Origin of the sequence: Vibrio qinghaiensis (assembly GCF_002257545.1) — a bacterium.
GTDB classification, from domain to species: Bacteria; Pseudomonadota; Gammaproteobacteria; order Enterobacterales; family Vibrionaceae; genus Vibrio; species Vibrio ordalii.
Genome location: NZ_CP022741.1, coordinates 575,935 through 633,605 on the forward strand (window position 1 = coordinate 575,935; position 57,671 = coordinate 633,605).

Below are 57,671 nucleotides of genomic sequence, written 5' to 3' on the forward strand. Positions count from 1 at the left end.
GCATTAGCACAAGAAGAGTCTTTTGAAGGGTTAGAGCCAGCGGAAGATCTGCTTGCACTAGCAGGTTTAGAGCGTGAAATGGCCTTTAAACTCGCAGCAAAAGGCGTAGTTACATTAGAAGATCTTGCTGACCAAGGTATTGATGACCTCGAAAATATTGAAGGTCTAACAGAAGAACGCGCAGGTCAACTGATCATGGCAGCGCGCAATATTTGTTGGTTTAGCGAAGAAGAATAATTCTCAGCAAGGGGAGAGAGCGGCATGACACAACTTACAGTTAAAGCACTGAGTGAAGAAATTGGTACGCCAGTTGACCGCTTGTTAGAACAACTTGCTGATGCAGGCATGAACAAAACGAGTTCTGATAACGTTTCTGATGACGAAAAGCACAAGCTATTGTCGCATCTTAGAAAAGAGCACGGTGACACGACGGGTGACTCCGAGCCGACTCGTTTGACGTTGCAGCGAAAAACACGCAGTACACTAAGCGTCAATGCCGGTGGCGGCAAAAGTAAGAATGTTCAAGTTGAAGTGCGTAAAAAACGGACTTACGTTAAGCGCAGCGCAGCAGATGACGAAGCAACACGTGAAGCGGAAGAAGCTGCGCAACGTGAAGCACAAGAATTAGCAGCACGTGAAGCACAAGAAAAAGCAAAGCGTGAAGCCGAAGAAAAAGCAAAGCGTGAAGCCGAAGAAAAAGCGAAGCGTGAGGCACAAGAGAAAGCGAAGGTTGAAGCACAAAGCAATGCAACAGCTAACGCGGATGAGAAAGCAAAACGTTCTGCAGTGAAACCAGAACTTTCTGCTGAAAATAAAATGAAGCAAGAAGCAGCGCGAAAAGAAGCCGAAGAGCTTAAACGTCGTCAAGAAGCCGAAGCATTACGTAAAGCTGAAGAGGAAAGTCAGCGCCAGCTAGAAATAGCACGTGAATTGGCTGAGAAGAATAAAGAGCGTTGGTCTGCTGAAGAAGAGAAAAAGGGTAGTATGGAAGAAAATACAGATTACCATGTTACGACTTCAACGTATGCACGTGAAGCCGAAGATGAAGCAGATCGCCGTGAAGAAGGTGCTAGCCGTAAATCTACGAAAGCTAATAAGAGCAAAATATCATCTCAGGATGATAAGCAAGAGCGCGGTACGCGCCGAGGCAAAGCTCGTAAAGGTCGTATGGCTAAACCTGCATCGATGCAACATGGTTTTGATAAAACAGCGGTTGTCGCTAAGCAAGATGTTGTGATCGGTGAAACGATTGTTCTTTCTGAACTGGCAAGCAAAATGTCAGTGAAAGCAACTGAAGTTATCAAAGTAATGATGAAGATGGGCGCTATGGCAACCATCAACCAAGTGATCGACCAGGAAACCGCGCAATTAGTTGCCGAAGAAATGGGCCATAAAGTTCTTATCCGTAAGGAGAATGAACTGGAAGAAGCGATCCTTTCTGACCGTGATAACAAGTTTGAAGCAGTGCCTCGTGCGCCAGTTGTTACTATCATGGGCCACGTTGACCACGGTAAGACATCAACACTTGATTACATCCGTCGCACACACGTTGCCTCAGGGGAGGCCGGTGGTATTACTCAGCACATTGGTGCTTACCATGTTGAAACACCAAACGGTATGATTACCTTCCTTGATACTCCTGGACACGCTGCGTTTACTTCAATGCGTGCTCGTGGTGCTCAAGCGACAGATATCGTTGTATTGGTTGTTGCAGCAGACGATGGCGTGATGCCACAAACAGTTGAAGCGATTCAACATGCGAAAGCGGCGAGTGTGCCACTTATCGTTGCAGTAAACAAAATCGATAAAGATGGCGCAAACCCAGATGGCGTGAAAAATGAGCTTGCTCAACACAACATCATTCCTGAAGAGTGGGGCGGTGAGAACATGTTTGTTCACATCTCTGCAAAACAGGGAACCAATATTGAAGGCCTACTAGAAGCTATCCTACTTCAAGCTGAAGTTCTTGAACTTCATGCTGTTAAAGATGGTATGGCGTCTGGTGTGGTAGTTGAATCTCGCCTTGATAAAGGCCGTGGCCCTGTGGCAACCGTTCTTGTTCAATCAGGAACACTACGCAAAGGCGACATCGTACTGTGTGGTCAAGAATATGGCCGTGTTCGTGCGATGCGCGACGAAACGGGTAACGAAGTTACGGAAGCGGGCCCATCAATCCCTGTTGAAATTCTAGGTTTGTCTGGTGTTCCAGCTGCTGGTGATGAAGCAACAGTAGTTCGTGATGAGCGTAAAGCACGTGAAGTGGCAAATTATCGTCAAGGTAAATTCCGTGATGTGAAGCTTGCTCGTCAGCAGAAATCTAAGCTCGAAAACATGTTCTCTAACATGACCGCGGGTGAAGTGGCTGAACTGAACGTGGTACTAAAAGCAGACGTTCAAGGTTCGGTTGAAGCCATTGCTGATTCACTGCGTAACCTTTCAACTGATGAAGTGAAAGTGAACATTGTAGGTTCTGGTGTCGGTGGTATTACAGAAACTGACGCAGTACTTGCAGCGGCTTCTAACGCTATCGTGCTTGGCTTTAACGTTCGTGCTGATGCGTCGGCTCGTCGTACTATCGAATCTGAAAACTTAGACCTACGATACTACTCAATCATTTACCAATTGATTGATGAAGTAAAAGCGGCCATGAGCGGCATGCTAGCACCAGAGTTTAAGCAAGAGATCATTGGTCTTGCTCAGGTTCGTGAAGTATTCAAATCACCTAAACTAGGTGCAGTTGCTGGTTGTATGGTGACTGAAGGCGTTATCAAACGTAATAGCCCTATCCGTGTTCTACGTGATAACGTGGTTATCTACGAAGGTGAGCTTGAGTCGCTACGTCGCTTTAAAGATGACGTGCAAGAAGTGAAGAATGGCTACGAATGTGGTATCGGCGTTAAGAACTACAATGATGTTCGCGTTGGTGACCAAATCGAAGTCTTCGAAACAGTGGAAATTAAACGTACACTGGATTAATTGACTGACGTTGCTGTATTGAAATAGACAGTAATCGGTTGTTGAATACACCATGGGGGGCTGGGTTGAACCATCCCCCCATTCTTTCTATATGTGAGAAAAGATATGTCAAAAGAATTTAGCCGCACGCAGCGCGTATCCCAACAGCTGCAAAAAGAACTCGCCATGATCATACAACGTGAAGTCCGTGACTCACGCTTAGGTATGGTGACTATTTCAGAAGTCGAAGTGTCACGTGACCTTGCTTATGCAAAAGTGTTTGTGACGTTTCTATGCGTTGGTGAGCAGACCCCAGAAAGCTGCTTAGCTGCGTTAAAAGAGCATGAAGTTCATATCCGCATGATGCTTGGCAAACGTATTCGCTTACGTTTGACACCAGAAATTCGCTTCACTTATGACAATACTTTGGTTGAAGGTATGCGCATGTCCAACTTGGTGACTGAAGTGGTCAGCAATGATAAGCGCAGACAGAAAGAGGCAGGACGTGAAGATGAAGCGTCTGCTGAAGAAGGGAATGAATAGATGGCTCGTCGTCGTAAAGGTCGCCCAATTAACGGGGTAATTTTACTGGATAAGCCAACGGGTATCTCCTCGAATGATGCCTTACAAAAAGTAAAACGTATTTATTTTGCAGAAAAAGCCGGACACACTGGCGCGCTCGATCCTTTGGCAACAGGAATGTTGCCTATTTGCCTTGGTGAAGCGACAAAATTCTCTCAGTTTTTACTTGATTCAGATAAGCGTTATCGAGTCATTGCAAAATTGGGTGAGCGAACCAATACCTCTGATTCAGACGGAGAGGTAGTGGAAACACGCCCTGTCAATGTGCAATTAAATACCCTGCGAGAGTGTATCGAGCGTTTTCGTGGTGAAACCGACCAAATTCCGTCAATGTTTTCTGCACTGAAATATCAAGGCCGTCCTCTATATGAATACGCTCGTGAAGGCATTGATATTCCGCGCGAGTCTCGAAAAATCACTGTCTATGAAATTGAATTGATCCGTTTCGAAGATGATGAAGTTGAAATGGATGTGCACTGTTCGAAAGGCACTTATATCCGCACTATCGTGGATGACTTAGGTGAAATGCTTGGTTGTGGTGCACATGTGACCATGCTGCGTCGTACTGCGGTCGCGAAGTACCCATATGAGAAGATGGTGACTTTAGAGCAACTTGATGCATTGCTGCAACAGGCGCTGCGTGATGATGTCGCACCGAAAAATGTGCTGGACTCGTTATTGATGCCAATGGACAGTGCGGTGCAAGATTTGCCGGAAGTTAACCTTATTCCTGAGTTGGCAGACATGGTACAACATGGCCAACCAGTGCAAGTGTTGGGTGTGCCACTTGATGGCACAGTGCGCATGACCATGGGTGAAGAGAAACTCTTTATCGGTGTGGGTGAAATTGACCAAGATGGTCGTGTTGCACCTAAGCGATTGGTCGTTTTTAGAGACGAAGAGTCGCTGTAAATAGCTATTGCTTAACGTTGGGGATTTCCCTATAATCCCGGCTTCGCGTAGCGGCTGAATCAGAGATTGGCTGCTACACCTTTAAACTTACTCTTATTAGGAGAGCATTATGTCTCTGAATGCAGAAACTAAAGCGGCAATCGTTGCTGAATACGCACGTGGCGAAGGCGACACTGGTTCACCAGAAGTACAAGTAGCACTACTAACTGCTTCTATCAACCACCTACAAGGTCACTTCAAAACTCACAAAGGCGATCACCACAGCCGTCGTGGTCTACTACGCATGGTTTCAAGCCGTCGTAAGCTTCTAGACTACCTAAAAGGTAAAGATTTAGGTCGTTACCAAGACCTAATCAAACGTCTTGAGCTACGTCGCTAAGATCAGTTTGTTCAGAAAAGGGGCTTTTAGCCCCTTTTTTGTTATCTAAATTTGGCACAATCTCTCCTAAGTCGCTATACTACCCGCCGTTAAAGTGTGTTGTATGTACTTTAACGCTTCATACTCATAGCATTACAGTCACCGAAGTCGGCCAGCAGGTCGCGGCTATTAAAAGTAGCGTTCAGATACCAGTGGGAGCGGAAAGTCCAACGCTTTGTTTCCCGTGATATAGAGCCTATTTTTACTAGTCGCGATTCGTAATGTCTTGAGTGTTATTTCATTCAATCTAGAGGTAACTCTAGAGCAAGGATAAACAATGTTTGATAAACCAGTAGTGAAATCATTCCAATACGGTAATCATACCGTCACTCTAGAAACCGGCGTTATCGCACGCCAAGCTACATCGGCCGTTATGGTCACTATGAACGATACCGCGGTATTCGTGTCTGTTGTTGGTAAAAAAGAAGCAGTAGAAGGCCAAGACTTCTTCCCGCTTACCGTTAACTACCAAGAGCGTACTTACGCCGCGGGTAAAATTCCAGGTGGCTTCTTCAAGCGTGAAGGTCGTCCATCAGAAGGCGAAACGTTGACTGCGCGTCTGATTGACCGCCCAATTCGTCCTCTTTTCCCTAATGCATTTAAAAATGAAGTTCAAGTCATCGCGACAGTGATGTCTGTAAACCCAGACGTTCAACCTGATATCGTGACTATGATTGGTACTTCAGCAGCACTTGCTATCTCTGGCATTCCATTCAATGGTCCTATTGGCGCGGCACGCGTAGGTCACATTGATGGTCAATTAGTGCTTAACCCAAGCATGACCGAGCTTGCTATATCTCGTCTTGATCTTGTGGTTGCAGGTACAGACAACGCGGTACTGATGGTTGAGTCAGAAGCGGATAACCTAACTGAAGAAGAAATGCTAGCAGCGGTTGTTTACGGCCACGACCAACAACAAGCTGTGATTAAAGCGATCAATGAATTTGCTGCTGAAGTTGCCACTCCAGCTTGGGATTGGGTTGCTCCTCAAGAGAACACAGTACTTAACAGCAAGATCGCTGAACTAGCAGAAGCTAAGCTTGTTGAAGCTTACAAAATCACTGAGAAAATGGCTCGTTACGACCGTATTCATGAAATTGCTGCTGAAGTAAACAAAGTGATTCTTGCTGAAGATCCTGAAGCAAATGCGAAAGAAATCCACACTATCTTCCACGATCTAGAGAAGACGGTTGTACGTCGTAGCATCATTGCTGGCAACCCACGTATTGACGGTCGTGAAAAAGACATGGTTCGTGCGCTAGACGTACGCACTGGTATTCTTCCTCGTACTCACGGTTCTGCACTATTTACTCGTGGTGAAACTCAGGCAATCGTAACCGCTACTCTTGGTACTCAGCGTGATGCTCAAATCATCGATGAGCTAACAGGTGAGCGTAAAGATAACTTCCTACTACACTACAACTTCCCTCCATACTGTGTGGGCGAAACTGGTTTTGTAGGCTCTCCTAAGCGTCGTGAAATCGGCCACGGTAAACTGGCTAAGCGTGGTATCGCTGCCGTTATGCCTTCAGTGGAAGAGTTCCCATACACAGTTCGTGTCGTATCAGAAATCACAGAATCTAACGGTTCATCTTCAATGGCTTCGGTATGTGGCACTTCTCTTGCTCTGATGGATGCAGGTGTACCAATCAAGTCTTCTGTTGCAGGTATTGCAATGGGTCTTGTTAAAGAAGGCGATGATTTCGTTGTTCTTTCTGACATTCTTGGTGATGAAGATCACCTAGGTGACATGGACTTTAAAGTAGCGGGTACTAACCAAGGTATCACTGCACTGCAAATGGACATTAAGATCGAAGGTATCACCAAAGAGATCATGCAAATTGCGCTAAACCAAGCACAAGGTGCACGTAAGCATATCCTTTCTGTGATGGATCAAGCGATCTCTGGTGCTCGTGCTGAGATTTCTGAATTTGCACCACGCATTTACACCATGAAGATCAGCTCTGAGAAAATCAAAGACGTGATCGGTAAAGGTGGTGCGGTGATCCGTGCTCTAACTGAAGAGACGGGCACAACCATCGAAATCGAAGATGACGGCACAATCAAGATTGCGGCAACCGATAGCGCTCAAGCTAAAGAAGCGATTCGTCGCATTGAAGAGATCACGGCTGAAGTTGAAGTCGGCGCTATCTATACTGGTAAGGTCGCTCGTCTGGCTGATTTTGGCGCGTTCGTTAACATTCTTCCTGGTAAAGATGGTCTGGTACACATTTCTCAAATCGCGGATCAACGCATCGAGAAAGTGTCTGATTACTTGAAAGAAGGCCAAGAAGTTCAAGTTAAAGTACTTGAAATCGACCGCCAAGGCCGTGTTCGTCTAAGCATGAAAGAAGCGGTAGAGAAACCAGCAGAAGAAGTTGTAGCAGCACCAACGGCTGAATAAGACCACTTTAAGCTTGAGAAGCACGGCGCTTTAGTCGCCTTTTCAACATAAAGCATGATATAAAGGGAGCGTTATTCGCTCCCTTTTTCATGCCTAGATTAATGCGATACACCGACTTATCTTGGGCTTTGGGGTACACAGGAGTTTTATTTGTGAAATGGTTTCCAACGGCCGCATTGAGTGCTTTGATACTGATGATGTCGGGCTGCGCGTCAACTCAAAATGACAATCAAAGTCAATGGGTATACCCTCCGATGGCAGTGCCATTGCAGTCTTCATTACAGCAACAGGTTCAGATAGCGCGTTTAACGCAACTGCTACAACGTACTGATCTACCTGATGATGTGCGGGCAAAAATGTTTTATGAGCGTGGTAACAACTACGACAGTGTTGGGCTACGCACTTTAGCACGTTTAGATTTTGAGCAGTCACTCGCGCTTAACCCGGCGCAGCCTGATATCTTTAATTTATTAGGCGTGTATTACACGCAAGTTGCAGAGTTTGATGCCGCTTATGAGGCATTTGATTCGACATTAGAACTTGAACCTGACAATTTTTACGCTGAGCGTAACCGAGCCATCGCACTTTATTACGGCGACCGTACAGAACTTGCGCTGGAAGAGATTCGCGCACATTATCAACATGATCCTAGCGATCCCTTTCGTGCATTGTGGCTATACATTATTCAAAGTGAAAGCGAGCCTTTGCAGGCACGTGTGGATCTCTTCAATCGCTATCAAGTTCGAGATGATCAATGGGGATGGCTCTTGGTTGCGTTAACGCTTAAAGAGATATCGGAAGAGCAAGCTTTTAAGATGATCTTAGAAGAAGGCAGCGGTAATGCGATACAAGCACAGCGTTTAACTGAGGTCTATTTTTATCTCGCTAAGCGTTACCAGCAAGAGGGAAATTACGCGCACGCGATCGCCTTGTACAAGCTTGCGTTGTCATTTAACGTCTACGAATATGTTGAGCATCGATACGCTTATCTTGAATTGGGGAAAATTTTCCAGCAAGTAAGAGCTGACTATTTAGCTAAGGCGAAAGCTGAGCAGCAAGAGTCTCAGCAATAAGTACCTTATTTATACCCTTTTCCTTAAAGCCGCTGACTTTTTCAGCGGCTTTTTTGTTGCTTAACGATCTAAAGATCCATAAAATAGTTAGCCTTGATAACCATTTTAATTTGAAAAACAGTGAAACTAGAAGCTAACTTAGAAAAATTAGAGCGTTTTAGTGCCAAAATCTGGCGTCGGTATAGCAAAGCTGATCCCATTTCACAATTGAGCTTTAATGAATATGATTACCTTAAAGTGATTCAAAGCTCTTCTTTGCCACTGCGCTTAACTGATTTAGCTAATGAGATGGAAGTGAGTAAACCATCGGTATCAAATATGGTTAAAAGGCTTAAAAATAAAGGGTTGGTTCAGACTGCACAATGCCAAGATGATGCGCGTTCTTACCGAGTTTCTCTCACCGATACTGCGCGTGAGCATTTAGCGGATGAAGCGAAAGTGTACGCTGTTGTCGCAGAGCAAGTGACTAAGCATCTCTCGGAAGAAGAAGCACTGTGCTTTAATATGTTGTTATCCAAAGTATTACTTTAATTTATTTATATAGTTAGCCTTGCTAACTATGGTGTCTGTTATGAAAAATTCAATTTACCGCCAATTTTGGCGCTATACCATTCCGACCGTGGCAGCTATGTTAGTCAATGGCTTGTATCAAGTGGTGGATGGTATTTTTATTGGTCATTATGTTGGTGCTGAGGGATTGGCGGGCATTAACGTTGCGTGGCCTATTATTGGCTTTATTTTAGGGCTTGGCATGTTGGTGGGCGTTGGAACTGGTGCTCTGGCTTCGATCAAGCAAGGTGAAGGGAACATGACGGCAGCCAAGCAAGTGCTTGCGACTGGCCTATTGTTGCTTGTGATGCTAGCTCCTGCGGTGGCGACAATTCTATGGTTTCTTGCGGACGATTTCATTGCGTGGCAAGGCGTTGAAGGACGAGTCTACGAACTTGGCTTGCAATATTTGCAAGTATTAGTGATCGCTTGTGTCTTTACGCTTGGCTCTATTGCGATGCCTTTCTTGTTACGAAACGACGACAGCCCTAATTTAGCCACATTGCTGATGGTGAGTGGTGCGATAATCAATATTCTCTTCGATTATCTGTTTATTGCCGTTTTACATTGGGAACTTACTGGTGCCGCCATCGCAACGGCACTCGCACAATTAAGTGTGACGGTATTAGGCATAGGCTATTTCTTTTCGAAACGTGCCAAGCTGCGGCTGTCACTTTCGGTGATGCGAGTTCAATGGTCTTTATTACCGCAAATTGTTGTTATTGGTACTTCAAGCTTTTTTATGTATGCCTATGGTTCGATGATGGTGGCGGTGCACAACAGCCTATTTGCTCACTATGGCAGCGCGGCACTTGTTGGGGCATACGCGATATTAGGCTATATCGTCACGGTTTATTACTTAACGGCAGAGGGTATCGCTAACGGTATGCAACCGTTAGCTAGCTTCAATTACGGGGCAAGAAACTATAGCAATATCAGAAAATTACTTAAAATCGCAATGAGCATCGCCGTGCTTGGCGGGCTGGGTTTTGTGGTACTGCTTAACTTGTTTTCCACTCAGGTTGTGGCGATCTTTAATTCAACTGACCCGCAATTGATGGCAAGCGCTGTACTGGGTTTAAAACTGCATATGTTCGCGCTGTTTTTGGATGGATTTCTAGTTGTCGCCGCCGCCTTTTATCAAGCGACCAATCGCGGCAGTAAGGCGATGTTTGTCACCATTGGTAATATGGCGATCCAACTACCGTTCTTGTATTTGTTACCTAAGTTATATGGTGTGACTGGTGTGTGGATTGCCTTCCCTATTTCCAATATTGCGTTAAGTTTGGTGGTGGGTTTGATGTTGTGGCGAGATTTGCGTGCACTACCTTGTGATAACGCCAAGCAAACCGTGTTCGCTTAACAAGAGCCTCCCCCTTGTCTCTAAGGGGAGGCTACGCTCAGCTTTGTTGAATCGCTAGGCCCGGTAATTGGTGCCAATAGCCGTTACACTGGTGATTGGTTAAAGGGGAGGGATGCTCTCCTTTTTCATTGGCCTTGAACTGCGACAGATGTTCGAATGTCTCAAGACCTAGTGGGCTTAAACGAACGACATCGACCAATCCCGCCATGCTTGGCAAATCATTAGCAAGGTTATAGCAATAGCCCGACTGGGTTTGGATACCGTTGAGGTTAAATACCGCTTGGCCTTCTTGGCTGTGAACCTGAATTCCGGTTGGATACTTGATACAGCAAGTCTCACATTCATCCTTCGCACGGTTTTCGGCCCGTGCGGTAAAGCAGCGTGCGGAGTAAGCCAGTGGCAGGTATCCGTGGCTAAAAACTTCTACTTCAAACTGGTTTTTGATACCAAGATCCTCACATTGTTGCAATACATTGATTAGCCAATCACGGGAGAGTTCAACAGGCATGCACCAACGGATCATCCCTTGCTTTAGGAACAGTTGCAGTGTGCGCGCGTTGTAAGCATTCACGGCGGGCCCAACCACAAAAGGAAGGCGTTTTTCACTGGCGAGTTGAATCGCCGAAACGTCATTGGCTTCAATCGCAAAATCGCCATTCTCAATATACTTTTTCATCACATTGATTTCGCTCGGCGCTTCCAGTAGCGCCATGGTTGAGAGCACAACCTGTTTACCCGCTTGTGAAAGCGCTTTGGCGATCTCAAACCAGTGTTGTGGTTTTATCTCACGTCGCTTGGAGCAGACCGATTCACCCAAATAGATCACATCAGCAGGGCTATTGATTGCCTGTTGATAAAAATTTTCTACCTCTTGTTTGGGCCAGAAATAGAGTAAAGGACCCAGCGCATATTTCATTCTCTTCTCCATTCTCTTATTGCCATTGGCGATGGTACGCGCCGAGTGTGGTTTGCGTGCCTTCAGATACGTTGGCTAAGGCGGTGTTCCAAGCCGTTTCTACTTGGTAGGCTTGTGGATTTGCTTGGTAGCGATCAATCGCTGCGCGCCATGTTTTCGTCACTTGCTCCACATATGCAGGGCTACGTTGGCGACCTTCAATTTTGACGGAAGCAACGTTGGCTGCAAACAGTTCTGGCAATAGTGATAACGTATTCAAACTGGTTGGCTCTTCCAGTGCGTGGTAGCGTTTAGGTTGCCCATCGATCTGCGCTTCAAAACGACCTTTGCACAAGGTTGGGTAGCCTGCATTTTCTCCGGCTGCGTATTTATCAATCAAAATTTCGTTTAAGCGAGATTCCAAACCCGAGTCCGTTTCTTGCCAGCGGACATACTTCGCGGGCGAACAGGCTCCGACAGTATTGGGTGATTCTCCCGTCATATAGGAAGAGAGATAACAGCGCCCTTCAGACATAATGCATAAGCTGCCAAAGGCAAATACTTCAAGTTCGACGTCACTCATCATATTACGTGAGAGCTGTTTGACTTGATGGATTGATAGCACTCGCGGTAACACCACCCGCTTAATATTGAAATTCTGCTTATAAAACTCGATAGCGGCGACGTTGGTGGCGGAGGCTTGCACAGAAAGATGCAGTTCGAGATCTGGATATCGATTAGCGGCATAATCCAATACCGCGATATCGGCGATGATCAACGCATCCACGCCTAAACTGGCGGCATTATCGACGGCGTGAGTCCAACGCTCGAAGCCATTAGGGTGGGCGAAGGTATTTAACGCGACATGAATTTTTTTATGGTGATCATGAACATATTGCACCGCTTTATCTAACTTCTTACCTGCGAAATTAAGGCCAGCAAAGTGGCGAGCATTAGTATCATCTTTAAAGCCGATATAAACCGCATCTGCACCACAATCGATCGCTGTTTTTAGAGCAGGCAGGTTACCTGCAGGACATAAAAGTTCCATTGATCCATACGATATCTAAGGGAAAGTAGTGGTATTTTATGAAGCATTATGAATAGCAAATTTGATGTAAGGCAGGTTTGGGGCGAATAAACGAGATTTACTTATTTGGGAGTAGAACGATGACGACGATTTTGAACGAATAACTCTTCTACTTCCTGCCTCGGTTGTGGCCGATAAAAATGGAAGCCTTGAATTGAGTTACAGTTGAGATTAGAGAGCAGTGTGGCTTGTTGTTGAGTTTCCACACCTTCGGCAACGACCGTTAAGTTGAGTGATTTTCCTAAATTGATGATATTTTCAATGACGGTGATTTGTTTAGGAAGCGTATCGATATCCGTTATAAAAGCGCGGTCAATTTTAAGTTCATCAATCGGGAAGCGAGCGAGATAAGAGAGCGAGGAATACCCCGTACCAAAGTCATCAATGGACAGCGAAAAACCCAGTTTTTTGATTGCGTTCAACATTTGCAAGGTGTGCTCGCTGTCGCTCATGACGGCACTTTCGGTCAGTTCAAATGTGATGCAGTTTGCATCAAGCTCTGTGGTGCGAAGCAGTTTTTCCATATAATCAATCAACTTCGGGTTACAAAACTGTTCGGGCGATAAATTGATCGCCACGCGACCTGGTAAAATACCTTGCAGCTTCCAACGTTTTACGGTTGAGAAGACATCACGCATCACTACTCGGCCTAAATGTTCAATCAGCCCAGCTTTTTCCGCGACAGGAATAAAAGCGCTCGGATTGATATACCCTTCTACAGGGTGTTTCCAGCGCACCAAGGCTTCCGCACCATTGATGCTGAAGTCGCGAGCATTCACTTTCGGTTGATACCAGACTTCAAGGCCATTTTGCTGCAGCGCTTTTTGCAGTTCAATTTCAAGCCATAAGCGCATGCGCGCTTCTTTGTTCATTTGATCGTTGAACTTAATCAAACGGTTTCTACCACGATCTTTGGCTTCATACATCGCCGTATCGGCGTTTTGCAGTAATACGCGTGCATCGCTACCGTCACCAGGGTAGGCGACACTACCTATGGAGCAGGCTAAACGTTTACTGAAATGGTGCAGATCAAACGGTTGGTTAATCAAAGAAATGATGCGTTCAGCCAACATTTCAGCGGCGCGACTATTTTCAGGATCAGGCAGTATTAGTCCAAATTCATCGCCGCCAAGGTGGCCCACAATGGCTTGTTGCGGTAGTAAACGTTTCAGCCGTGCTGAGACCTCTTTAATGACTTTATCGCCAATATGATGGCCTAAAGAGTCATTGATGTTTTTGAAGTTATCAATGTCTAAATAGAGCATAACAAGGGGTGTTTCATTTTGAATGAACTGTTCTAAACGTTTAGTAAAACCAAAACGATTGTACAAGCCTGTCAGCGAGTCAATGTGGATATCAGCATGCATGGTCGAAGACAACTGCTTAGGTGCGTCTTCTGCATCTTGAATCAAAATCAGTTGTGAGCTGTTGCCCAGCACGACGGTGGCTCCAGCGTGCAGTTGAACTTTACGTTCAAAGCCACACTTTGGCCCAGTGAGGCAGACTAGTGGAGCCCCTGTGAGTAATAAACTGAGTGGAGAGCTGAATACGGTTTTACTTTTTTCATCAACAAACAAGCGCGATAACTCTTCACCAAGAAGCTCTGAGGTATTTTCAAAACCGAGTAAACGAGCCGATGCGGGGTTAGCAGAGATAATGCAGTCGTCATCGACCAGCAACAATCCATCGGGAAGCAAGCTAGTCAAGGTTGAAAACTTATTTTCCGACTCTTCTAATGAGCGAATGAGGATCTGTTTTTCGGAGGTGTCGATGGCGTGAAACACAATATTTTCGACTTTTTTATCACCCATGATAGGCGATAAAGAGAAATGCAAACTCGTTTCTAAATCGATCTCGTGAAGCGTCAGTTCAGTTTCAAGCGTTTCTCCTTGAAATGCTCGTTCATAATAGGGTTTTAGATGACGGTAGAAATGCTCTCCTAGAATTTGTGAGTCATTCATTCCAACCAATTCGGTCGTGCTCAAACCTGCAATATCACAATAGCGCTCATTGACCATCACATAGTTATGTTGATCGTTTAAGACAGCAAAAAAAAACGGACTGTTCGACGTGATTTTTGCAAACCAATGTTGTAAATGTTGCGAAGGCATCAAGCTACTACCACTCTCCAGAGCACTTATATTCATGAGGATGTTACAACGTAAGTAACACATTAACTATAACTTTGATTACTAAGCTAGAAAAGGTTCTCAAACAATGTACGTTTTTTGATGCATCACAGGAATTTGCACCCCCACATCCATTATGATTAGGTACTATTGCATTACAAAGTAACGGATAACGCTCGTGATTCACAAGATTCGTACTCAACTAGTTCAAAACGCCGCTTCAATTTTGCGATCCCCAGTCCACTTCTTACCGCAAGTTGTACAAAAAAAAGCCTTGCTAGAAGGGTTGAAAACTATATTTCATGAGGCTTTGCAAGAAGGTGACTTTGAATTTCTTGATGGGAAATGGTTAAAGGTTTCAATTCGTGATTTGAATTTGAATTGGTATATCAGCTATCAAGCGGAACAACTTGTTGTGTCTGATAAGACAGAAGTGGAAGATGTCAGCTTTAGCGGTAACCTAAATGATATGGTGTTGATTGCTGGTCGAAAAGAAGATCCTGATACGCTGTTCTTTCAACGTCGACTCTCCATTGAAGGGGATACCGAACTGGGGTTAGAGGTGAAGAACCTGATGGACAGTGTTGACCTAGAGCTTTTACCAAAACCCTTCCAGATGTTAATAAATCAGCTAGCAGATTTTGTGCATAAGGGCGTACAATCGCCAGTGACACAAAATGAGGTAATGAATGCTTATTCGAACTGAAGCGCCAGCGGATATCTTAGCGATTGACCGCTTATTAAAATCAGCCTTTGAGACAGATGCTGAAGCTAATTTGGTCATGACATTAAGGGAAAACAGCCATTTGACACTCTCTTTGGTGGCTTGTGATGATGACGGCGAAGTCGTTGGTCATGTGATGTTTAGCCCGGTCTTACTCAATAGTGAAGACTTAAATTGGCAAGGGCTTGCACCGTTGGCCGTGAAAAAAGAGTGGCGAAATCAAGGTGTCGCCACCTCGTTGGTGAAAGAAGGGTTAATCTGTTTGGCTGAGTTCGATTATCCAGCCTGTGTCGTTTTGGGCAACCCGGATTATTATCAACGCTTTGGCTTTAAAGAGGCGGCGAAATCTGATTTTCGTTGTCGTTGGGATGTTCCCGTCGGCGTGTTTCAGATCGTTGCATTAGTCGACGGTGAATTGAATGGGCGAGCTGGTTTGATTGAATATTGCCCAGAGTTCAACGATCTTTAATCACCGTATTTCTATTCAAAACAGGGAGCCCAGTGCTCCCTGTTTACTTTTATGCCCTTACCACTTGAAGCTGCCTTGGTGTTGGCTACGTTCGCTCACTCCAATCACATCGTTTCTCTAGGCTCATGGGGATGAATTCACTTGTCGCCTACCTGCTACTTCAAGTTGTTTGGGTATAGCTCTTGGGTCATTGGATGATTAACGGTTTCTGTCTTGGCGCTGATTTGTTAGGATTGCGATGTTCAATGAGGTCATAAACAGATGTCACATCACGAAAATCAATATTTACAAGAAATGGGCATCCAGCGTTGGGAGCTTATCCATCCACAGCGGCTGGCTGGCTATCAACCTGATCCGGTGACGCTGCCGAGCACGTGCCGTTTATTACTCGTTTCCCCTCAATACCCGCAACAAGGTTCTCTATTGCTGTTTTCAAGAGTATTGAAGAGTATGGGGCTCGAAATCAGTCAGGCGTGTCATCTTGAGCCTCACTCTCTTAGCCAACTCACAGGCTCCAGTATTGAATGGTTGTGGTTTTCAGGCTGTGAAAAGAAAGAAAGCCCGTTGGCCCAGAAAGTGTTAACGTCACCGCCGCTAGTTGAGATAGATGGCAATACCGAGCTGCGCCGGGCGTTGTGGCAGCAAATTTGTTCTTATGAGTCATAAAACCATGAATATTGATGTTGTGCCTTTATCACTTCCTTATCTTGATGCCATTTGGTCCATTGAGCAGCAAGCTCACAGTTACCCTTGGGCTGAATCACTCGTACGCGACTTGGCGAGTCGTGGTGCATGCCACCATGCTATGTTGGTTGATGGCAAAGTTGTCGGTTATTTCTATGCACAGAATATTGTTGGAGAGGTGACCTTGTTGAATATCGCTGTCGATCCGCAGCAGCAAGGTAAGGGTTACGGAAAATTGTTGATGGAGTTTTTCTTAACTTACTGTGAAAAAGCGCAAGCTGAAAGTGCGTGGCTTGAAGTTCGCGAAAGTAACATCCGTGCTTATAGCTTGTACGAATCGCTGGGTTTTAATGAGCTCGATCGTCGAGTGAACTACTATCCCACTCCGAAAGGATCAGAAGATGCGATCATCATGAGCTACTATTTTTTGTAGTTTATTTGCCATCAGCGGATCGTTTGCAAACTCAGGTTTTTTTCATGGTTAGGCGTCTCGGAACTATTTCTGGTGCGCCTTGTCTTTTTGATGTTCATTGAGTTGATAACATGGGCTTGCAAAACGCTTGACGACTTCCTTAGCGGTTAACGGCTTATCAAATAAGTAACCTTGGAACTGATCACAACCCAATTGTTTGAGAGTTTCGAGTTCTTGGCACTCTTCCACACCTTCGGCTATTACCTCCAAATTTAAACGTTTCGCAATCATAATAATCGTATCCACAATTGCTTGGTCACTCTCATCTAGATGCAATTGAGTGACAAAAGAACGATCGATTTTGAGCACATCCACCGATAAAAGTTTGAGGTAACGCAGTGATGAATAACCAGTGCCAAAATCATCAATCGAGATGCTCAGCTTACTTTTTTTAAGTTGCACCATTTTTTGAATCGCACTTTCGACATTTTCCAGTAATAGCCCTTCAGTAATCTCCAATTCAAGATGTTCACCCGTAATACCTGCTTGTTGCATTGCATGGTTAACGTGTTCAACAAAAGAATCTTGAGAAAACTGCAACGGACTGATGTTGATGGCTAAACGGCGAAAATGGGGCGGTAATACTCCTTGGCGCTTCCAAGCGGCGTATTGATAGCACGCTTGCTCTAATATCCAATTGCCAATCGGAATAATTTGCCCCGTTTCTTCTGCGATGGTCATAAACACACCCGGTGGCAATACACCTTTGGTTGGGTGGTTCCAGCGGATCAAGGCTTCTACACCGACTATATTGTGCCGCTCATCGACTTGAGGTTGGTAATAGAGTTCTAACTGCTGGGTATTGAGGGCTTCATGGAGGCCTTTTTCAATTTCCAGAAACGATTCGACTTGAGCCTGCATTTCTGGCTCATAAAACATGTATTTATTGCGCCCATTCGCTTTCGCTCGGTATAGCGCTGTATCGGCTTGCCTAAGGGCATCGATATTGGTTTTACCCACTGATGGAAAAATGGAGATACCGATACTCACAGTACAATAAAGCTGGTGGTCATCAATCGAGTAAGGGTTGGAAATCAGAGCCAGAAGCTGCTGAGCTACCTTCTCTGCTTGCGGGCGTGAGAGATGAGGAATCAACACCGCAAACTCATCGCCACCGATGCGTGCGGCGGTGTAATCGTGTTTAAGCCAGCCATCCATGCGCATGGCGATGGCTTTGATTAAATTATCCCCTGTTGTGTGTCCAAGTGAATCATTGATCGTTTTGAAACGGTCGAGATCAAGATAAAACAACACACCAGAAGTGTGGGTACGAATACTGTTATCAATGGCTTCAGTGAGCAGTTGCAGCAGCAAGCTGCGATTAGCAAGACCCGTTAACGTGTCGTAGTAGGCCAATTGATTAAGTTTGGCATCCGCGAGCTCTCGCTCTTTCCATAGAGTATCGAAAGTACCGGCTAACTCACTGAGTTCATTTTTTTGCTGTTGCAATGGTGGCCGTGTTGGGCGTTGATTGTTTTGCAATGAGCGGACCCATGAAATTAACGTGGTGATGGGTTTTGACAGCTTGTAGTAAAAAAAGACTAAAAGGATCGAGGTCAACAACACATTTCGAAAGAGATCAAACAGCAATACTCGTGTGGTTTTTGCAATAAACTCTTTAGCAATGGAAGAGCCGTTGACGGAAAAACTTAAGCTACCTACCACCACACTAGAATTGGGTTGATGCAACTCAGTTTTAAAGATCGGTATTTCAGGTGTCAGATAGCTGGATAAGAGCCGAATGAAATCCGTTTGTGGAGGGATGTTACGGCTTTTTTTTGCCAATATATCACCAAAATCATCTATGATTTCAACATCATAAATAGCATTGTCAACCATTAAACTAGATGCAACTTGGTTGGCCAATAAGTTGTTGAGGTGATAAGCGGCCTGGCTGGCATTTGAATAATTTTGCAGTAGCTTAAATCGGTAGTGATCTTCAATACGTGTTTGCTCTTGGTGTAGATCGAGAAGAGTATGGTATAAACTAAAGCCTATCCCAAGTATCACCGATACTAGGAACACTGTTTTGGCTTGTTTAAATGCCAGAGAATTTCTTTGTCTGGTTATCAGCATAATACTCGCTTATTCTCTTTGCCCTTTTTAGTTATAGCTCATATTTATTGATAATTTAATTACAAATAGAAAGGTCGTCATTTTCTTGTTGATTTGTGTAGCGACGAAAGTTGCTCCCAGATCAAATATAGGGGAGAATACCGCGCAAATTTGAATCGAACTGCTGATCAGCGTAAGCGCTTCGGCTCTCCCTTATATCAGCATATTGAGAAGACCTGTTTCATGTCAAATACTCCTTTTTTGGGTGAAGTTTCTAAACGTCGAACCTTCGCTATTATTTCGCACCCGGATGCGGGTAAAACCACCATTACTGAAAAAGTTCTGCTATTTGGGAACGCTATTCAAAAAGCGGGAACGGTAAAAGGGCGTGGCTCTAACCAGCATGCTAAATCAGATTGGATGGAAATGGAAAAAGAGCGTGGTATTTCGGTCACGACCTCTGTGATGCAATTTCCTTACAATCACTGTTTGGTTAACTTGCTCGATACTCCAGGGCACGAAGACTTCTCGGAAGATACTTACCGCACATTGACAGCGGTTGACTCGTGCTTAATGGTGATTGATGCAGCAAAAGGTGTTGAAGATCGTACACGTAAGCTGATGGAAGTGACTCGCTTACGTGATACACCGATTGTAACCTTCATGAACAAATTGGACCGTGAGATCCGCGACCCAATGGAACTGCTTGATGAAGTGGAGAATGAGCTGAAGATTGCCTGCGCACCGATTTCATGGCCAGTGGGTTGTGGTAAAGAGTTTAAAGGCGTGTACCACATTCACCGTGATGAGACGATTCTGTACGCGACCGGCCAAGGCCACACTATTCAAGAAGAGCGCATTGTTAAGGGCCTCAACAACCCTGATCTGGATAAGGCCGTGGGTGATGACCTTGCCGCTCAGCTGCGTGATGAGCTTGAATTGGTATTGGGTGCTTCTCATGAATTTGATCAAGAGCTGTTTTTAAAAGGTGAGTTGACCCCTGTTTTCTTCGGAACGGCATTAGGTAACTTTGGTGTGGACCATATGCTGCATGGTTTAACTGAATGGGCTCCGGCGCCGATGCCACGTCAAGCTAATGAGCGTATTGTTGAAGCCACGGAAGAGAAATTTTCAGGCTTTGTGTTTAAAATCCAAGCGAACATGGATCCTAAACACCGCGATCGTATTGCGTTTATGCGTATTGTGTCGGGTACTTATACCCAAGGCATGAAAATGAACCACGTGCGTATTGGTAAGCAAGTGAGTATTTCTGATGCGGTTACCTTTATGGCGGGCGATCGCTCTCGTGCTGAAAATGCTTATGCTGGCGATATTATCGGTTTGCATAACCATGGAACGATTCAGATTGGTGATACCTTTACCCAAGGTGAATCGTTGAAATTCTCAGGTATTCCTAACTTTGCTCCTGAGCTGTTCCGTCGTATTCGCTTGCGCGATCCACTGAAGCAGAAGCAACTGCTTAAAGGTTTAGTGCAGTTGTCGGAAGAGGGAGCGGTTCAAGTCTTCCGCCCACTACAAAATAACGATTTGATTGTGGGTGCTGTGGGTGTGCTGCAGTTTGATGTGGTGGTATCTCGTTTAAAATCTGAATACAACGTCGAGGCGATTTACGAAGGTGTTAACGTTGCAACAGCACGTTGGATTGAGTGCGCAGATGATAAAAAATTCGAAGAGTTTAAGCGCAAAAACCAAAGTAACATCGCACTGGATGGTGGGGATAACCTGACTTACATCGCGCCGACTATGGTCAATTTGAATCTGGCCAAAGAGCGTTTTCCTGAAGTAGAGTTCCGTGCGACACGCGAACATTAAAACTTGGTGATTTTGAAGAGAGTGACACTCTCTTCAAACGTTAAACATAAAAAATGCCGATATTTCAGTATCGGCATTTTTTATGGGTGGTATCGGAACGCTATTTTTTCTTTTTGCTCGCTTTCTTCTTCTTGGAAACCACTTTGACTTTTTTGTCATCGGTTTTCTTTTTCTTTTTGAATACCGGCTTTTTGTGCTGCGGGCGCATATCTTTAATGAAGCGCTCTTTGATCTCCTCATCGACATAACGCGCGACGCGGTCCATCATCACTTGATCATGGGCTTCAACCAAAGAGATCGCATTGCCTTTTTTGCCAGCACGAGCCGTACGACCTATGCGGTGTAAGTACACATCCGCTGAGCGTGGCATATCAAAGTTGATCACGTGACTCACGTCTGGTAAGTCAATACCACGCGCCGCTACGTCAGTAGCCAATAGCACGTTGACAGTGCCTTCACGGAATCGCGTAATGGCGTTATTGCGACGATCTTGTGGCATTTCGCCTTGAATCCAAGCACAAGGAATTTGCGCTTTTTCTAGCTCGGTACGCAAATCAGCTAAGCGCTCACGAGTTTTGATAAACACGATAGAACGTTCGGCTTGCTCGGTGAGGATTTTCTTCAATAGCTCAACTTTGTGCACCATGGTATCGGCGCGGTGATACCATTGAGTGATTTTTTTGCGTTCACGACGAGAAGGATCGGCATTGATTGTTGCCGGTTCTTTTAAGAGATCGGCAGTAAAACCTTCCACACCATGGCCTTCCAGTGTTGCAGAGAAGAGCAAGGTCTGTTTACGCCAGCGACATTCCGCCGCGAGACGATCGACGATTGGGCCAAAGCCCATGTCTAGCATGCGGTCAGCTTCATCCAAAATAAGCCATTCAATCGCACGACAATCAAAACGCTCGCCTTCAATGTATTCCATCAAGCGACCAGGCGTTGCCACCACAATATCTTGCGTTTTGGCTAAGATGTCGGCGTGCTCTTGATATTGTACGCCGCCGGTGATGGTGACGATATTGAGACGAGTATTCTTCGCCAGTTCACGCGCTTGATCCGCCACTTGCATCGCCAGTTCACGAGTTGGGGTCAGAATCAAGACGCGTGCAGGGCCAGCTCGCTTGCGCGGAAAATCCAAAAGATATTGCAGCGCCGGTAAAACAAATGCAGCGGTTTTACCGGTTCCCGTTGGCGCAGAGGCAAGAATATCTCGACCATCTAGGGCTTGTGGGATCGCTTCAGCTTGAACTTGGGTGGGACGTTCAAAGCCCATATCTTCAATGGCCGCAATGATGCAAGGGTCAAGATCGAGGTCAGCAAAGGTTTTGATCACAGTGAGTACTCCACAAGCCGTTAGGCTTATTTGGCTATAAAATTAAGGTCGAACATTATAGGGGGATTGGTGATTAGGATCACATGTTATTTCTACATCTTGAGATAAAAATCTTGAGTTAGGGCGATAAAGGCTTCGCTATAACCGCTTGATGAGTGAATGACCAATGATGAATCAATCACAGCAGCCGAGGCTAAACTTAGTTCAATCAATAGCCGATGAGCGGGTTTGTGTGCTATGGGTTGTACTGTGCAGCGCCGCTTAAGCTGCCAGCCGAGCGTGAGTGCTTGCTCGATAAATTGTTCCCCTTCATACACGGGCAAAATAAAACAAGCTTGCCCCTCATCGTTGAGAAGACTTTTTGCTCTGACTAATAAAGCGTGATGAGCAAGTTGATTGGTGTGCCTAGCAGTAGCTCGCTGGGGATCATGAGACAGTTCACCACTGTTGAAATAGGGTGGGTTACAAATAATTGCATCAAAGGACGGTGCAAAAGAGGTGTCTAAAATATCACCTTGTATAACGCGGATACGCTGTCCCCATAAAGAGGTATCACTGTTGTATTGGGCTGCTTCAAAAGCAAAGGCATCGATATCTATGGCCGTAATTTGTGCATCGCTAAAACGTTGCGCGCACATTAATGCCAATAACCCGGTACCTGTGCCAATATCGAGAATGGTTTTGGGATGGTGCGTGAAAGCCCACGCGCCTAATAGAACCCCATCGGTGCTGACAGGCATTCCCGCTTGTCCACTGTCAATGGAAAATTGTTTAAATTTGAAACGCTTATTTTTGGGCGTGTGACTTTTCATCATTATTTCAAAACATGGCTCTAATTAAGTGATAACCACTATTGTTATCTATTTGTTCGGATTATTCTTCTATCTGTTATGAGAGTGTATGAGAAAATGATCAACACATCATTCTTTCTATTTTTTAACATTTAGAGTTTTAAACTGGTTTTTCACCAATATTATAAATTAATGTAGCGTTTTTTGCTTTGCCCTTGCGAAGTCTTGAGTGTTTCGTCATTATTCGCCCTTAATTTTTAGATTTAGATGCGGTTTAAACTGCATCAACAATGCATACACAACATTTATTAAATAATAATTAAGGGTTATCTGTGAAGCAGACGTTAAAACTAACAGATATTATCGCGGTCGGCTTTATGCTTTTCGCGTTTTTCTTGGGTGCTGGTAACATCATCTTTCCGCCAATCGCTGGCCAACTTGCTGGAGAGCATTTGCTGCCCGCTATGACTGGCTTCTTAATTACTGCGGTTGGTCTACCTCTAATGACCATCATTGCTATTGCCGTTGCTGGTGGCTCTTGGGATCATCTAACTAAAGATTTACCCAAACAGGCAGCGACAATGATAGCGGTGATGATTTTTATCATCATCGGCCCTGCTTTTGCAGCACCTCGCACTGGCCTTGTGGCGTATGAAATGGCAGTGAAACCGTTTTTCATTGATGCCCAACAATCGCACTTGACGCTCTTTTCTATTCTCTTTTTTGTTGTTGCGATGTTTTTTGCCTGGTCTCAAGGCAAACTCATCGATGTCATCGGTAAAGTGTTAACACCAGCGTTATTTATTGGTTTGCTTGTCCTCGCTGTGGCTGTTTTTCTTAATCCGCAAGGTGAGATGGTCGCTGCACAAGGTGAATACTTGACTCAGCCGTTGACGAAAGGTTTCCTTGAAGGTTACAACACCATGGATACGTTTGGTGCTCTGATGTTTGGGATGTTAATTGTTGATGCACTGCGCAGCAAAGGCATTACTGAGCGTGCGGCAACCACAAAGTATTTAATCAGCGCGGCGTGCATTGCGGCGGCTGGTTTGGCTTTTGTTTATATTTCACTATTTTATCTTGGCGCGACAAGCTCTGTAGTTGCTTTTGGCGCAGAAAATGGTGGCGTGGTGCTTAGCCAATATGTACAAGCGCTATTTGGCCCTTATGGACAGATTGTTCTCTCCACCATAGTCTTGCTGGCTTGCCTAACCACAGCGATTGGTTTGATTTCAGCATGCTCAGACTACTTTTGCACATTGACTCCAATTTCTTATAAATCTTGGGTGATCATTATTGGTGTTGCTTGCGCTATCGTGGCAAACGTTGGTTTATCAGAATTGATCGCTCTTTCTATCCCTGTGTTATTTGCACTGTATCCGGTTGCGATTGCCCTGATTGTGTTGACCTTTTTACGTGGGAAACTACCAAATCCTGCAGTGGCATACCGTGTGGTATTGTTGATTGCGTTTCTTTTTGCGTTGATCGATGCGGCAAAAGTGGCTGGCGTGGATGTGTCTGCGTTTAATATGCTGCCACTGTTTGAAGTCGGTATGGGGTGGTTACTCCCAACACTTGCGGCGATGATTTGCATGTTTTTTATCGCTACTAACGTGCAGCAAAGTGTGGCTAAAAACGCGGCATAATCGAGTTTTTATCCGTTAGTATCGAAGAGGCTGAGCATGATTGTTCGGCCTTTTTTTTAGTGCGTGCCAGCTTTTGTTTCAAGAGTTCAAACTAATTTTTCCTGTATCTTCATCACATTTTTAAGTAGAATTCTTCGGTTAAATTCTACTCATAAATGTTGAGCAAACATGTTTGAAATCAATCCTATTAAAAACCGTCTTCAGGATGTGTCAGAGCGCACAAATATCCTGAGGGGGTATCTTTGACTACGACGCTAAGAAAGAGCGTTTAGAAGAAGTGAATGCCGAACTCGAGCAACCTAATGTCTGGAACGAACCTGAGCGTGCACAAGCGCTAGGTAAAGAACGCGCTTCGCTCGAAGCCATTGTCGATACCATTGATCAGTTAGATCAAGGTGTGGATGATGTGGAAGGGCTACTGGAACTGGCTATTGAAGCCGAAGACCAAGAAACCTTCGATGAAATTGGCCCTGAACTGGATGAACTGGAAACTAAGCTTGAACAGCTTGAGTTTCGCCGTATGTTCTCTGGTGATCACGATTCTTCAGATTGCTATATTGATCTGCAGTCTGGTTCGGGCGGCACCGAGGCTCAAGACTGGACATCAATCCTGCTACGCATGTATTTACGTTGGGCAGAAGCGAAAGGCTTTAAGACTGAAGTGATTGAAGTGTCTGAAGGTGATGTTGCTGGTCTAAAAGGCGCAACAGTGCGCATTATCGGTGATTACGCTTATGGTTGGTTACGCACCGAAACTGGCGTACACCGCTTGGTTCGTAAATCGCCATTTGATTCGAGTGGCCGCCGGCATACCTCTTTTGCCTCTGCGTTTATCTATCCTGAGATTGATGAAAATATTGCTATCGACATCAACCCAGCCGATCTTCGTATCGATGTTTATCGCGCTTCGGGAGCGGGTGGTCAGCACGTTAACACTACCGAATCGGCGGTGCGTATTACGCACATTCCAACCAATACCGTTGTTCAATGCCAAAACGATCGTTCGCAGCATAAAAACAAAGACCAAGCGATGAAACAATTACGTGCAAAACTGTTTGAACTTGAGTTACAAAAGCAGAATGCAGAAAAGCAAGCCAATGAAGATGCAAAATCTGACATTGGCTGGGGAAGCCAAATTCGATCTTATGTATTGGATGACTCCCGAATCAAAGACTTACGCACTGGCGTTGAGAACCGTAATACCCAAGCGGTATTAGATGGTGATTTAGACAAATTTATTGAAGCAAGCCTGAAATCAGGTCTTTAAGGCTTTTTTACCGACATATAAGGTACATGTAAAATGACTGATGCTGTTCAAAACGAAATGAATCAAGAGCAAATTGCGCAAGAAGAGAACAAACTCATCGCAGAGCGTCGCAGCAAGCTGGATCACATCCGTAAGAGCTGTAAAGCGAATGGCCACCCAAATGACTTTCGTCGTGACAGCCTTGCGGGCGATCTTCAACAGCAATTCGGTGAAAAGAGCAAAGAAGAGTTAGAAGCCTTAAACCATGTTGTGGCGATTGCGGGTCGTATCATGGCGAAACGTGGTCCTTTCCTTGTTATTCAAGAAACCTCTGGTCGTATTCAAGCTTATGCTTCAAAAGAGGTTCAAACTGAGCTGAAGGAAAAATACCAAGGACTCGACATTGGTGACATCATCGGCGTGAAAGGTGCGTTGCACAAATCTGGCAAAGGCGATCTCTACGTTAATATGGAAGAGTACGAATTGCTGACAAAGGCACTTCGTCCGTTACCAGAGAAGTTCCACGGTTTGACTGACCAAGAGATGCGCTACCGCCAACGTTATGTGGATTTGATTGTTAATGAAAGTTCACGTAATGCGTTCATTGTCCGCTCTAAAGTCATGACTGCAATTCGTAACTTCATGATCTCAAAACAGTTCATGGAAGTAGAAACGCCAATGATGCATGTGATCCCTGGCGGTGCTAGTGCGCGTCCATTCATCACTCATCACAATGCGCTCGACATGCCAATGTACTTGCGTATCGCACCTGAGCTTTACCTTAAGCGTCTAGTTGTGGGTGGCTTTGATCGCGTGTTTGAAATCAACCGTAACTTCCGTAACGAAGGTCTTTCTCCTCGCCATAACCCTGAATTTACCATGATGGAATTCTATATGGCGTACGCAGATTACAATGATCTGATGGATTTTACTGAGGAGCTATTGAGTTCAGTTGCACTTGAAGTTTTGGGTTCAACATCAATGCCTTATGGTGATGAAACGGTAGAATTTGGTGGTCAATATGCTCGCATGAGTATGTTTGAAGCCATCAAACACTACAACCCAGAGCACGCTCAAATCCAAGCGTTAACGGAACAGGATCTGCAAAACCGTGAGCTGATGGTATCTATCGCGAAATCGGTTCATGTAGACGTTGAACCTTTCTGGACTTGTGGCCAACTGCTTGAAGAGATCTTCGGTGAAACGGCTGAACCTAAGTTGATGCAACCGACCTTCATCACTGGATACCCTGCAGATATTTCACCATTGGCGCGTCGTAGCGATAACAACCCATTCTTCACCGACCGTTTTGAGTTCTTCATCGGTGGTCGTGAAGTCGCCAATGGCTTCTCTGAGCTTAATGATGCTCAAGATCAAGACGAGCGCTTCTTAGCGCAAGTGAATGCCAAAGATGCTGGCGACGATGAAGCCATGTTCTACGATGCTGACTATGTTGTGGCGTTAGAGCACGGTCTACCACCAACGGCGGGTCAAGGCATTGGTATTGATCGTTTGGTGATGTTACTCACCAACACCCATACGATTCGTGACGTTATCCTATTCCCTGCGATGCGCCCACAGCAGTAATTGCTACTTTCGTTCCGATAAACCGCCTAAATAGGCGGTTTTTTTTTGCATTAGTTTGAAAAATTTTGTTCACTAGCATGGGCTAACAGGCAACAATTTCGAAAGGATTATGAAATAGTTCCCTATATTAAATGGCAAAGCGCTTATTTGTTGTCTAGTCTTATTATCGAGACAGACTACAGCGCCAAGTCTCGTTAATGTAACAGCCGTTTAATGTGCCAAAAGTAGCACTGCATATAAATTTTAAGATAAGGAATAATAGATGGGCACTCAATTCCGAATGGATTCTGTCCCAGGTTCGCTTGTCGTCGTTGGTGGGACATACGAGCCTTGGTTATCTGTACTTGAACAGGTTGGTTGGCGTTGTACACAATGCGCAGATTTACGTAAAGCGGATGCCTTGTTTGCAGAAACAGGCCCATGCATTGGTATTGTTGATTTGAGCCATGATGAATTCAGCCTCAATGGCATTGCAAATTTGGTCAGCAACCATAAACAAGTACGTTGGTTAGCGTTCATTCGCGAATCACAGTTGAGCTCGGATACAATTTGCCAATTCATTGTTAACTTTTGTATCGACTTTTTTACGGCGCCGATTCCCGATGCGCAGCTACTGAGCACCATTGGACACCAACTTGGAATGCTTAAGTTAGAGAAAAAAGTATGGCCACATTATGGAGCAACAGGGGATATGGGTTTAATTGGTGAATCCACTCCCATGAAGCGCCTGCGTGATCAGATCAAGCGCATCGGCCCTACGGATGTCAGTATCCTCATTTATGGGGAAAATGGAACGGGCAAAGAGACGGTCGCTAGAGCGGTACACAAAACCTCATCTCGTGCACAAAAACCTTTTATTTCAGTGAATTGCCGAGCTTTATCGGAGAGCCGCTTTGAATGTGAGCTGTTTGGTATTGGTTGTGAAGACTCATCTCAAACTTCATTATTGGAGCGGGCAGATGGTGGGACGATCCTACTCAAAGATATTCTCACGCTACCTAAAAGCCAACAAGCTAACCTCTTGCGCTTTTTGCAAGAAGGAACGATAGAAACTTCAATGGGTGTCAAAGAGGTGGATGTGCGTATTTTGGCCGCCAACTCTTCCGATATTGAAAAAGCGCTGATTGATGGCAATTTTAACGAAGAGCTGTACCACTACATTAACGTATTGCGTATTAATGTCCCGAGCTTAAAAGAGCGAGCTGGCGATATAGCATTATTAGCGCGTCACTTCTTGCAGGAATATTCTAAAGAGTTTAACGCGCAGGCGCGCAGTTTTACTGAAGAAGCGACACGCTCATTGACTCGTTATCACTGGCCGGGTAATGTTCGTGAGCTGATGAATCAGATCAAACGAGTGGTGCTGATGTCCGATTCAGTCATGTTGGATGAATTGCAACTCGACTTACCAAAACGCAGTGATGGTAAGCGCAGCCTAAAAAGCATTCGTGAGCGTTCAGAGCGAGATGCGCTATTACTGGTTTTAGAATCGAACTCAGGGCAAGTATCAATGGCCGCCAAAGAGCTAGGTGTATCTAGAGCTACTATGTATCGCTTGCTTAATAAACATAACTTAATCACTGAAAATACCTATTAACTTGATGATTCTTCAAGTAAAAATGGCCACATTTAATCCATGTGGCCATTTTTTATAATCATATCTTTTGCAAATAAGTTATTTTCTAGCTGAATGTGTCACTTATTTGCTGTCATCGGCTTTCATTTTAGGTTAATGCATTGTTTTTTAATTGTTTGAAAATTAAGAGTTGAATAATCACCTCAGTTACATAGAATTTAACCGTGAGCCGTGCTCACACACTCATTTCACTTTGGATTAACTATTTGCTTGGAGGCGCAACATGAATCATTTCGTTTTTGTTCATACTGTTCGCGTTTCTATCGATCTTACTGCGCCTAAATCGTCTCTTACTACAGACGCCTGTCGTATGTTTGATGATAAAAAAGGCACCGATTTTTAGTTAATCCGTAACCTTGAGATAGGCTGCGGAAAAATGGCAGCTTATCAAAGTGTTGCTCCACCTTGTTTGCCCCCATTTTTCCAGCCGTCAACGTTTAGTTTACTACTGGAGAATACTCATGCGTCATTCAATTTATTTACAACTTGCTACTTTACTGGTCCGTGCTGATTTACGCCGTGAAGAGCGTCAATGGCAACGAAATGTTCGCCGTCATGCTTTTGAGCTGCCTTTTAATAGCCAACACTTGCTTAAAGATATTGGCTTAGAAAGTGATGGACGCGCTATTGGCGTTTCAGTCCCTGACTCAATTAAAGCTGAACGTCATATTCGTCATCTTCGCCGTGTGTTAAGTATGCGAATAACAACGTAAAACGAGGGGCTAGTGGCTTCGCTAGCCCCGAAGATATCTACGGACAAGGGTTGGAGTAAGTCGTCCCAATCTCTTGAATTTTAAGAAGCAATTCATTACTGAGTACGACATCTAAACTATCGATATTTGTTTTCAACTGCTCTAGGTTTGTCGCGCCAATGATATTGGATGCGACAAACGGACGTTGATTGACAAACGCCAACGCCATCTGTGCTGGATCAAGGCCATACTGGTTAGCTAGCTCAACATAAGCGTGAGTGGCCTGCACACCTTGCGCCGTAAAATAGCGAGAAAAGCGTTCAAATAGGCTGCACCGAGCGCCGTCAGGTCTTGCGCCATTTAAATATTTACCACTCAGGCAACCAAACGCCAGTGGCGAGTAAGCCAGCAGTTGAACACCTTCGAAGTGGCTAATCTCAGATAAGCCAATTTCAAAGCTGCGATTCAGTAAATTATAAGGGTTTTGGATAGAGACAATTCTTGCTAGATCGTGTTTTTCTGCCAATTTTAGCAACGTCATCACACCCCACGGGGTATCATTTGATACACCGATGTAACGCACTTTTCCAGCCTTGACGAGATCATTAAGCGCTTCGAGCGTTTCGATTAAGGTGACTTCTTCTTGCTGATCAGGATAAGGGTAGTTAAGTTGGCCGAACATGTTCGTTTGGCGTTGAGGCCAATGTAATTGATACAAATCGACATAGTCTGTTTTTAAGCGTCTTAAACTATCATCAATCGCTAAATGAATGTTGCGTCTATCGAGTGACATCTTTTCGCGGATGTGAGGCACGTTACGCGGGCCTGCCACTTTAGTCGCTAACACCACTTTTTCACGTTTACCTGATTTTTCTAACCAGTTGCCAATATAGCTTTCGGTCAGACCTTGGGTTTTACCGTTGGGGGGAACTGGGTACATTTCCGCAGTATCGATGAAATTCACACCTTGGTCTAAGGCGTAATCGAGCTGCTCAAAGGCTTGTTGTTGGCTATTTTGTTCACCAAAAGTCATGGTACCTAAGCAGATCTTGCTCACTTCCAGTGTGGAATGAGGCAGTTTGGTGTATTGCATATTCCTTCCTTGATGCTCTCGCTGGTGGAGTGTGTGACGTTTTTACTATAAGCGAAGATGGCAGTGAAACGGAAACGAATTGTGCAGTGAAAGATCAAACGGTTACGTTTTTTCATAAGCAATAACGAGCACTTTTAAATAAAGTGCTGCTCAAGAATGCTCGCGGTAAATTGAGTTCGAAGATAAAAGCCTCGTGGCAGGGTTTTGATAGGTTTGCCATTAGCACCGTAGGCTTCGGTTAATGCTCGCCCGTTTGCCGCTTTTGGCCTGAGCTGTAATACTTCACCGTGCTTAGCGGTGATCTGCTCAACTTTGCCAAGAACGATGAACTCCATCAGTTCTTCCCAATCATTTTTTAGCTGCTGTTCTTGTGCAGGTGAAGGGCTCCATAGCAATGGCGAGCCGACATGGCGCTGGGCTAGGGGGATCTCTCGCTCACCCTCTATTGGGATCCACAGTACCCGAGAGAGTTTATTTCGCACGTGGCTTTGCTCCCATGTTAAACCATGGACACCGGTGAGTGGGGCTACACACACAAAGGTTGTTTCGAGTGGTTTTCCTGTGTAACTGATTGGAATACTTTTGAGCTCGATACCTAATTGCTCGAAATCTTGCTGAGGTTTGCTGCCTGCCGTTGCACCCAAATGCCACTCTAATAGCTGACCGACCCATCCTTTATCTTTTTTTAAGTCAGGGGGCACGGCCATCTTGGCTTCTTCGGCCAGTTGACTAAAGCTTAAGCCTGCAATGTCTTGGGCTCTAAGCATTAATTCATGTTCAGTTTTAGGTGCAGGTTTCATGATACTTTGAATGATAAAAACGCGATTGTAGCAAATTCTTATACACAATGTGTGTCGTTTCTTTTGCTTAAAAGATCATCGCAATCCGAGTTATCCACAAGTTGATCGGAAAAATATTCCATTTTTTGTTTATCTGTATGCATTTACAGGATTTTGCTTGAGAGAGTGGGCCTCTTAATCAGCAAATCTTATTTCCACCAGAGTAGGGGTGTGGATAACGAGCAAATTGGTGGATCTTTGAGCATGTTATTGGCTGGTTTATTTTTTGTTAATGGCAACGTAATTCAAAAAATGGAAATTTAAATTAATTCATTGTTTTTAATCTATTTATTTCATTATTATCTTTTTTGTATTGGTTGGTATTCTTTTGCTTTTTGGGGAAGTAAGTCGCTATCTAGAGATTCTTCACATAGTTACTCACAGAAAAGGTGAATAAATGTGGCTGGTGTCGCATTATTTTGTTGATAACTTTAAATTTGATGAAAAGTTATCCAATTAATGATTAGGAACACATAAATCTCGTGTTAATCACACTAGTAAGTTTGCTCCTATTGGGGATATGTGGAAAAATCAAAGCAATTAAGATTTTACTAGAGGTTGGCCAGTGATCGATGGCGATGGTTACCGACTCAATGTTGGTATTGTGATTTGTAACAACCATGGTCAGGTATTCTGGGCGAAACGATACGGACAACACTCTTGGCAGTTTCCACAAGGTGGAATTGACGACGATGAAACTCCTGAACAAGCAATGTTCAGAGAGCTTTACGAAGAGGTTGGGCTTACAAAGAAAGATGTGAAAATCATAGCGACAAGCCGCCATTGGTTAAGATATAAATTACCAAAACGGCTCGTTCGTTGGGATTCTCAACCCGTCTGTATTGGGCAAAAACAGAAATGGTTTCTTCTGCGCTTAGAGTGTGATGAATCAAGAATCAACATGCAGCGCGGCAGTACCCCTGAATTTGATGGTTGGCGTTGGGTCAGTTATTGGTATCCAGTGAGACAAGTAGTCTCTTTCAAGCGAGATGTTTATCGTCGCGCGATGAAAGAGTTTGCATCATTCGCGATGCCATTTAAAGAACGTAATAACAAAGGTAAGCGCAAAAATAAAAGAGGATAGACATGCTCTCTCAGCTAAGGGAAATAGTTGAACAAGTATCCAAGGTAGAAGATGTACACCAAGCCTTGGATATTTTGGTTAAGCAAACGTGCAATGCGATGAGTACCGAGTGTTGCACTGTCTATCTTGCTAACGAAGAAAAACATCGTCTAGAACTGATGGCAACGCAAGGCTTAAAGTTCAAAGGCGACAAAATCCACATCGGTTTTGACGAAGGTTTAGTGGGCTTAGTGAAACGTTCAGCTGAGCCAATCAACATTGCTGAAGCGTCGAAACATCCTAATTTCAAATACTTCAAACAGCTTGGTGAAGAGGTGTATCAAAGCTTTCTTGGCACACCGATTATTCATCGCAAGCGAGTATTGGGTGTCTTGGTCGTGCAGCAAAAAACACCTCGCTTATTTAGTGAGATGGAAGAGTCTTTTATTGTCACTCTGGCGGCGCAAGTGGCCGTGATTATTGCTCATGCTCAAACACAAGGGCAGTGGCTGCTTTCGAAAAAACAGTTATCCACCAGTGGCATTGCGGCATCATCTGGCATAGCGATTGGTGAGTTTTGGTGGGATGACACCCAGCCTCAACTGTCGGATGTTTACCCCGCCTCAACGCTCGATATTGAACGAGAACAAGAGTGGCTAGTGCTGGCGGTAGAAAGCGCCTTGAACGATTTTCGTCGTTTAAGAAAAAAACTCGATAGTGATATTAATAAAGATGCGTTAGCCATCTTCGATCTCTTTACTCACCTACTCAATGATCCGATGCTACGCAACGATCTGAAAAGCCAGATCCAAAAAGGCGATCGTGCAGATTGGGCATTACGGCAGGTTGTGGAGAGTTATTCCAACCGTTTTGCGAAGATGTCAGATGTTTACTTACGTGAGCGTGCACAGGATATTCGTGAGCTAGGTCAGCGACTGCTATTTTTTTTGCACAACACTGAGCATGATCAGCAGCAACTTGATAAACCGATCATTTTGGTGGTGCGCGAACTTACCGCTTCGATTCTCGCCGCTATTCCGAAAGATAAATTACTGGCGGTGGTCTCTTTAGAAGGGGCTGCCAATTCCCACGCAGCAATATTGTCACGGGCGTTGGGCATTCCCGCAGTGATGGGGATTTCACTTAATCTCAAGGAGATCAACGGTAAAAAGGGCATTGTCGATGGTTATAGCGGCAAGGTTTTTATCTCACCAAATAGACAAATTCTGGCGGAATATCGCGCTTTAGCTTATGAAGAAAGCGAACTTTCTCAAATGGTTAATGAAACCATTGCAGAAGCTCCTTTTACGCAAGATGGCACACGTATTGAAGTGATGCTCAATGCTGGGTTAAGTGCGGATACTAACATCGCAATTAACCAAGGGGTTGATGGTGTCGGGCTGTATCGAACCGAAATTTCCTTTTTGCTGCAACATCGCTTTCCATCAGAAGAAGAACAAGTGCAGCAGTATCGCAGCGTTTTGAACGCTTATCCTGATAAACGGGTGGTGATGAGAACGTTAGACATTGGTGGTGATAAAGCACTGCCTTATCTACCTATTGAAGAAGACAACCCCTTTCTTGGCTGGCGAGGCATTCGTTTTACGCTCGATCATCCTGATATTTTTTTGATTCAACTGCGGGCGATGATGCGCGCCAGCGGCGATAACCAAAATCTCAGTATTTTATTGCCAATGATTTCTGGTGTTAAGGAGTTGGATGATGCGGTGCTATTGATAGAGCAAGCTTATCGGGAAGTCTCTAAATTAGACGAGCGGATTACCAGGCCCAAGATTGGCATAATGATTGAAGTTCCATCGATGATTTATCTTCTACCATTGATTGCGAGCAAAGTGGACTTTGTTTCGGTTGGAACCAACGATTTAACCCAATATTTGTTGGCCGTTGATCGGAACAATGCACATGTTGCTGATGTCTATGACTCCATGCATCCAGCGGTGGTGATGGCGCTTAAACAGATTTTAGAGACTTGTCAGTCTCATCGTATACCTGTGTGTGTGTGTGGTGAGTTGGCTGGAGACCCTATCGGCTCATTGCTATTAATCGGTTTGGGTTATCGCATGCTAAGTATGAATACCTCCAACGTAGCCAAGGTCAAATATTTAGTGAGGCACTCTCAATTAAGACAACTAAGGCAACTTGCTGACAAAGCGTTGATGCAAGCTTACGGCAACGACATTTATAATATGATGCACTCATACTTTGAAGATAAAGGCTTTGCTGGCTTTATCCGCGCAGGAAAAAAATAGGAACCAATGTGAATTTTGAGTTGATGGTGTTGCTAGTATTCTTGGGTTCAGTCGTTGGTTTTATGGCTGGCTTGTTGGGTATTGGTGGTGGTTTAATTGTGGTTCCAGCACTACTATTTTTGCTTCCCAAAGCGGGTATTTCACCCGAGCTGAGTATGCATTTAGCGTTAGCGACATCGCTAGCGACCATCATTGTTACTTCGGCGTCTTCGGCATTAAATCACCTTAAATTAGGCAATGTGGATATGTTTGTCATCCAATGGCTCATGCCAGGCGTTATCGTCGGTGGGTTTGTTGGCTCAATGATCGCAGACGTGATTCCGACTCAATATCTACCGAAAGTATTTGGCGTGATTGTTTTTTGCCTAGCGATTCAAATGTTTTTATCGATAAAAGCGCAAATACAAAGATCGATGCCCGGTGCGTGGGTGACCATGCTATGTGGCAGTGGTATTGGTATTGTTTCGAGTTTAGCTGGAATTGGTGGCGGTTCACTCTCCGTTCCTTTTTTGAATCGCCATGGCGTTGAAATGCGTAAAGCCGTCGGTTCTTCTTCTGTCTGTGGCTGTGTGATCGCAATCTCTGGCATGATTGGTTTTATTTTGCACGGCTATCAAGTGGAGAATTTACCACCTTACAGCATTGGCTATGTCTATTTACCTGCGTTGGTCGCCATTGCTTCGACCTCTATTCTCACTACTCGATTAGGAGCGCGTTACGCGACTCAGTTACCGACGGTGGTATTGAAAAAAATATTCTCCGTTTTTCTGATGGTTATAGCGGCAACTATGCTGTTTTAATCACTTATTATCTTCACCTCATTTTTAGTAAGAGAACACGTTTATGTCTCAGGGTTTTATACAGTTCCCAAATATTGATCCCGTGCTGATTGCGATTGGTCCTATATCCATTCGCTGGTACGGCTTAATGTATTTAGTTGGTTTTGTTTTTGCGATGTGGCTTGCCAATCGCAGAGCGGACAAGCCCAACAGTGGCTGGAGTCGTGAGCAAGTCTCAGATCTTCTGTTTGCTGGATTTTTAGGGGTGGTCATTGGTGGTCGCGTCGGTTATGTGTTGTTTTACAATTTTGATCTGTTTCTCCAAGACCCGCTCTATCTCTTTAAAGTGTGGACAGGCGGGATGTCTTTCCATGGTGGTCTACTTGGCGTGATCAGCGCAATGTTTTGGTATGCACGGAAAAATAGCCGACCCTTTTTGGGTGTAGCGGACTTTGTAGCTCCTTTGGTTCCATTTGGTTTAGGCATGGGACGATTAGGCAACTTCATGAACAGTGAATTATGGGGACGAGTAACCGATGTTCCATGGGCGATCATTTTTCCAAACGGCGGGCCTTTACCTCGCCATCCATCACAGCTTTATGAGTTTTTCTTAGAAGGGATTGTGCTGTTTATTATATTGAACCTGTTTATCCGCAAAAATCGGCCAATTGGTTCAGTCTCAGGGCTATTTTTGATAGGCTACGGAACATTCCGTTTCCTTGTCGAATATGTTCGTGAACCTGATGCACAATTAGGATTGTTTGCTGGATATATCTCCATGGGGCAAATCCTGTCGTTACCGATGATCATCGTTGGTGCATTGATGATGGTATGGGCGTACAAGGTTAACCATAAAGTGACTCAATAGTGTTAAGGATAGTTTGTGAAACAGTATCTTGAACTTTGTCAGCGAATTGTTGATGAGGGCGTTTGGATCGAAAATGAACGTACCGCCAAACGCTGCCTAACGGTAGTTAACGCCGATCTCAGCTATGATGTAGGTCAAAATCAATTCCCGTTGGTGACGACGCGTAAAAGCTTCTGGAAAGCGGCAGTTGCTGAGCTACTTGGTTATATTCGTGGCTACGATAATGCAGCCGATTTTCGCGCTTTAGGAACCAAAACGTGGGATGCGAATGCAAATTTAAATGCAGCTTGGCTCAATAATCCCTATCGTAAAGGCGAGGATGATATGGGCCGCGTGTATGGCGTTCAAGGACGTGCGTGGGCCAAGGCTGATGGTGGGCAGATTGATCAACTGCGTAAGATTGTTGATGATCTTTCACGTGGCGTTGATGATAGAGGCGAAATCCTAAACTTTTACAACCCAGGTGAGTTTCATATGGGCTGCTTGCGCCCCTGCATGTACAGTCATCACTTTTCGTTGTTGGGCGATACTTTGTATCTCAATAGTACGCAACGCTCGTGTGATGTCCCGCTTGGCTTGAATTTTAATATGGTTCAGGTCTACGTGTTCCTCGCAATTATGGCGCAAATTACCGGCAAAAAAGCGGGCGTGGCCTACCATAAGATCGTCAATGCGCATATCTATGAAGACCAACTGGCGTTGATGAAAGATGTACAACTTAAGCGTGAACCGCTCCCTATGGCGAAGTTTCATATCAACCCGAAAATTAAAACGCTAGAAGATCTTGAAACTTGGGTTACCTTGGATGATTTCTGGATTGAAGGCTACCAATGCCATGATGCGATTCAGTACCCGTTTTCGGTTTAGTTGCCCTCTCGCATTATTAAAAAGTACTGTTTTCTAGTTGTAAAAAATCCCCGAAGCGTTGCTCGGGGATTTTTTTTGATCTGGCGTGTGGTTGGTTCGTTACTTAAGCTGTCAGTGCCAGTATACCGCCAGGCATAATGATAAAGACCGATAGTAAATAACCCGCAACGACCGCTTTATTCTTTGTTGCCATCTCAGCAATCATTTCTGCGCCTTTAATTGGCAGTTCGCGTAAAAATGGAACCCCATAGATTAGTAGCGTAGCGAGTAAATTAAACGTTAAGTGAACTAAGGCAATTTGCAAGGCAAAAACCGCAAATTCTCCAGAAACCGCAGTAGCAGCGAGTAGGGCGGTAATACAAGTACCAATATTGGCACCTAGAGTGAATGGGTAAATATCGCGTACTTTTAAGACTCCAGATCCTACAAGTGGAACCATTAGGCTAGTCGTCGTTGAGGAAGATTGGACTAATATCGTCACAATGGATCCTGAAGCAATACCGTGCAATGGTCCACGACCAATTGCATTTTTGAGTAACTCCTTCGCACGGCCGACCATCAAACTTTTCATTAGTTTGCCCATGGCTGTTATCGCGATAAATATGGTAAATATTCCAAGTGAAATCAGAGCGATACCACCAATGGTGTCTCCAAAAATAGAGAGCTGAGATTTTAATCCACTGACAACAGGTTTTGTGAGAGGTCCGATAAAATCAAGCCCTTTCATGCTCATGTCACCAGTAGAAAGCAGCGGTGAAACAAGCCAATGAGAAATTTTCTCTAAAATACCAAACATCATCTCTAATGGTAAGAAAATCACAACCGCTAACAGATTAAAGAAGTCGTGAATCGTTGCACTTGCAAAAGCGCGTTTAAATTCGACTTGGCAGCGAACGTGGCCTAGGCTAACGAGGGTATTCGTTACTGTGGTGCCGATATTCGCGCCCATCACCATTGGGATTGCCATTTCAACAGGTAAGCCGCCAGCAACTAAGCCAACAATAATCGATGTAACCGTGCTTGAAGATTGAATTAATGCTGTGGCGACTAGCCCTATCATTAATCCTGCTATCGGGTGTGAGGCAAATTCAAACAGTACTTTAGCCTGATCACCTGTCGCCCATTTGAATCCACTACCTACCATTGCTACTGCAAGTAGCAGTAAGTAAAGCATGAATGCCAAGTTCGCCCAACGCAGCCAACGAGTGGTACTCGAAATGGGAGCTGTAGCCGTAGTCGCTTGGTTCATTTTTTCTCCATTGACCTTTATGATGTTATTTGGTCTGTTGTTGAATCTGAGCGCGATAGTAGAGGATGATTATTTCATTTATATGACAGTGCCTTTTCTATTGATTGTTTCAAATAATTTGGTTTTAAACGCAGTATTCCTATCAGTGCAAATTATTTAATTATTGATTTTTAATGGTTTTATTTTTTAGTTGTATCGGTAGCAATTAGGGTAATGAGTTATTTATGACATATTTTATGACAAAGTTGTCATTTTCAGGTTTCAATTGCTCGCTTATAAAGTGGTTTTAAATCGAATTGTTCGGTTTTTTCGAGCTAATTGAACATTTGGCTTGGGTTTGTTATAAACAGAAAATTGTTCAAATTGAGCTCCATCATTATGTTTCACCTCAACTATAACCATCTCTATTACTTCTGGATGGTGTGCAAGCAAGGCTCGGTTACTAAAGCGGCTGAAGCACTCTTCTTAACACCACAAACGGTTACCGGGCAAATTAAAGCTTTTGAAGAGCGCATGGATGGTAAGCTGACCAAGCGTAATGGCCGTAGCATTGAACCAACAGAACTTGGGCAACTGGTTTTTAAGTATGCTGATCGAATGTTCGGTTTAAGTTATGAGATGCTCGATATTGTTAATTACAGCCAGCGCTCTAATCTGCTGTTTGATGTGGGAGTGGCTGATGCTCTCTCTAAACGGCTTGTCAGTAAAATATTAATGACGACAGTCCCGGCCGATAGCAGCATCCACTTGCGTTGCTTTGAATCGACCCATGAAATGCTATTAGAGCAACTTTCACAACATAAATTGGATATGATTCTCTCCGATTACCCGGTTGACTCCAGTCAAAGCCCTGGCCTGTACAGTAAAAAACTGGGTGAGAGTCATATGAGCTTTTTTTGTTCGGGTAATGTCGATGATGTCTCTTTTCCCGCTATTTTAGAGCATCGAAAATTGTTGATACCCGGCAGCCGAACTGCGATGGGGCGTAATCTACTGCAATGGTTTGACCGTCAAGGCCTGAAGCCGAATATTTTAGGAGAATTTGATGATGCGGCATTGATGAAAGCTTTTGCGCGTTATCATCATGATGCAATTTTTTTGGCACCTTCAATTTATGTTACTGAAGTAGGCGATGATCTCCCTTTACAATTAATCGGCCAGATTGATGATTTAAAAGAAGAGTACTATGTCATTTTTGCTGAGAGGATGATTCAACATCCGGCAGTAAAAAATGTTTGTGATGCAGATTTTAGTAATTTGTTTGTATGATACTTTCATTACTAACTATAAATAGATTACTATCGCATTATCTATTGATGTTATTGATTATCACTTGCTAAATAGTACTGATTCAAAATGGTTTCACGCCTTCTCTTGCCGTTCGGTTGAATGATTGCAGTCGTTAGCGGGATAACAAATTAAACGACATAAAAAAGGGTACTAACCTTACTTATAAACTCATAACCTGTTGGGTTAGGGATGATGCAAACTTGTGATGTGTTTGATGTAAGAAGTTGTTCCAAGGGAGCTTACTTATGAACCTACAAGAAATGGAAAAAAACTCCGCTAAAGCAGTCGTTCTGCTAAAAGCGATGGCTAACGAAAGACGCCTACAAATATTGTGTTTATTACACAACCAAGAACTGTCGGTTGGTGAGCTATGTGGGAAATTAGAATTGAGTCAATCGGCACTTTCGCAGCATCTTGCTTGGTTAAGAAGAGATGGGTTAGTGGATACGAGAAAAGAAGCTCAGACGGTTTACTACACACTCAGCAGCCATGAGATCAAGGCGATGATTGAGTTGTTACACGGTTTATACTGCCGCTAGTGTTTTGAAAAACACACAATCCGAAATTATGTTTCAGTAACATAGTTCGGATTTTTTTATATTGAAATTAGAGTAAATACTTTACTTGACGCTGCAGATATAAAAAAACCGGCCTTAGCCGGTTTTTATTTTCGCGTGGAACCAAGTCTAAATTATAGAGCTTTGATTGCTGCAGCGAAACGAGACTTATGGCGAGCAGCTTTGTTCTTGTGAACAAGACCTTTAGTCGACATACGGTCAAGGATTGGTGTAACTGTAGCAAATGCAGCAGTTGCAGCTTCTTTATCGCCAGCTGCGATAGCTGCGATGGTTTTCTTCATGTAAGTGCGCATCATAGAACGACGGCTAGCATTATGCTGACGACGTTTCTCAGCTTGGATAGCGCGCTTCTTAGCAGATTTACTATTTGCCAAGGGTCTAACTCCCAAAAACTTAGTTCGGTGACAATTTAAGGGCGGGGAATATCCCTTATTTGCTCTCAATTGTCAAATGATTTGTGCAAAAACCGTTCTAGGCCAAACAAATTTTGGTATAGGAAGGTCATCGCGGTTAAGATGCGGGGATTCTAACAGTATTTTTTTTCCAATGCTAATACTTATCTGATCTCGCACTGACATTCCTTATGTGTTGCTGTGGATAATGACGTTTTGGCTTGTTTTTCGAGGTAATAGTGAGCAAACGCCTACTCAAATCTGGCTTGATTGTCAGTGCTATGACGTTGATTTCTCGTGTGTTGGGCCTAGTTCGTGACGTAGTTGTTGCGAATTTGATGGGGGCTGGCGCGAGTGCTGATGTTTTTTTCTTTGCCAATAAAATTCCTAACTTCTTACGTCGGCTGTTTGCTGAGGGTGCCTTTTCTCAAGCATTTGTACCGGTATTGACCGAATATCATTCATCTGGAGACCTCAATAAAACACGTGAGCTCATCGCCAAAGCATCAGGCACACTCGGAGTGATTGTGACCTTAGTAACGGTCGTTGGCATCTTATGTTCTGGTGCCGTGACGGCACTGTTTGGGGCCGGATGGTTTTTAGATTGGCTTAATGATGGTCCTGATGCGCATAAGTTTGAGCTTGCGAGTTTATTATTAAAAATCACTTTTCCTTACTTATGGTTCATCACTTTTGTTGCTTTATCAGGAGCGATTCTTAATACCTTAGGCAAATTTGCCGTCTCTTCTTTTACCCCTGTCTTTTTGAATGTGATGATCATCGGTTGCGCTTGGTTTTTGTCGCCGCACTTACAGCAACCGGAAATTGGCTTGGCGATTGGTGTCCTTCTTGGGGGATTGGTCCAGTTTCTATTCCAAATTCCATTTTTGCTCAAAGCAGGTTTATTGGTTTGGCCTCAATGGGGCTGGAATGAACCGGGGGTTGTGAAAATTCGCACTTTGATGTTGCCTGCTCTCTTTGGGGTATCGGTTAGTCAAATTAACTTATTGCTGGACACCTTCATTGCCAGCTTCTTACAAACGGGCTCCATCAGCTGGCTTTACTATTCAGACCGTTTGCTAGAATTCCCGCTTGGCTTATTTGGTATTGCGATTGCGACCGTTATTTTACCTGCGTTGTCTCGTAAACATGTTGATGCCCACAGCGAAGGATTTGCGCAAACTATGGATTGGGGTATTCGTATGGTTTGTCTGCTCGGTTTTCCTGCGATGTTAGGCTTGATCGTATTGGCAAAACCGATGCTTATGGTGCTGTTCATGCGAGGTGAGTTTACCCCGAATGATGTCAATCAAACGGCGTTGTCACTCTATGCATTTGGTTTGGGCTTGATCAGTTTTATGCTGATCAAAGTGCTCGCACCGGGTTACTACTCTCGGCAAGATACCAAAACGCCAGTTCGTTATGGCATTATCGCCATGATCTCTAATATGGTCTTCAATGCGCTTTTAGCGTGGCATTTAAGTTATGTTGGCTTGGCGTTAGCTACCTCATTGTCTGCTTTTATCAACATGGCACTGCTTTATCGAGGGTTACATGTGCAAGGGGTGTATCAGATCACTCGCAAAACCATTGGTTTTATTGCTCGCTTAGTGGTGGCCAGTATTGTAATGACTGCGGCCATTGTTTGGCAATTGGAAGAAATGTCAACGTGGCTAGAGTGGAGCCTGACACAGCGAGCTACATCGCTGGTGATGTTGCTCGGTATCGGTGCAGTAAGTTATTTACTTTGCTTAACCGTGCTTGGCGTGCGTTTAAAAGACTTAAAAGCGGCGACAGATTAACGGTGATTAGTATATAATCCGTCGGTTTCGCACCTTGCTAATTGAGAACTATAAGGTTTTAAGCATTTTCTAATGGAATTGATCCGCGGCATTCACAATATTAAGCCACAGCATCATGGCTGTGTATTAACCATCGGAAATTTTGATGGTGTTCATTTGGGGCATCAGCAAGTTTTGGAGCAAGTATCCAAGAAAGCGCAATTATTGAGCTTACCTTCGGTGGTGATGACGTTTGAACCGCAGCCATTAGAATTGTTCGTCAAGCACAATGCACCCGCTCGATTAACTCGATTACGTGATAAATTTGTGCAACTGAACAAACAGTCGGTTGACCGATTGTTATGTGTGAATTTTAACCAACACTTTGCTGATTTAACGGCAGAAGCTTTTATTCGTGACTTGTTGGTCGCTCAGTTGGGTGTTAAGTTTCTGGTGATTGGTGATGATTTTTGTTTTGGTAAAAATCGCCAAGGTAATTTCAGTATGCTGCAGCAAGCTGGACAACAGTTTGGTTTTGAGGTGGTAAGTACCCACAGTTTTTGCTTGCAACAACAGCGAGTGAGTAGTACTGCTATTCGTAACGCTTTAGCAAGCGATGACTTAGTGTTAGCTAAGCAGATGCTCGGTCGTGATTACGGTATCAGTGGTCGAGTGTCGCATGGCCAAAAATTAGGGCGAACTATTGGTTTCCCTACAGCGAATATTCCGCTTAAGCGCTGTGTTTCTCCGGTCTCTGGTGTTTACGTCGTCAATGTCTCTGGCCTTGATAACTCGCCCATTGGAGGGATTGCCAATATTGGTAATCGGCCAACAGTCAACGGGGTTCGCCAACAACTTGAAGTGCACTTGTTTGACTTTCATGCCAATTTATATGGCAAACAGCTAGAAGTGGCACTTTTACATAAGCTTCGAGATGAAAAGAAATTTGAATCTTTTGGAGCACTAAAGCAACAAATTGAATTGGATGCTGATGCGGCAAGGGTGTGGTTGCATCAGCTAAAGAATTAGTCGGATTATTCCACCGATTAATATCATGTCTAACGTCGCCCAATATAACGGAATTAAGAATCGATGAGTGATTATAAAGATACCCTGAACCTACCTGAAACAGGGTTTCCAATGCGTGGCGATCTGGCTAAACGTGAGCCAGAAATGTTAAAGCGTTGGTATCAAGAAGATCTTTACGGCGAAATCCGTAAAGCCAAAAAAGGCAAAAAATCTTTCGTATTGCACGATGGCCCTCCTTATGCCAATGGTGATATTCATATTGGTCACGCACTGAATAAGATTCTTAAAGACATTATTATCAAATCGAAAACCTTATCTGGTTTTGACGCGCCTTACATCCCAGGCTGGGACTGTCACGGCCTACCTATCGAATTGATGGTAGAGAAAAAAGTTGGCAAACCGGGCCAGAAAGTGACCGCGGCTGAGTTTCGTGAAAAATGCCGTGAATATGCAGCAGGTCAAGTGGAAGGCCAGAAAGAGAGCTTTAAGCGTTTAGGCATTATGGGTGAGTGGGATAAACCTTATCGCACCATGGATTTTGCCACTGAAGCCAACATTATTCGCGCATTAGGTAAAATTGCTGATAAAGGCCATTTGTTGAAAGGTTTCAAACCGGTTCATTGGTGTACAGACTGTGGTTCAGCATTAGCGGAAGCAGAAGTGGAATACAAAGACAAAGTGTCTCCTTCAATTGACGTGCGATTCAAAGCGGCCGATGAAGCGGCGCTGCTTGAAAAGTTCACGCTCGCGGCTGATCACGCCGGCCACGGTCAAGTGTCGATTGTTATTTGGACAACCACGCCTTGGACCTTGCCAGCTAACCGCGCAGTCTGCTTACGTGATGATCTGGAATATGTATTGATCCAAATTGAAGCCGATGGTGAACGCCCAGCTGAACGCATTATCGTTGCCTCAGAACTTGCAAAAAGTGTCATGGATCGTGCTGGTATCAGTCATTACCACAATCTTGGTTTTTGCCAAGGTGCAGACCTTGAACTCATGCCTTTTAATCACCCATTTTACGCATTTACTGTGCCTGCGATTTTAGGTGAGCACGTAACCACTGAATCGGGTACTGGTGTTGTTCATACTGCACCTGGCCATGGTCAAGAAGACTTCGTGGTTGGCAAACAATATGGCCTTGAAGTGGCTAACCCTGTCGGTTCAAATGGTGTTTATCTACCAGATACTGAGCTATTTGCTGGTCAACACGTGTTTAAAGCGAATGACTCGGTACTTGAAGTACTGAAAGAAAAAGGTGCTTTGTTGCACCACCATGCCTACGAGCATAGCTATCCTCATTGCTGGCGTCATAAAACCCCGATCATTTTCCGTGCAACACCCCAATGGTTTGTCTCTATGGAGCAAGCCGGTCTGCGCGCCCAAGCTCTAGAATCGATCAAGGGCGTGCAATGGATGCCGGAATGGGGTCAAAGCCGCATCGAAGCAATGATTGAAGGTCGTCCTGAATGGTGTATTTCTCGTCAGCGTACTTGGGGTGTACCGATTGCGCTATTTGTGCATAAAGAGACGGCAGAACTTCATCCTAATAGCCCTGCGCTGATTGAAACAGTGGCGCAATTGGTAGAACAAAAAGGGATTCAAGCGTGGTGGGATGTCGACACTGCTGAGATCTTGGGCGAAGAAGACGCCAAGCATTACGAAAAAGTACTCGATACACTGGATGTATGGTTCGACTCTGGTGTGACTCACTACGCCGTTGTTGATAAGCGCGAAGAGTTCAATGGCCACGGTGCAGATCTGTACCTTGAAGGTTCGGATCAGCATCGTGGTTGGTTCCAATCTTCATTGATTTCATCGGTAGCAATGAAAGGTGCTGCTCCTTACAAACAAGTATTGACGCATGGCTTTGTGGTCGATGGTCATGGCCGCAAGATGTCAAAATCAATCGGCAACGTGGTTGCGCCAAAAGATGTCACCAATAAACTGGGTGCAGACATCCTGCGTCTATGGGTTGCATCGACTGATTACACTGGCGAAGTGGCGGTTTCTGACGAAATTCTAAAACGTTCGGCGGATGCTTATCGCCGTATCCGTAACACAGCACGTTTCTTCTTAGCCAACCTCAATGGGTTTAATCCGGCAACGGATATGGTTGCAGCAGACGAGATGGTGTCGCTGGATCGTTGGGCCGTAGGCCGTGCCTTTGCGGCGCAACAAGAAATTGTCAAAGCATATGAAGAGTATAATACGCATGGCGTGATCCAACGCTTGATGCACTTCTGCTCAATTGAAATGGGTTCGTTCTACCTTGATGTGATTAAAGATCGCCAATACACGGCTAAACAAGGTGCACATGCACAGCGTAGCTGTCAAACGGCGCTGTATTACATCGTTGAGGCTTTGGTTCGTTGGATGGCACCGATCATGTCATTTACGGCTGATGAAATTTGGAACGAAATGCCAGCGATGCAAGCTAACGGCGAGCCGCGTGAAAAATTTGTCTTCACGGGTGAGTGGTTCGAAGGTCTGTTTGGGTTAACTGAAGGCGAAGAGTTGAACAATGAATTTTGGGCAGAGATGCAAAAAGTTCGTAGCTCGGTGAACAAGTTGCTTGAAACTGCTCGTAGTGAAAAAATCATTGGTGGCTCATTACAAGCTGAAGTGGTGCTGTTTGCTGATGATGCTTTAGTGGCTCAGTTGAACAAGCTTGAAGATGAACTGCGTTTTGTACTGCTGACATCAAAAGCGATAGTGAAGCCTCTGGCTGAGAAAAGCGATGTGGCACAAGCGACGGAAACTGCAGGTTTGTTTGTGTTGGTGAACGCAACGGAAGCAGAGAAGTGCGATCGCTGTTGGCATCATACTCCTGACGTAGGCACTATCACTGGTCATGAAACTATTTGTGGCCGTTGTGTGTCAAACGTCGATGGTGAAGGCGAAGTTCGTAAGTTCGCTTAATAATATTGGGATTCAATATGACAGAGCAGACGCTTACTTGGAAACAATCAGGAGTCCGCTGGCTATGGCTAGCGCTTCTGGTATTTACCCTTGATGTCGGCATAAAGCTGATGGTCATGGATAACATGGGGTATGGTTGGGCAAATCGCATCGAAGTACTGCCATTTTTTAACCTACTTTATGTGCACAACTATGGTGCAGCATTTAGCTTTTTAGGCGATCAAGCGGGTTGGCAACGCTGGTTGTTTACCGCTATCGCCTTTGCGGTGACGGGGCTCCTCACTTACTGGATGAGTAAGCTGCCTGCGCAAGAGAAGTGGCATAATATCGCTTATGCCATGATTATTGGTGGCGCAATCGGCAACGTGTTTGATCGTATCGTGCACGGTTTTGTGGTTGATTATCTTGATTTCTACTGGGGCAATTATCACTGGCCAGCGTTTAACTTGGCTGACAGTGCCATTTGCCTTGGTGCAGCAATGATTATCCTTGATGGCTTTCGTAAAAAAGACGATGCGCACTCATAATGGCTAAAATAGTTGAATAACCCTAAGCGCTGTCTGTTGATTCAGGTGGCGCTTTTTGTTTACTCTTCATCTCTAAAAATACGGTGGCGATAGGCGTACTAAAAACGGGCATTTTTATGTCGTTATGGATGCCTTGTCTCCATACTAAAAATAAATAAAGAGAAATCACGTGACGACAATAAAAGCAAACAGTGCGGTAACCCTACACTTCACCATTAAATTAAAAGATGGCTCTATTGCGGATAGCACTCATAATATGGGCAAACCAGCGAAATTGGTTATTGGTGATGGCAGTCTAAGCGACAATTTTGAGTTGTGCTTAATCGGTCTGAGTGCCGGAGAATCCAAAACCATTGAGTTAAAAGCTGAAGACGCGTTTGGTTTGTCTAACCCAGATAACATCCACCATATGGATCGCGCCAAATTTGCCGGTAATACTGAAGTGGAAGTTGGCACGATTATGGCGTTTAGTGGCCGCGATGGCTTAGAAATTCCTGGTATTATCACCGCTATTGCGGGCGATTCGGTGACGGTTGATTTTAACCACCCACTTGCAGGACAAGATGTCATTTTTGATGTTGAAATTTTGTCTGTAGAATAATTGGCAACTTGCGATAACCCTATTCAATGAGCAATGAAATGAAAATATTGTTAGCCAACCCTCGTGGTTTTTGCGCCGGTGTTGATCGTGCGATCAGCATCGTTGAACGCGCACTTGAGCTGTATCAGCCTCCGATTTATGTACGACATGAAGTGGTGCATAACCGCTTTGTGGTGGAAGGGCTGAAGCAGCGCGGGGCCATTTTTGTTGAGGACTTACACGAAGTACCTGATGACAATATTGTGATCTTTTCTGCTCATGGCGTTTCGCAAGCGGTGAGACTTGAAGCGAAAGCACGTGCATTAACCGTGTTTGATGCCACTTGCCCTTTGGTGACTAAAGTGCATATGGAAGTGGCTCGAGCCAGTCGCCGCAGTATGGAAGTAGTGCTGATTGGCCATGCAGGTCATCCTGAAGTGGAAGGAACCATGGGCCAATACGCCAGTAAAAAAGGCGGCATGTACTTGGTTGAAAAACCTGAAGATGTTGAATCACTAAAAGCTATCGTTAAAGATCCGACTAATTTACATTATGTTAGCCAAACCACCTTGTCGGTGGATGAAACAGCCGATGTGATTGATAAATTGCGTGAAGTGTTTCCCGATATTCAGGGACCACGGAAAGATGATATCTGCTACGCGACACAAAACCGCCAAGATGCGGTGCGTCAACTTGCATTGGATGTTGATTTGGTGGTGGTGGTGGGCTCGAAAAACTCATCAAACTCTACGCGTTTAAAAGAATTGGCGGAAAAGCTCGGAACGCCGGGTTACTTGATTGATTGCCCTGAAGATATTGATCCAACGTGGTTTGATGGTAAGAAAACCGTTGGCGTCACGGCCGGCGCATCGGCACCCGAAGCATTAGTAAATCAGATCCTAGAGCGTATTAAAGAGCTTGGTGCTCAATCGGTTGAAGAAGTGCTTGGGCGAGAAGAAAACATGTTTTTTGAAGTGCCCAAAGAGTTGCAAATCAAGCAAATCGACTAGTCAATAAAAAGTAGTTGAATTAGACGTACCAATAAAAGAAGAGGGGCTTCCAAATGGAAGCCCTTTTCTATAACGCAAGCGAAGCGTCATTCACACTATGCAGTTTCTGTGACTGCTTTCGGTTTTTCTTCATCGGTAAGTTCGATGTCGCCTTTACCTTTGGAGATTCTAATTACATATATGGTTACGGACAGTGAGAACAAAATACCGGCAATGGTTGATGCTTGCATCGGTAAGCCGAAGCCTAATGCACTGTTATTAAGAATAAAGGTGGCGCAAACCGTGGTCATAAACATCGCGGGTATAGTCGCAATCCAATGCAGTTTGTTGTGGCGTAGTAAATAGGCGGAAGCGGTCCAAAGCATCATTACTGCTGTGGTTTGGTTGGCAAAACCGAAGTAGCGCCAAATAATAGCGAAATCCACTTGAGTGAGAATGGCACCCAAAACAAACAGCGGCAGTGCCATGAACAAGCGATTACGCAGCGTTTTTTGTTCCATATTGAAATATTCAGCCAAGATCAAACGGCTAGAGCGAAATGCAGTGTCGCCTGAGGTGATCGGTAGGATAACCACACCCAAGAAGGCAATGATGCCGCCAAAAACACCTAATAAGCCAAAGGATGCGCTGTACACAACGTTACCTGGGCCGCCGTTTTTCACTGCTTCTGATAATCCTTCCAATGAGCCAAAGAAAGAGAGTGCAATCGCACACCAGATAAGTGCGATAATGCCTTCACCAATCATCGCACCGTAAAATACGAAGCGGCCATTTTTTTCGTTTTCCATACAGCGAGCCATCAATGGCGACTGAGTTGCATGGAAACCAGAGATAGCACCGCAAGCAATCGTGATAAAGAGCGCTGGCCAAAGTGGTAGGTCGTTCGGGTTCATGTTGCTGAACATGTCGCTCATTTCAAAACCGCCCATCACAGTGTGTTCACTGGAAAGCGCAATCGCGGTCATTAAGCCAACCGACATAAAGATCAACAATGCGCCGAACAGTGGGTAGAAGCGGCCGATGATTTTATCGACAGGAACGATGGTGGCAAGAATGTAGTAAGCGAAAATGATCACCACCATTGAGGTCATGCTCACCGTTAGACTTGTTTGCTCGTTAATCAGATTGGTGATCATCCCCGCAGGCGCTGAAACGAAAACAACCCCCACAAGCAGTAACAGTACAATGGCAAAAATGTTCATAAAATGTTTGGCGCCATTGCCTAGGTAACGACCAGTAATGGTGGGCACTGAAGCGCCGCCATTGCGTACCGACAACATGCCTGAAAAATAGTCATGTACGGCACCAGCAAAAATACAGCCGACGACAATCCACAGCATCGCCGCAGGACCATAGAGTGCGCCCATGATTGGGCCGAAAATTGGGCCTACACCAGCAATATTAAGTAATTGTACCAAGTAGACTTTTTTGGTCGACATGGGAACATAGTCCACGCCATCACTCATGGTGTGGGCGGGTGTTTTACGGTTCTCGTTAATTCCAAATATTTTTTCTACAAAAGCGCCGTAGATAAAGTATCCGGCCAGTAGGGCTGCGACACAGGTAAGAAACCACATCATAGCAATTGTCCTTTATGAATGAATTAAGCTCACAGTGGATAATAAAGGGCTCTGTGACGAGAAACATCTGCTTTTCCAGTGAGCGGCACTATAGCCAGTTAAGTGGCTATTTCACACAATAAGTGGTTTAGGGCTCGTCTCATCATCTGGATCAATAATGCTTTGCTGCTGGGAGGCAATGAGTGGCATCTTACAAGCAATCTGCTAGGCTAATCGAATGAAAATAAGAACTTAAGGACAACAATGAAAAAGTTAAGTGTACTGTGCGCTGCTATATTGATGGTTGGGTGTGCGGCCTCTGATGCTGAATTAGCGCAAAACGGAGATTGGCAACAAATTGGTTACCAAGATGGAGTCACCGGCCACGCTGAGCGCAGCTATAAAAAGCTTTCTGAGCTGGGTTCGGTGCAACAAGCCGATTACGAAGCGGGATACGTTAAAGGGCTAAGCGAGTATTGTAACCCCCATTTCGCTTATCAAATGGGGTTGTCAGGCCAATATTATGAAGGTGTCTGCGAAGGCACCGAACAAGCACAGCGCTTTCGCATGGAATGGCAGCGGGGTTGGAATGAGTTTTCTAACTGACTTTTTGATTGAGAGCCGCTAGCGGCTCTCTTATTCGCTTTCCATTGCCCGGCGAAGAAAACCATCAGACTCAGTCAATTTATCCATAGCTTCTGCATAACTTAACCCCGTCAAGTGCATCAATATCGCTACTTTTACATTGTTGTTGCTTTGGGCTAATAAGTATTCAGCCTCAGCGCGTTCACAGTCGGTTGCTTGCATCACAATTCGCACCGCTCTGGCGATGAGTTTTCTGTTAGTGGCCTTAACATCGACCATTAAATTTTGGTAACTCTTACCAAGGCGGATCATGCTAGCGGTGGTGAGCATGTTGAGTACCAGCTTCTGCGCTGTACCGGATTTTAAGCGCGTTGAACCGGTCAGAGCTTCTGGCCCAACGACAGGGCTAATGGCTATTTGCGCCAATTCTGCAATCGGGGAATCCGGGTTACATGATAGGGCAATGGTTGTCGCGCCCAAATCATTAGCATACTCCAAGGCACCGATGACATAAGGTGTGCGCCCACTAGCGGCAATGCCAACAACCACATCTTGATCCGTAAAATGAACACTTTTGAGATCTTGAATGCCGAGTTCTGCGCAATCTTCCGCCCCTTCTTGAGCACTGAACATGGCCTCTTTTCCACCGGCAATCAAACCAATCACCATCTGATCGCTAACCCCAAATGTTGGAGGGCACTCAGACGCATCAAGAACGCCTAATCGGCCACTGGTTCCTGCACCGATATAGATTAATCGACCACCATGTTTGAAGGCATAGGTAATTCGATCCACGGCTAAGGCGATCTCCGGAAGGACTTTTTCGACGGCCAGCGGAACGTGTTTATCTTGTTGATTGAGCCGTTCTACAATTTCTTGTGCTGATAGTAGGTCAATATCCATTGTGTCAGGGTTGCGACCTTCGGAAATAAGGTGAGAAAGCGCAGAGAGCAGCGCGTCATTAGTCATACCATTCCTTACTTATTAATGAGTAAAATAGACCACACCCAACGAAGCAAGAGCGCTTGCTCCGGTTACTTCTGGTAGATTGCTGGGTAAATTATGCAGACGACGTTGAGCAAGCCAAGCAAAAGCCATTGCTTCCATGTAATCACTATCCACCCCTTTATCGCTGGTGGGCATGATGCGCCAGTGTGCTAAATGGGCCTGCAGACGTTCAACCAATAGCGGGTTACGGGCGCCGCCGCCACACAGCAGCAATTCCGGCGCAGGCCCACATTGATAGTGAGCGACTTGCGTGGCGATGGTGAGTGCTGTGTATTCACAGAGTGTACGTTGAACATCTTCTGCTGCTAACGAAAACTCAGTCAATATCTGCTGAAGCCAAGGGAGATTAAACAGCTCGCGGCCCGTACTTTTCGGTGCATTCAACGCAAGGTACGGCTCTTGATTGAGACGTTCGAGTAGTGGCTGAAACACCTTTCCCGATCTTGCCCACATGCCATTATCATCAAATTTATGGCCTGTCTGTTCAAAGCACCACGCATCCATCAACATATTGCCCGGGCCCGTATCGTAGCCTAATACTTTTTGCTGCGGCCGCAGTACCGAAATATTAGCGATGCCGCCAATATTGAGTACTACAACGCTCGAATCGGTTGATTTGAAAATGGTGTCGTGAAATGCAGGGACTAATGGAGCTCCTTGGCCGCCGAGCGCCATATCTTTGCGCCGAAAATCAGCCACCGTGTCGATGCCAGTTTTGCTGCTGATAATATTGGCATCACCGAGTTGCATCGTAAAAGGCGTATTGCCGTTGGGTTGATGAAAAACCGTTTGGCCATGGCAGCCAATCGCGCGAATATCGCACGCTTGATAGCCTGATTGAGCCAGTAAAGCAATGACTGCATCTGCAAACAGATGGCCGAGCAAGTGGTCTAACTTGCCAATCTCTTGCACATTGGTTGATTGCCCAATACAGACATTCAGCAAACGCTGTTTGAGATCTTCTGGCATTGGGAAATCAGCGTGAGCCAATAAACGAATTTGGTTGCCATCCATTTCGACCAGCGCTGTATCGACACCATCCATGCTGGTGCCAGACATCACACCAATGTAGCGTTCAATGCTCTTCATTCGCTTCTCCTTCAACTCGAAAACAAAATCATTGTAATAGAAATTCAAAGCGAATAACCTCGTTAAATTAACTGTTTAAGTAAATTTTTGGAGTGAGCATGGGACCGTTGTGGCTAGATGTGGCAGGCTGTGAATTGAGCGCTGAAGACAACGAGATTCTTGAGCATCCCACTGTCGGCGGGGTTATTCTTTTTGCGCGTAATTATCACGATAACGCGCAGTTGGTTGCGCTTAATAAAGCGATTCGCCACGCAGCAAAACGTCCGATTTTAGTTGGTGTCGATCAAGAAGGTGGGCGAGTACAACGTTTTCGTGATGGGTTTTCGCTGATCCCCGCCGCGCAGCAGTATGCCAAGCAGAATAATGGTGAAGCATTAGCTCACCAAGGTGGCTGGCTGATGGCGGCGGAGTTGATTGCTCATGATATTGATCTCAGCTTTGCTCCTGTGCTGGATAAAGGTCATGCGTGTAAAGCGATTGGCAATCGTGCTTTTGGCGATGATGTACAGAGCATCATTCGCCACAGTTCAGCCTATATGCAAGGCATGAAAGAGGCTGGCATGGCAACAACAGGTAAACACTTTCCCGGTCACGGCGGGGTAATCGCTGACTCGCATCTTGAGACGCCCTATGATGAGCGCAGCACGGTGATGGAAGAAGACATGGCTATATTCAAAGCGCAGATTGAAGCTGGAGTGCTCGATGCCATGATGCCTGCGCATGTGATTTATCCTCACTATGATGATCAACCGGCCAGCGGCTCTGGGTTTTGGTTGAAGCAAGTACTTCGTCAGCAGTTAGGCTTTAAAGGATTAGTCTTTTCTGATGATTTAACAATGGAAGGGGCATCTGTCATGGGCGGTCCTGCCGAGCGCGCGCATCAATCGTTAGCCGCTGGATGTGACATGATTTTAGTGTGCAATCAACGCGCAGCTCAAATTGAAGTATTGGATAATTTGCCGATTTTGGACGTGCCAGCGGCCGAGTCTCTTCTCAAACGCCGTGCTTTTAATCTGTCTCAACTGCAAAGTACTGAACAGTGGAAACAAGCTTCAGAAGCGATGAAACGACTGCTTGGTGAGTAAAAAAATGGCGCTACGCGTCAGAGCTTCAGCGCCGTTATTTCCTATTCGTTGCGGTTAGTGAAAACCTAGAACTTCTTTTAAATTTTTCAGATAACGTCGGCTGACGGGCACTTTGTGATTGCTAAGGGTGATGATTTCCGCCAGCCCATTGTCCAATAATTTGATCTCTTTAATGGCCTTAGTGTTGATTAGATACTGGCGGTGACAGCGAACCAGTGCGGTTCTTTCTTCCAAAATTTTGAGCGTTAATTGGCTGGTGGCTCGTTGTAAATGGGTTTGCACATGAACACCACTGATGTCGCTCAAAGCAAACTCGATATCTTGGGTGGCAATGATCACAATCCGATTTAATCCAATGCAAGGAACTTGATCTAACCCTGCAGGCGATAAAATCGAAAAATCCTGCTTTTTTTGCCCTTGGCGAATTAAGCGTTGCAGTGTTTTCTTTAAGCGCTCGGGGTCAACCGGCTTGAGTAGGTAATCAAACGCATTTTCCTCAAACGCTTGCAGCGCATACTGATCATAAGCGGTGACAAACACCACATTGGGCATCGTATCTGGGTCAAGCATCCCTAGCAACTCAATACCAGTAACTTGCGGCATTTGGATGTCGAGAAACACCACGTCGGGCTTTAGCTGATTGATTTTTTTTAACCCTTCGATCGCATTACTGGCGTGACCAACCACATCAACATCACCCGTCTCTTCTAGCAGCTCAGTCAGTTCTTCCCGAGCAAGTAATTCGTCATCAATAACCAGTGCCGATAACATGTTATTCCCTTAGTAAAATCCTTGATGAGGAATGAGAAAGCTCATCCGTGTGTATTGATTAGCCAATACTTCCGTTTTTAGTGCGGCTTGTTCACCAAATTTATTGGTTAAGCGTTTATTGACAATCTGCATACCTAAACCATCGTAATCTTCATTCGGAGCTTGGTAACTGCCCGCATTATCTTCCACTACAATTTTGTATCCTTCCGTTTGCACTTGGCTGTAGATGCGTACCCGCCCGCCTTCTAACAAGTTAGAGGTGCCATGTTTTATCGCATTTTCTACCAGTGGTTGTAGGGTAAAACTGGGTACGTTGCGTTCAAGCAGTAATGCATCATCGATGGCGATATCCACTTCAAGGCGATCGGCAAAACGCGCTTGCTCTATGGTTAAGTAAGCTTTGACATGTGCTAACTCTTCTTTAAGAGTTACTGTCTCAATATTTTGTTTGAGGTTACTACGAAAGAAGTGCGAAAGATGCTGGATAAGTTCTCGCGCTTTGTCGGGATCACGGCGGGTGATGGCACTAATGGTATTGAGCGCATTAAACAGAAAGTGAGGGTTGACTTGAGCATGCAGCAGTTTTATCTCGGCACGGGAAAGTAGCATCTGTTTTTGTTGGTATTCACCGTACAGAATTTGGCTTGACAGTAATTGTGCAATCCCTTCCGCCATTGACATGTTAATGGTTGAAAAAAGCTTACGTTTCGGCTCGTACAGCTTTATGGTTCCAATTACGCGATCACCTGCTCGAAGTGGAATGATTAACGCTGAACCGAGTTTGCAGCTTTTAGAAAGTGAGCATTGATAAGGGGAATCTTTTCCGTCGAGATAAATAATGCGGTTTTTGGTGATCGCATCGAGTGTACTTTGTGATGAGATGGGTGTATTGGGTTTGTGGTGGTCATCACCGATACCGATAAACGCGAGTATTTTTTCTCTATCGGTAATGGATACCGCGCCTACGTTGGTCATTTCATAAACAATTCGAGCCACTTTGCCTGCATTGTGTGGATTAAAACCGTTGGCCAAAATGCCAACTGAACGCTCAGCAATATTCAGTGCGCGACGAGAAAAGGTGGCGGAGTACTCTTCAAAAATGGTTTTTCTGTCTTGTAAAATGCTCATGAATAGCGCTGCGCCGACTGAGTTAGCGATGATCATGGGCGCGGCGATGGTCGAGACTAAGGCGTATGCATCAACAAACGGTTTAGCGACTAACAAAATCACCAACATTTGCACTATTTCAGCAAACAGTGTTACGGCAAAGACAATGCTGGGGCTAAACAGGAGTTGTCCTTTGCCCTTTCTCAGTAAATAGGTGTGCAGCAATCCACCAATCAAACCTTCTGCAGTGGTTGAAATGGCGCATGCCACATCGGTAAAACCGCCTAAAGTGTAGCGATGCATACCTCCAGTAAATCCGACCGCAAAGCCCACAATAGGGCCACCAAATAACCCACCCATGACGGCACCTATTGCCCGCGTATTGGCAATCGCATCGTTGATCTGCAAACCAAAATAGGTGCCCATGATGCAAAAGAGGGAAAACAAAACATAGGTACTGATTTTGTGGCTAATTCGACTGGAAATGTTAAGCAGCGGTAAGAAAATGGGTGTTTTACTCAACATATAAGCGAGAACGAGGTAAACACACATCTGTTGCAGTAAGGAAAGAATTAAATCCATGTCAAAAACCCGTTGGTTTGGTGATCCCCTTTTCACTTGAAGCTACAGTGGTATTGGCTTTGCTCATTTTCCTAAGCGTAGAGTTTTCTATATACATTAGGATCTATGTACGGATGGCCCGACTGTAACGCCAATCTTTTTGGGTATGATTTACGATTCATCCTCATTATTTTAGGTGAGATAGAGAGAATAAAATACGCGTCAGCTTATATTTTTCGTTTTAAGATAAGATAAATATGTGTGTAATTTTATTTTTACACATGATGTTTTTTTAAATTTACACTTGAAATGTTTTTAAAGCCTGTTAATTTGTCTTTTATTGGTGTTTAGGTATGCGATAAAATTTCGTGTAAGAAAATAATTACAGGTGATGAGATGCAAAAAAGTGAACTAAGTAACATTAATATCAGTGATGAGCAAGTGCTGATCACTCCGGAACAATTAAAAGCTAAGCTGCCGCTCAGTCATCAAGCTCGCCAGTTCATCCAACACTCTCGTCAGACAATTGCCAATATTATCCATAAAAAAGATCACCGTTTACTGGTGGTGTGCGGCCCTTGCTCTATTCATGATATTGATGCGGCAAAAGAGTATGCAAAGCGCCTGAAATCACTCTCAGAGCAGTTGAGCGATCAACTGTACATTGTCATGCGTGTTTACTTTGAAAAGCCGCGTACAACGGTTGGCTGGAAAGGGCTGATTAACGATCCTCATCTTGATGGCAGTTTTGATATCGAACATGGTTTACACGTTGGTCGTCAATTGTTAGTTGAGCTAGCGGAGATGGAGATCCCTCTGGCGACCGAAGCGCTTGATCCGATCAGCCCTCAATATTTAGCCGATACATTCAGTTGGGCGGCGATTGGTGCGCGCACCACAGAATCTCAAACACACCGAGAAATGGCCAGTGGTTTGTCGATGCCGATTGGGTTTAAAAACGGCACCGATGGCAATTTAGCAACGGCAATCAATGCGATGCAGGCGGCATCATCCAGCCACCGCTTTATGGGCATTAATAGTGAAGGGCAAGTTGCCTTGCTTACCACACAAGGCAACCCAAATGGGCATGTCATTTTACGTGGCGGTAAGCAAACTAACTACGATTCAGTGTCGGTCACCGAGTGTGAGCAAGAGATGGCAAAACATAAATTGGATGCCTCGTTAATGGTGGATTGCAGCCATGCTAATTCACGTAAAGATTACCGTC

The 57,671-nt window shown here is 44.7% G+C and carries 50 protein-coding genes (2 of these 50 only partly in view); 35 read left to right on the forward strand and 15 right to left on the reverse strand.

The genetic code is table 11. The features are described 5' to 3' along the window. The 9 genes from nusA to CCZ37_RS02860 all read left to right on the forward strand — a co-directional run. Positions 1–237: the 3' portion of a transcription termination factor NusA gene (nusA, locus tag CCZ37_RS02820; protein ID WP_094499695.1), read on the forward strand. 1,251 nt of this gene lie to the left of the window's left edge; 237 of the gene's 1,488 nt are visible here — the last part of the coding sequence; its start codon lies off the left edge, out of view; it ends in the stop codon at positions 235–237. 24 nt (positions 238–261) lie between these two features. Beyond that, positions 262–2,976: a translation initiation factor IF-2 gene (gene infB / locus CCZ37_RS02825; RefSeq protein ID WP_094499696.1), complete on the forward strand. Its 2,715-nt coding sequence runs from the start codon at positions 262–264 to the stop codon at positions 2,974–2,976. Positions 2,977–3,081: 105 nt separating this feature from the next. Beyond that, complete coding sequence (rbfA, locus tag CCZ37_RS02830; RefSeq protein ID WP_010318923.1) at positions 3,082–3,498, forward strand: 30S ribosome-binding factor RbfA; 417 nt, start codon at positions 3,082–3,084, stop codon at positions 3,496–3,498. Continuing rightward, a complete protein-coding gene (truB, locus tag CCZ37_RS02835; RefSeq protein ID WP_010318922.1) occupies positions 3,499–4,449 on the forward strand; it encodes a tRNA pseudouridine(55) synthase TruB in 951 nt (316 codons plus the stop codon). A 109-nt stretch (positions 4,450–4,558) separates the two neighbouring features. Continuing rightward, entirely contained in the window at positions 4,559–4,828 is a 270-nt protein-coding gene (gene rpsO, locus CCZ37_RS02840) for a 30S ribosomal protein S15 (RefSeq protein ID WP_010318921.1), read from the forward strand. Positions 4,829–5,144: 316 nt separating this feature from the next. Further along, positions 5,145–7,271, forward strand: coding sequence for a polyribonucleotide nucleotidyltransferase (pnp, locus tag CCZ37_RS02845; protein ID WP_094499697.1), 2,127 nt, complete (start codon positions 5,145–5,147; stop codon positions 7,269–7,271). 152 nt (positions 7,272–7,423) lie between these two features. Continuing rightward, positions 7,424–8,344 (forward strand): lipoprotein NlpI, encoded by a 921-nt coding sequence (nlpI, locus tag CCZ37_RS02850; protein WP_167372370.1) that lies wholly within the window; start codon positions 7,424–7,426, stop codon positions 8,342–8,344. A gap of 120 nt (positions 8,345–8,464) precedes the next feature. Then, positions 8,465–8,875: a MarR family winged helix-turn-helix transcriptional regulator gene (locus tag CCZ37_RS02855; protein ID WP_010318918.1), complete on the forward strand. Its 411-nt coding sequence runs from the start codon at positions 8,465–8,467 to the stop codon at positions 8,873–8,875. 40 nt (positions 8,876–8,915) lie between these two features. Then, positions 8,916–10,256 (forward strand): MATE family efflux transporter, encoded by a 1,341-nt coding sequence (locus CCZ37_RS02860; RefSeq protein ID WP_157729196.1) that lies wholly within the window; start codon positions 8,916–8,918, stop codon positions 10,254–10,256. A 37-nt stretch (positions 10,257–10,293) separates the two neighbouring features. Here the strand turns inward: CCZ37_RS02860 and CCZ37_RS02865 are convergent, their stop codons facing one another. The 3 genes from CCZ37_RS02865 to CCZ37_RS02875 all read right to left on the reverse strand — a co-directional run bounded on the left by CCZ37_RS02865 (position 10,294) and on the right by CCZ37_RS02875 (position 14,352). Beyond that, the gene (locus CCZ37_RS02865; protein ID WP_094499700.1) at positions 10,294–11,172 is read right to left on the reverse strand and encodes a U32 family peptidase; all 879 of its coding nucleotides are present in this window, start codon (positions 11,170–11,172) and stop codon (positions 10,294–10,296) included. A gap of 16 nt (positions 11,173–11,188) precedes the next feature. Beyond that, positions 11,189–12,202 carry a ubiquinone anaerobic biosynthesis protein UbiU gene (gene ubiU, locus CCZ37_RS02870; protein ID WP_010318915.1) on the reverse strand — a complete coding sequence of 338 codons (1,014 nt, stop codon included), beginning with the start codon at positions 12,200–12,202 and terminating at the stop codon, positions 11,189–11,191. A gap of 101 nt (positions 12,203–12,303) precedes the next feature. Further along, a complete protein-coding gene (locus tag CCZ37_RS02875; protein ID WP_094499701.1) occupies positions 12,304–14,352 on the reverse strand; it encodes a bifunctional diguanylate cyclase/phosphodiesterase in 2,049 nt (682 codons plus the stop codon). 196 nt (positions 14,353–14,548) lie between these two features. On the opposite strand from CCZ37_RS02875, the gene ubiT reads away from it, so the two are divergent. The 4 genes from ubiT to rimI all read left to right on the forward strand — a co-directional run bounded on the left by ubiT (position 14,549) and on the right by rimI (position 16,680). Continuing rightward, the gene (gene ubiT / locus CCZ37_RS02880) at positions 14,549–15,076 is read left to right on the forward strand and encodes a ubiquinone anaerobic biosynthesis accessory factor UbiT (protein ID WP_010318913.1); all 528 of its coding nucleotides are present in this window, start codon (positions 14,549–14,551) and stop codon (positions 15,074–15,076) included. Next, the gene (locus CCZ37_RS02885) at positions 15,060–15,563 is read left to right on the forward strand and encodes a GNAT family N-acetyltransferase (RefSeq protein WP_010318912.1); all 504 of its coding nucleotides are present in this window, start codon (positions 15,060–15,062) and stop codon (positions 15,561–15,563) included. The genes ubiT and CCZ37_RS02885 overlap by 17 nt, the downstream gene beginning before the upstream one ends. Before the next feature lie 261 nt (positions 15,564–15,824). Next, the gene (locus CCZ37_RS02890; RefSeq protein WP_094499702.1) at positions 15,825–16,229 is read left to right on the forward strand and encodes a DNA polymerase III subunit psi; all 405 of its coding nucleotides are present in this window, start codon (positions 15,825–15,827) and stop codon (positions 16,227–16,229) included. Positions 16,230–16,233: 4 nt separating this feature from the next. Further along, positions 16,234–16,680, forward strand: coding sequence for a ribosomal protein S18-alanine N-acetyltransferase (gene rimI / locus CCZ37_RS02895; RefSeq protein ID WP_013857606.1), 447 nt, complete (start codon positions 16,234–16,236; stop codon positions 16,678–16,680). A 63-nt stretch (positions 16,681–16,743) separates the two neighbouring features. Here the strand turns inward: rimI and CCZ37_RS02900 are convergent, their stop codons facing one another. Beyond that, the gene (locus tag CCZ37_RS02900) at positions 16,744–18,795 is read right to left on the reverse strand and encodes a putative bifunctional diguanylate cyclase/phosphodiesterase (protein WP_094499703.1); all 2,052 of its coding nucleotides are present in this window, start codon (positions 18,793–18,795) and stop codon (positions 16,744–16,746) included. A 222-nt stretch (positions 18,796–19,017) separates the two neighbouring features. On the opposite strand from CCZ37_RS02900, the gene prfC reads away from it, so the two are divergent. Beyond that, entirely contained in the window at positions 19,018–20,607 is a 1,590-nt protein-coding gene (gene prfC / locus CCZ37_RS02905) for a peptide chain release factor 3 (protein WP_094499704.1), read from the forward strand. Positions 20,608–20,707: 100 nt separating this feature from the next. Here prfC and srmB read toward each other — a convergent pair whose 3' ends face one another. Continuing rightward, on the reverse strand, positions 20,708–21,943 hold the full coding sequence (gene srmB / locus CCZ37_RS02910; RefSeq protein ID WP_094499705.1) for an ATP-dependent RNA helicase SrmB: 1,236 nt from the start codon (positions 21,941–21,943) through the stop codon (positions 20,708–20,710). A 92-nt stretch (positions 21,944–22,035) separates the two neighbouring features. Continuing rightward, a complete protein-coding gene (locus CCZ37_RS02915; protein ID WP_094499706.1) occupies positions 22,036–22,758 on the reverse strand; it encodes a tRNA1(Val) (adenine(37)-N6)-methyltransferase in 723 nt (240 codons plus the stop codon). Between the two features lie 308 nt (positions 22,759–23,066). Here CCZ37_RS02915 and brnQ point away from each other — a divergent pair, with 308 nt between their 5' ends. The 5 genes from brnQ to CCZ37_RS02940 all read left to right on the forward strand — a co-directional run bounded on the left by brnQ (position 23,067) and on the right by CCZ37_RS02940 (position 29,562). After that, positions 23,067–24,380, forward strand: coding sequence for a branched-chain amino acid transport system II carrier protein (gene brnQ, locus CCZ37_RS02920; RefSeq protein ID WP_094499707.1), 1,314 nt, complete (start codon positions 23,067–23,069; stop codon positions 24,378–24,380). A gap of 168 nt (positions 24,381–24,548) precedes the next feature. Continuing rightward, positions 24,549–25,647, forward strand: a protein-coding gene (gene prfB / locus CCZ37_RS02925; RefSeq protein ID WP_096000859.1) for a peptide chain release factor 2 whose coding sequence is annotated in 2 segments (ribosomal slippage) — positions 24,549–24,623 and positions 24,625–25,647 — 1,098 coding nt in all. Because the reading frame shifts where the segments join, the coding sequence is not laid out codon by codon here. Between the two features lie 33 nt (positions 25,648–25,680). Further along, the gene (gene lysS / locus CCZ37_RS02930) at positions 25,681–27,213 is read left to right on the forward strand and encodes a lysine--tRNA ligase (protein ID WP_088731814.1); all 1,533 of its coding nucleotides are present in this window, start codon (positions 25,681–25,683) and stop codon (positions 27,211–27,213) included. A 262-nt stretch (positions 27,214–27,475) separates the two neighbouring features. Next, positions 27,476–28,810 carry a cyclic-di-GMP-binding transcriptional regulator VpsR gene (vpsR, locus tag CCZ37_RS02935; protein ID WP_094499708.1) on the forward strand — a complete coding sequence of 445 codons (1,335 nt, stop codon included), beginning with the start codon at positions 27,476–27,478 and terminating at the stop codon, positions 28,808–28,810. A 500-nt stretch (positions 28,811–29,310) separates the two neighbouring features. Continuing rightward, entirely contained in the window at positions 29,311–29,562 is a 252-nt protein-coding gene (locus tag CCZ37_RS02940) for a hypothetical protein (RefSeq protein ID WP_010319130.1), read from the forward strand. Positions 29,563–29,599: 37 nt separating this feature from the next. On the opposite strand, the gene CCZ37_RS02945 is transcribed toward CCZ37_RS02940, so the two are convergent. Both CCZ37_RS02945 and mutH read right to left on the reverse strand, forming a co-directional pair. Continuing rightward, a complete protein-coding gene (locus CCZ37_RS02945) occupies positions 29,600–30,634 on the reverse strand; it encodes an NADP(H)-dependent aldo-keto reductase (protein ID WP_013857595.1) in 1,035 nt (344 codons plus the stop codon). A gap of 134 nt (positions 30,635–30,768) precedes the next feature. Next, entirely contained in the window at positions 30,769–31,434 is a 666-nt protein-coding gene (mutH, locus tag CCZ37_RS02950; RefSeq protein ID WP_010319132.1) for a DNA mismatch repair endonuclease MutH, read from the reverse strand. A 604-nt stretch (positions 31,435–32,038) separates the two neighbouring features. Between mutH and rppH the strand changes: the two genes are divergently transcribed. From rppH to CCZ37_RS02975, 5 genes are read left to right on the forward strand one after another with little or no spacing between them, the layout of a single operon-like run. Beyond that, complete coding sequence (gene rppH, locus CCZ37_RS02955; RefSeq protein ID WP_010319133.1) at positions 32,039–32,557, forward strand: RNA pyrophosphohydrolase; 519 nt, start codon at positions 32,039–32,041, stop codon at positions 32,555–32,557. Between the two features lie 2 nt (positions 32,558–32,559). Then, positions 32,560–34,806 carry a phosphoenolpyruvate--protein phosphotransferase gene (gene ptsP, locus CCZ37_RS02960; RefSeq protein WP_094499709.1) on the forward strand — a complete coding sequence of 749 codons (2,247 nt, stop codon included), beginning with the start codon at positions 32,560–32,562 and terminating at the stop codon, positions 34,804–34,806. An 8-nt stretch (positions 34,807–34,814) separates the two neighbouring features. Next, positions 34,815–35,606 (forward strand): sulfite exporter TauE/SafE family protein, encoded by a 792-nt coding sequence (locus tag CCZ37_RS02965; RefSeq protein WP_167372371.1) that lies wholly within the window; start codon positions 34,815–34,817, stop codon positions 35,604–35,606. Between the two features lie 43 nt (positions 35,607–35,649). Further along, the gene (gene lgt, locus CCZ37_RS02970) at positions 35,650–36,453 is read left to right on the forward strand and encodes a prolipoprotein diacylglyceryl transferase (RefSeq protein WP_094499710.1); all 804 of its coding nucleotides are present in this window, start codon (positions 35,650–35,652) and stop codon (positions 36,451–36,453) included. A 15-nt stretch (positions 36,454–36,468) separates the two neighbouring features. Beyond that, entirely contained in the window at positions 36,469–37,320 is an 852-nt protein-coding gene (locus CCZ37_RS02975) for a thymidylate synthase (RefSeq protein ID WP_010319137.1), read from the forward strand. Between the two features lie 103 nt (positions 37,321–37,423). Here the strand turns inward: CCZ37_RS02975 and CCZ37_RS02980 are convergent, their stop codons facing one another. Then, positions 37,424–38,569, reverse strand: coding sequence for a Na/Pi symporter (locus tag CCZ37_RS02980; protein WP_094499711.1), 1,146 nt, complete (start codon positions 38,567–38,569; stop codon positions 37,424–37,426). Between the two features lie 378 nt (positions 38,570–38,947). Between CCZ37_RS02980 and nhaR the strand changes: the two genes are divergently transcribed. Together nhaR and CCZ37_RS02990 are read left to right on the forward strand one after the other, a co-directional pair. Further along, positions 38,948–39,838, forward strand: a complete 891-nt coding sequence (nhaR, locus tag CCZ37_RS02985; RefSeq protein ID WP_094499712.1) for a transcriptional activator NhaR — start codon at positions 38,948–38,950, stop codon at positions 39,836–39,838. 266 nt (positions 39,839–40,104) lie between these two features. Further along, entirely contained in the window at positions 40,105–40,398 is a 294-nt protein-coding gene (locus tag CCZ37_RS02990) for an ArsR/SmtB family transcription factor (RefSeq protein WP_026028082.1), read from the forward strand. A 152-nt stretch (positions 40,399–40,550) separates the two neighbouring features. Here CCZ37_RS02990 and rpsT read toward each other — a convergent pair whose 3' ends face one another. Continuing rightward, positions 40,551–40,811 (reverse strand): 30S ribosomal protein S20, encoded by a 261-nt coding sequence (rpsT, locus tag CCZ37_RS02995; protein ID WP_094499713.1) that lies wholly within the window; start codon positions 40,809–40,811, stop codon positions 40,551–40,553. 257 nt (positions 40,812–41,068) lie between these two features. Between rpsT and murJ the strand changes: the two genes are divergently transcribed. The 6 genes from murJ (at position 41,069) to ispH (ending at position 48,678) form a co-directional block, all read left to right on the forward strand. Next, positions 41,069–42,631, forward strand: coding sequence for a murein biosynthesis integral membrane protein MurJ (gene murJ / locus CCZ37_RS03000; protein ID WP_167372372.1), 1,563 nt, complete (start codon positions 41,069–41,071; stop codon positions 42,629–42,631). Between the two features lie 72 nt (positions 42,632–42,703). After that, a complete protein-coding gene (gene ribF / locus CCZ37_RS03005) occupies positions 42,704–43,639 on the forward strand; it encodes a bifunctional riboflavin kinase/FAD synthetase (RefSeq protein ID WP_010319145.1) in 936 nt (311 codons plus the stop codon). 63 nt (positions 43,640–43,702) lie between these two features. Continuing rightward, positions 43,703–46,561 carry an isoleucine--tRNA ligase gene (gene ileS / locus CCZ37_RS03010; protein ID WP_094499715.1) on the forward strand — a complete coding sequence of 953 codons (2,859 nt, stop codon included), beginning with the start codon at positions 43,703–43,705 and terminating at the stop codon, positions 46,559–46,561. Positions 46,562–46,578: 17 nt separating this feature from the next. Then, complete coding sequence (lspA, locus tag CCZ37_RS03015; protein ID WP_094499716.1) at positions 46,579–47,088, forward strand: signal peptidase II; 510 nt, start codon at positions 46,579–46,581, stop codon at positions 47,086–47,088. A gap of 169 nt (positions 47,089–47,257) precedes the next feature. Continuing rightward, positions 47,258–47,689 carry an FKBP-type peptidyl-prolyl cis-trans isomerase gene (fkpB, locus tag CCZ37_RS03020; RefSeq protein ID WP_013857554.1) on the forward strand — a complete coding sequence of 144 codons (432 nt, stop codon included), beginning with the start codon at positions 47,258–47,260 and terminating at the stop codon, positions 47,687–47,689. Positions 47,690–47,715: 26 nt separating this feature from the next. Then, complete coding sequence (ispH, locus tag CCZ37_RS03025; protein WP_167372373.1) at positions 47,716–48,678, forward strand: 4-hydroxy-3-methylbut-2-enyl diphosphate reductase; 963 nt, start codon at positions 47,716–47,718, stop codon at positions 48,676–48,678. A 95-nt stretch (positions 48,679–48,773) separates the two neighbouring features. On the opposite strand, the gene CCZ37_RS03030 is transcribed toward ispH, so the two are convergent. Then, positions 48,774–50,258 carry a carbon starvation CstA family protein gene (locus CCZ37_RS03030; RefSeq protein WP_094499718.1) on the reverse strand — a complete coding sequence of 495 codons (1,485 nt, stop codon included), beginning with the start codon at positions 50,256–50,258 and terminating at the stop codon, positions 48,774–48,776. 243 nt (positions 50,259–50,501) lie between these two features. Here CCZ37_RS03030 and CCZ37_RS03035 point away from each other — a divergent pair, with 243 nt between their 5' ends. Next, the gene (locus tag CCZ37_RS03035) at positions 50,502–50,843 is read left to right on the forward strand and encodes a DUF2799 domain-containing protein (protein WP_010319151.1); all 342 of its coding nucleotides are present in this window, start codon (positions 50,502–50,504) and stop codon (positions 50,841–50,843) included. A gap of 30 nt (positions 50,844–50,873) precedes the next feature. Here the strand turns inward: CCZ37_RS03035 and murQ are convergent, their stop codons facing one another. Both murQ and CCZ37_RS03045 read right to left on the reverse strand, forming a co-directional pair. After that, on the reverse strand, positions 50,874–51,791 hold the full coding sequence (gene murQ, locus CCZ37_RS03040; RefSeq protein ID WP_010319152.1) for an N-acetylmuramic acid 6-phosphate etherase: 918 nt from the start codon (positions 51,789–51,791) through the stop codon (positions 50,874–50,876). A gap of 15 nt (positions 51,792–51,806) precedes the next feature. Beyond that, a complete protein-coding gene (locus CCZ37_RS03045) occupies positions 51,807–52,919 on the reverse strand; it encodes an anhydro-N-acetylmuramic acid kinase (protein WP_167372374.1) in 1,113 nt (370 codons plus the stop codon). A 98-nt stretch (positions 52,920–53,017) separates the two neighbouring features. Here CCZ37_RS03045 and nagZ point away from each other — a divergent pair, with 98 nt between their 5' ends. After that, positions 53,018–54,004 (forward strand): beta-N-acetylhexosaminidase, encoded by a 987-nt coding sequence (gene nagZ, locus CCZ37_RS03050; protein WP_094499720.1) that lies wholly within the window; start codon positions 53,018–53,020, stop codon positions 54,002–54,004. Positions 54,005–54,058: 54 nt separating this feature from the next. Here the strand turns inward: nagZ and btsR are convergent, their stop codons facing one another. Beyond that, positions 54,059–54,775: a two-component system response regulator BtsR gene (btsR, locus tag CCZ37_RS03055; RefSeq protein WP_094499721.1), complete on the reverse strand. Its 717-nt coding sequence runs from the start codon at positions 54,773–54,775 to the stop codon at positions 54,059–54,061. 9 nt (positions 54,776–54,784) lie between these two features. Next, a complete protein-coding gene (locus CCZ37_RS03060; protein ID WP_094499722.1) occupies positions 54,785–56,464 on the reverse strand; it encodes a sensor histidine kinase in 1,680 nt (559 codons plus the stop codon). 375 nt (positions 56,465–56,839) lie between these two features. On the opposite strand from CCZ37_RS03060, the gene CCZ37_RS03065 reads away from it, so the two are divergent. After that, positions 56,840–57,671 carry the 5' portion of a 3-deoxy-7-phosphoheptulonate synthase gene (locus tag CCZ37_RS03065; protein WP_047690207.1) on the forward strand. It continues 248 nt past the right edge of the window, so 832 of the gene's 1,080 nt are visible here — the first part of the coding sequence; its start codon is at positions 56,840–56,842; the stop codon falls past the right edge of the window.

What these genes read in the sequence shown, in the direction of transcription:
- infB (WP_094499696.1), top strand. Translation starts at nt 262, where the DNA reads ATGACACAACTTACAGTTAAAGCACTGAGTGAAGAAATTGGTACGCCA.
- rbfA (WP_010318923.1), top strand. Translation starts at nt 3,082, where the DNA reads ATGTCAAAAGAATTTAGCCGCACGCAGCGCGTATCCCAACAGCTGCAA.
- truB (WP_010318922.1), top strand. Translation starts at nt 3,499, where the DNA reads ATGGCTCGTCGTCGTAAAGGTCGCCCAATTAACGGGGTAATTTTACTG.
- rpsO (WP_010318921.1), top strand. Translation starts at nt 4,559, where the DNA reads ATGTCTCTGAATGCAGAAACTAAAGCGGCAATCGTTGCTGAATACGCA.
- pnp (WP_094499697.1), top strand. Translation starts at nt 5,145, where the DNA reads ATGTTTGATAAACCAGTAGTGAAATCATTCCAATACGGTAATCATACC.
- CCZ37_RS02860 (WP_157729196.1), top strand. Translation starts at nt 8,916, where the DNA reads ATGAAAAATTCAATTTACCGCCAATTTTGGCGCTATACCATTCCGACC.
- CCZ37_RS02865 (WP_094499700.1), bottom strand. Translation starts at nt 11,172, where the DNA reads ATGAAATATGCGCTGGGTCCTTTACTCTATTTCTGGCCCAAACAAGAG.
- ubiU (WP_010318915.1), bottom strand. Translation starts at nt 12,202, where the DNA reads ATGGAACTTTTATGTCCTGCAGGTAACCTGCCTGCTCTAAAAACAGCG.
- CCZ37_RS02875 (WP_094499701.1), bottom strand. Translation starts at nt 14,352, where the DNA reads ATGCCTTCGCAACATTTACAACATTGGTTTGCAAAAATCACGTCGAAC.
- CCZ37_RS02885 (WP_010318912.1), top strand. Translation starts at nt 15,060, where the DNA reads ATGCTTATTCGAACTGAAGCGCCAGCGGATATCTTAGCGATTGACCGC.
- CCZ37_RS02890 (WP_094499702.1), top strand. Translation starts at nt 15,825, where the DNA reads ATGTCACATCACGAAAATCAATATTTACAAGAAATGGGCATCCAGCGT.
- rimI (WP_013857606.1), top strand. Translation starts at nt 16,234, where the DNA reads ATGAATATTGATGTTGTGCCTTTATCACTTCCTTATCTTGATGCCATT.
- CCZ37_RS02900 (WP_094499703.1), bottom strand. Translation starts at nt 18,795, where the DNA reads ATGCTGATAACCAGACAAAGAAATTCTCTGGCATTTAAACAAGCCAAA.
- prfC (WP_094499704.1), top strand. Translation starts at nt 19,018, where the DNA reads ATGTCAAATACTCCTTTTTTGGGTGAAGTTTCTAAACGTCGAACCTTC.
- CCZ37_RS02915 (WP_094499706.1), bottom strand. Translation starts at nt 22,758, where the DNA reads ATGATGAAAAGTCACACGCCCAAAAATAAGCGTTTCAAATTTAAACAA.
- lysS (WP_088731814.1), top strand. Translation starts at nt 25,681, where the DNA reads ATGACTGATGCTGTTCAAAACGAAATGAATCAAGAGCAAATTGCGCAA.
- vpsR (WP_094499708.1), top strand. Translation starts at nt 27,476, where the DNA reads ATGGGCACTCAATTCCGAATGGATTCTGTCCCAGGTTCGCTTGTCGTC.
- CCZ37_RS02940 (WP_010319130.1), top strand. Translation starts at nt 29,311, where the DNA reads ATGCGTCATTCAATTTATTTACAACTTGCTACTTTACTGGTCCGTGCT.
- CCZ37_RS02945 (WP_013857595.1), bottom strand. Translation starts at nt 30,634, where the DNA reads ATGCAATACACCAAACTGCCTCATTCCACACTGGAAGTGAGCAAGATC.
- mutH (WP_010319132.1), bottom strand. Translation starts at nt 31,434, where the DNA reads ATGAAACCTGCACCTAAAACTGAACATGAATTAATGCTTAGAGCCCAA.
- ptsP (WP_094499709.1), top strand. Translation starts at nt 32,560, where the DNA reads ATGCTCTCTCAGCTAAGGGAAATAGTTGAACAAGTATCCAAGGTAGAA.
- lgt (WP_094499710.1), top strand. Translation starts at nt 35,650, where the DNA reads ATGTCTCAGGGTTTTATACAGTTCCCAAATATTGATCCCGTGCTGATT.
- CCZ37_RS02980 (WP_094499711.1), bottom strand. Translation starts at nt 38,569, where the DNA reads ATGAACCAAGCGACTACGGCTACAGCTCCCATTTCGAGTACCACTCGT.
- nhaR (WP_094499712.1), top strand. Translation starts at nt 38,948, where the DNA reads ATGTTTCACCTCAACTATAACCATCTCTATTACTTCTGGATGGTGTGC.
- CCZ37_RS02990 (WP_026028082.1), top strand. Translation starts at nt 40,105, where the DNA reads ATGAACCTACAAGAAATGGAAAAAAACTCCGCTAAAGCAGTCGTTCTG.
- ribF (WP_010319145.1), top strand. Translation starts at nt 42,704, where the DNA reads ATGGAATTGATCCGCGGCATTCACAATATTAAGCCACAGCATCATGGC.
- ileS (WP_094499715.1), top strand. Translation starts at nt 43,703, where the DNA reads ATGAGTGATTATAAAGATACCCTGAACCTACCTGAAACAGGGTTTCCA.
- lspA (WP_094499716.1), top strand. Translation starts at nt 46,579, where the DNA reads ATGACAGAGCAGACGCTTACTTGGAAACAATCAGGAGTCCGCTGGCTA.
- ispH (WP_167372373.1), top strand. Translation starts at nt 47,716, where the DNA reads ATGAGCAATGAAATGAAAATATTGTTAGCCAACCCTCGTGGTTTTTGC.
- CCZ37_RS03030 (WP_094499718.1), bottom strand. Translation starts at nt 50,258, where the DNA reads ATGATGTGGTTTCTTACCTGTGTCGCAGCCCTACTGGCCGGATACTTT.
- CCZ37_RS03035 (WP_010319151.1), top strand. Translation starts at nt 50,502, where the DNA reads ATGAAAAAGTTAAGTGTACTGTGCGCTGCTATATTGATGGTTGGGTGT.
- murQ (WP_010319152.1), bottom strand. Translation starts at nt 51,791, where the DNA reads ATGACTAATGACGCGCTGCTCTCTGCGCTTTCTCACCTTATTTCCGAA.
- CCZ37_RS03045 (WP_167372374.1), bottom strand. Translation starts at nt 52,919, where the DNA reads ATGAAGAGCATTGAACGCTACATTGGTGTGATGTCTGGCACCAGCATG.
- nagZ (WP_094499720.1), top strand. Translation starts at nt 53,018, where the DNA reads ATGGGACCGTTGTGGCTAGATGTGGCAGGCTGTGAATTGAGCGCTGAA.
- btsR (WP_094499721.1), bottom strand. Translation starts at nt 54,775, where the DNA reads ATGTTATCGGCACTGGTTATTGATGACGAATTACTTGCTCGGGAAGAA.
- CCZ37_RS03060 (WP_094499722.1), bottom strand. Translation starts at nt 56,464, where the DNA reads ATGGATTTAATTCTTTCCTTACTGCAACAGATGTGTGTTTACCTCGTT.